25 protein-coding genes and 1 pseudogene (1 of these 26 running past the window's edge) are annotated in these 57671 nt (G+C 34.5%); 11 read left to right on the top strand and 15 right to left on the bottom strand.

The annotated features are described in order from the left end of the window. The 15 genes and pseudogenes from Z054_RS0109645 to Z054_RS32695 form a co-directional block, all read right to left on the bottom strand. On the bottom strand, nt 1-561 hold the 5' portion of the coding sequence (locus tag Z054_RS0109645; protein WP_024769865.1) for a Crp/Fnr family transcriptional regulator. It extends 18 nt beyond the left edge of the window; 561 of the gene's 579 nt are visible here — the first part of the coding sequence; it begins with the start codon at nt 559-561; its stop codon lies off the left edge, out of view. Between the two features lie 136 nt (nt 562-697). Then, nucleotides 698-1090 carry an MATE family efflux transporter gene (locus Z054_RS0109640; RefSeq protein ID WP_024769864.1) on the bottom strand — a complete coding sequence of 131 codons (393 nt, stop codon included), beginning with the start codon at nt 1088-1090 and terminating at the stop codon, nt 698-700. A 136-nt stretch (nt 1091-1226) separates the two neighbouring features. Beyond that, entirely contained in the window at nt 1227-2141 is a 915-nt protein-coding gene (locus Z054_RS0109635; protein ID WP_024769863.1) for an NADP-dependent oxidoreductase, read from the bottom strand. 48 nt (nt 2142-2189) lie between these two features. Beyond that, entirely contained in the window at nt 2190-2936 is a 747-nt protein-coding gene (locus Z054_RS0109630) for a hypothetical protein (protein ID WP_024769862.1), read from the bottom strand. Between the two features lie 68 nt (nt 2937-3004). Then, nucleotides 3005-3667: a hypothetical protein gene (locus Z054_RS0109625; protein ID WP_024769861.1), complete on the bottom strand. Its 663-nt coding sequence runs from the start codon at nt 3665-3667 to the stop codon at nt 3005-3007. 487 nt (nt 3668-4154) lie between these two features. Further along, nucleotides 4155-4559 carry a hypothetical protein gene (locus tag Z054_RS0109615; protein ID WP_024769859.1) on the bottom strand — a complete coding sequence of 135 codons (405 nt, stop codon included), beginning with the start codon at nt 4557-4559 and terminating at the stop codon, nt 4155-4157. 197 nt (nt 4560-4756) lie between these two features. Beyond that, complete coding sequence (locus tag Z054_RS0109610) at nt 4757-5545, bottom strand: PhzF family phenazine biosynthesis protein (protein WP_024769858.1); 789 nt, start codon at nt 5543-5545, stop codon at nt 4757-4759. 24 nt (nt 5546-5569) lie between these two features. Continuing rightward, nucleotides 5570-6448: a hypothetical protein gene (locus tag Z054_RS0109605; RefSeq protein WP_024769857.1), complete on the bottom strand. Its 879-nt coding sequence runs from the start codon at nt 6446-6448 to the stop codon at nt 5570-5572. Between the two features lie 68 nt (nt 6449-6516). Further along, nucleotides 6517-8343: a serine hydrolase domain-containing protein gene (locus tag Z054_RS30075; protein WP_161635272.1), complete on the bottom strand. Its 1827-nt coding sequence runs from the start codon at nt 8341-8343 to the stop codon at nt 6517-6519. 10 nt (nt 8344-8353) lie between these two features. Further along, nucleotides 8354-9181 (bottom strand): alpha/beta fold hydrolase, encoded by an 828-nt coding sequence (locus tag Z054_RS0109595; protein ID WP_024769855.1) that lies wholly within the window; start codon nt 9179-9181, stop codon nt 8354-8356. Nucleotides 9182-9228: 47 nt separating this feature from the next. Continuing rightward, on the bottom strand, nt 9229-9966 hold the full coding sequence (locus Z054_RS0109590; RefSeq protein WP_024769854.1) for a DUF3108 domain-containing protein: 738 nt from the start codon (nt 9964-9966) through the stop codon (nt 9229-9231). A gap of 130 nt (nt 9967-10096) precedes the next feature. Next, nucleotides 10097-10846, bottom strand: coding sequence for a helix-turn-helix domain-containing protein (locus Z054_RS0109580; protein ID WP_024769853.1), 750 nt, complete (start codon nt 10844-10846; stop codon nt 10097-10099). 62 nt (nt 10847-10908) lie between these two features. After that, complete coding sequence (locus Z054_RS0109575) at nt 10909-12141, bottom strand: aminotransferase class V-fold PLP-dependent enzyme (RefSeq protein WP_024769852.1); 1233 nt, start codon at nt 12139-12141, stop codon at nt 10909-10911. Nucleotides 12142-12745: 604 nt separating this feature from the next. Further along, a pseudogene (locus Z054_RS0109570) lies at nt 12746-13006 on the bottom strand (SDR family oxidoreductase); the annotation flags it as partial. Between the two features lie 147 nt (nt 13007-13153). Further along, entirely contained in the window at nt 13154-13351 is a 198-nt protein-coding gene (locus Z054_RS32695; RefSeq protein ID WP_024769850.1) for a DUF6196 family protein, read from the bottom strand. A gap of 1369 nt (nt 13352-14720) precedes the next feature. On the opposite strand from Z054_RS32695, the gene Z054_RS0109550 reads away from it, so the two are divergent. The 11 genes from Z054_RS0109550 to Z054_RS28180 all read left to right on the top strand — a co-directional run. Next, on the top strand, nt 14721-15308 hold the full coding sequence (locus tag Z054_RS0109550) for a UpxY family transcription antiterminator (RefSeq protein WP_024769849.1): 588 nt from the start codon (nt 14721-14723) through the stop codon (nt 15306-15308). A gap of 257 nt (nt 15309-15565) precedes the next feature. Continuing rightward, nucleotides 15566-26107: an SDR family NAD(P)-dependent oxidoreductase gene (locus tag Z054_RS0109545; protein ID WP_024769848.1), complete on the top strand. Its 10542-nt coding sequence runs from the start codon at nt 15566-15568 to the stop codon at nt 26105-26107. Nucleotides 26108-26122: 15 nt separating this feature from the next. Then, a complete protein-coding gene (locus tag Z054_RS28185; RefSeq protein ID WP_024769847.1) occupies nt 26123-27892 on the top strand; it encodes an aminotransferase class III-fold pyridoxal phosphate-dependent enzyme in 1770 nt (589 codons plus the stop codon). Next, entirely contained in the window at nt 27889-31686 is a 3798-nt protein-coding gene (locus tag Z054_RS0109535; RefSeq protein ID WP_024769846.1) for a beta-ketoacyl synthase N-terminal-like domain-containing protein, read from the top strand. Before Z054_RS28185 ends, Z054_RS0109535 begins: the two co-directional genes overlap by 4 nt. A 90-nt stretch (nt 31687-31776) precedes the next feature. Continuing rightward, a complete protein-coding gene (locus Z054_RS0109530; protein WP_024769845.1) occupies nt 31777-34356 on the top strand; it encodes an efflux RND transporter permease subunit in 2580 nt (859 codons plus the stop codon). Between the two features lie 76 nt (nt 34357-34432). Next, nucleotides 34433-34564 carry a hypothetical protein gene (locus Z054_RS32580; protein WP_262482427.1) on the top strand — a complete coding sequence of 44 codons (132 nt, stop codon included), beginning with the start codon at nt 34433-34435 and terminating at the stop codon, nt 34562-34564. 61 nt (nt 34565-34625) lie between these two features. Then, nucleotides 34626-35513: an outer membrane lipoprotein-sorting protein gene (locus tag Z054_RS0109525; protein WP_024769844.1), complete on the top strand. Its 888-nt coding sequence runs from the start codon at nt 34626-34628 to the stop codon at nt 35511-35513. 216 nt (nt 35514-35729) lie between these two features. Next, on the top strand, nt 35730-36998 hold the full coding sequence (locus tag Z054_RS0109520; protein WP_024769843.1) for a GMC family oxidoreductase N-terminal domain-containing protein: 1269 nt from the start codon (nt 35730-35732) through the stop codon (nt 36996-36998). Between the two features lie 86 nt (nt 36999-37084). Further along, complete coding sequence (locus Z054_RS0109515; protein WP_024769842.1) at nt 37085-37915, top strand: SRPBCC family protein; 831 nt, start codon at nt 37085-37087, stop codon at nt 37913-37915. Between the two features lie 232 nt (nt 37916-38147). After that, nucleotides 38148-57437 carry an SDR family NAD(P)-dependent oxidoreductase gene (locus Z054_RS31330; RefSeq protein ID WP_024769841.1) on the top strand — a complete coding sequence of 6430 codons (19290 nt, stop codon included), beginning with the start codon at nt 38148-38150 and terminating at the stop codon, nt 57435-57437. Between the two features lie 10 nt (nt 57438-57447). Next, a partial coding sequence (locus Z054_RS28180) for a hypothetical protein (protein WP_035091314.1) occupies nt 57448-57671 on the top strand: 224 nt, incomplete at its 3' end.

Raw genomic sequence — 57671 nt, 5'->3', positions numbered from 1 at the left:
TGCTCGTAATTTACTCAACGTAGAATTAGTCATGCCTAAATAAGATGCAACTGCTTTACTCGAAATACGGGACAGTAATTTCGGTTCGTGCTCCATAACCCATTTAAGTTTGTCAATTCCTTCCATCCCTAAAAAACTATAAATTCGCATTTGTGAATGAATAAATGCAAATTCTATAAATTGATGATATATTGTTGCAAATTGTGGAACAGTATCTACTAACTTAAAAAAATCCTCTCTACCTATCACTAATAGTTCTGAAGCTTCGTGTGATACTAAAAAATCTCTTGAAGGTTTTTGTAAAACAAAACTTGTTATGGCAGACATTATACTGTCTTCTAATGCAAAATAGCCTGTAACTTTATTTCCTTTGGTATCAATCTCGTACATTCGTAGGCAGCCTTTACGTATAAAATAAAAATATTTACATGTTTGGCCAATATTACACAGCATTTCATTTCTATCTGTTTTCAAAGGTTTAAAACAGGCAGTTATTTGCTGTAATTCTTTTTGTCCTATTTTTCCGTGACTTTTTATGTGTTTTTCTAGTTCTTGATACACTTTTAATTTTTAGAGTTAATTAATCTACGATGTGAAAGTAAGAAGTATCATTTGTACAATTATTGTTCTATGACCACCTTTTTTAATTTCTAATTATTCTTGTTCATTAAATTCTATTGGCAATAGTTTCTTATTTTCACTTTTCCGTTTTAGTCGGATTCTTTCTGAAGATATAGAAAAAAAGAATTGCGAAAATTATGTACACTATAGCGAGTGAAATAACAATTACTGAATGCGTTTGGATGTTTAAACCAACTTTAACCAAAGCAATTGCACCAACTCCAAAATGCATTAGATTTCCAATCACAATTGGTCTATTGTAAATCCCACCTATTAGCGTTCCTTTTGCCATCCAATTTAATAGTCCAAAACCGAAGTATAAGGCACTCAGTATTTTCAAAAATAGTATGGTAATATTATTGGGTTCAATATTAAGAAAGTTGGATATTTCATTTGGTAAAAATGAAAGCAGGGCTCCAATAACTGCCATAAACAAGGCACTTATAGTCATTACTACTTTTGTATTCATAATTATCTTTTTTAATCTGTTAGTTGTTCTTTTAAGCCTTTTAGTTGAGCTATCAATTTATTCAGTTGAACCTGTTTCCTTTTTATGGTTTTTGGTCTAAAATAAAACGCATTTAAAGCAATCCCACCAAAGTAGTTTAATCAGGCACAATTATGTTTTTACCTCTTGAATGTCCATTTTTTTGATATTTGAGAGCTTTTTTTACTTCTGAAAACGAAAAAACCTTGTCAATAAATATTTTTATATCGCTATTTTCAATTAACATTACAATTTCTTTTAGTTGCTTATTATTTGATTTAAATAAATATTTTGTCGCGGTCACGTCATATTGAGCAATAAGCTTTTTTGAAATTGGAGTAGATAATGAGGATATTCCTACATATTTTCCATCTTTTTTCAAGATCTTGAATGATTCCTCTGCGGTTTCAACACTGTCAAAAACAGCATCAATATTTTCCAAGGTTTCAGAAAAGTCAATTTTATTATAATCTAAAACCATATCAGCACCTAGTGATTTTAAAAAGGCAGTATTTTTTTCTGATGCTATTGCGATTACAAATGCTCCAGCCCATTTTGCAAATTGCAAGGCAAAAAGACCAACACCACCAGCAGTTGCTTGAATTACTATTTTCTCATTTTTAGAAAGCCCTAATTTATCAAAAATTCCTTGCCAAGCGGTTAGACTAGCCATAGGAATTGCAGCTGCCTCTATAAATGTCAAATTTTTAGGCTTGGTTGTTAGGAACCTTTCTTCACTAGCAACAAATTCAGCATATGCACCTTGTTTATTCCAATCTAATGATCCTATTACTTCATCCCCTTTTTTGAATTTAGTAACCTTATTTCCAATTCCTTCTACAATACCAGAGATATCAGATCCTAAAATATAAGAACTTCCAAATTCACCACTTTCAACACCTTTCCAATCTACCGGGTTAACACCTATAGCCTTTATTTTTATAAGTACCTCGTTTTGTCGAATTTTTGGGATGTCTATTTCTCTTATTTCTATGTTTTCGATCCCCTTTTTATTTGCGATTATTGCTTTCATAATTACTATTTTTTTTAGTTGTGCAACAGTCAGCGTTGTTAGCAAAAGTTATTTCCACGGGTTAGTGGTGGAATTTTCTAAAGCTAATTTAATTTCGCCATTATCATAGAACTGATAGGTGATTCTTGTTGTATAATAACTACCTGCTGCAGTTCTATTTCTTTTTCTGAATTTTTTTATTTCTTTTGAGTTTTTATAGGGTCTTAAATCTACGGTTTTAGTGAACTTTAATGCATCAATGAGTATTTGTGTTTTACATTTATATTTTTGATAATAAACTTTGGCAACTTTAAGTTCTTTCTCATATTGTTTTAAAATATTTTCTTCATTATATTTTTTATTTGACAGTGAAGCTAAAGTGAAGCCTGATTTACCTCTTTTTAAATAGAAATCTGCCGTTTCTTGACTTACTTCTTCAATATCTCCCTTCTCTCTTGAAAAACTATCTCCGATGTAAATTAAATTTACTGTTTTACTTTTACTAACTCCGGCACAATCACACATTTGAATATATTGATATTCAAATGTTAAGTAATTAGGAAGTTTTGATTTTGGGATTTGTTTAGAATTTCGCAATGAAGTAGTATTATCATATGATCCAGGTATTGAAGGATACATACGAATAGTATCTGTAACTGCATTAACAGGTACCTGAAGTTTATCATGTTGAGTTATTTTAGTAACTATAACCCCATATCCTTTTTCGGAAACACTCCTCATGTGAGAATCATATTCGCTAGGTATAGAGCAGTTTGTGAATAATATTATAATTATGAATAGGGGTGCTTTTTTCATTATTTTTAATTCTTAGGCTAAAACAAAATTGATAATAGTGTAATTCCTATATGTAATATTTTTGTAAATCATATTCTTATTCTAATATCATTGATCATGCTAAAATCTAATTTTATAGAGAAAACTTCATTAGAGTTTATTTCCATTAAATGGATTAAAGCATATCCTTCTAATAGTTGAGAACCCATTTTTACATTACCAGGAACATTCTTTATTTTTTTTATGTCTTTTACCTTTTCAATAATCAACTTATTATTCGAATTCTCATAAAAAACAAATTTATCTTTGAGTTGATTCAAGTTGCCTAAAGATTTTTGTATATCATACTCTTTTATACTGATGGCATTAACAACTGCAAATGTTTTGTTTTTCGGAGAGATAAGAGCTTCTATTATGATTTCGGGTCCTGCTAAATTAAAAGAACCTGCTTCAAAGAGAGGGTTCTCTGTTTGCCTTGTGATTTGCAAGTTCAAATCAAAATTTTTGGCATCTTGAAATTTACCAAGATTGGAAGTGAATTTAGATGTTATAAAACCTTTTTTAGTACTGATAGTATTAAAACTGGATTTCTCGACTTGTTCAGGTACGTTACTAAAAACAGTTGGATTTGATATTTGGTAAGTTATTGAGTTCTGACTTACACCATCATCTATAGTAGTTTTAGGATTGTTTTGGTTTGAACATGAAATTGTTCCCAAAATAATTAATAATAATACATTAAAGTTTGTCATTTTCTATTAGGTGTTAAGGTACTTTTTAAGTCTATCGCATTTGTTTTCACATAGAATTATCCAAATTAGAATTACAGAAGTTAGTGTCCACAGAGTGAAAAACTTCTCGAAATTAGTTTTAGCCAATATGTTTCCAATAGTATTCAATACAAATAATACTAAGAAGATCCATAACGTAATATTGATAATTTTCATTGATATAAACTCTCTTATATATTCCCCTTTAATAAGAAGGGTGGCACATAAAAAAAGATTTATTAGTATCGAAATAGTTTCAAAAATATATATCTCAGCGTCAGTTTTAAGCCTCCCGCCCCAAGTTATTTCATATGGAACTATTTTTAGAATAATACTTAAATGAAAAAGTATTATTACTATAAGCATCCATAACATTATTTTAATAGCAGTTTTCGGACTCATTATTTCCCTTTTTTTTATATTGACATACAAATAACCTCTTGTATAAAGCGCCTGGTGTGTTTTTTGCTTATGGTTGCTTTTTCTTTCCCATTTTAGTCGGATTCTTTCTAAATATATAGAAAAAAAGAACCGCAAAAATCAAGTATACCACAGTAAGTGAAATAACAATTACTGAATGCGTTTGGATGTTTAAACCAACTTTAACCAAAGCAATTGCGCCGACTCCAAAATGCATTAGATTTCCAATTGCAATTGGTTTGTTATAGATTCCACCTATTAGCGTTCCTTTTGCCATCCAATTTAATAGTCCAAAACCCAAGTATAATGCGCTCAATAAATTCAAAAAGAGTATTGTAATAATATTTGATTCTATATTTAAATATTCTATTACTTCATTTGGTAAAAATGAAAGCAGGATTCCAATACCCGCCAAGAGTATGGCACTTGAGGTCATTACTATTTTTGTGTTCATATTTATATTTTTAATCTGTTAATTGTTCTTTCAAATCTTTTATTCTTTGTATACTTTTAATCATAATGAATCTTATCGCGAATTTTATCATCACATTTTTTATAAATGGACATCATGATTTTGACACCCATTTATAACATCTCTTGTATGATGCGTTTGCACTCCGAAAGGTGCATATGCAAATTGTTGTAGTCAGTTTATTCTATTCTTATTATCCCATCAGAATACGTTTTAGCTTTTCCAGCTATTAAGACTCTGTCTTCTTTACTGGTACAAAACAACTTTCCTTTTCGAGTCGATAACTGAATTGCTGACATTTCTTTTTTATTTAATACATTTCTCCAATAGGGAGTTAATGAAGCATGAGCAGAACCTGTAACTGGGTCTTCAAATATTGTTGCTTGAGGAATGAAGAATCTTGATACAAAATCGGAATGATTCCCTTTAGCTGTAATTGCAACGCCTCCTGGGTCAATATTTCCCTTGTCAAACGTGTTTTTATCTATTCTAATATTTCTTACATCTTCTTCGTTTTCATACACTAAAATATAATCTCTTGATTTTAAAACTTCTGTAGGTTGTTTGTTAAGAGATTCTTTTATGAAATTTGGCAATTCAGCTTCAATAGGATTCCTTTCAGGTAAATTCATTTCGTATAAGTTATTTTTGACATAAACAAACAATTGTCCACTTTTGGTATTGAAAGTTATTCTGTCTTTGGCATAACCTAAAATTGTTGTTAGTGCATGAGCCGTTGCAAGGGTGGCATGTCCACATAAATCAAGTTCTAAGTCAGGCGTAAACCATCTTAATTCAATATTGTCTCCTTTATCAATAAAAAAAGCAGTTGCATCAACTGAATTTTCTCGTGCAATATTCTGAAGTAATCCATCTTCTAACCATTCATTTAGTTGTACGACTTTTGCTGGATTTCCACTGAATATTTTATCAGTAAAAGCATCTATCTGATAATATTTTAATTTCATAGGTTGATTTTTTTAAATGAGTAGTTAATGGGATCTGAGTGCTTCAATAAACCGAGCATCTACCCACATTGTATTTTTCTTGCCATTACTAAGAAACCGTGTAAAGAAAAAGTATTTCCCATCTGATGTCACACTGCCAGATCCTTCTGAGAGTTCTGTATTTATTTGAGCTCCTAAATTAATTGCAGCGCCCCATGAGCCATCTTTCTTACGAAAACTAATATACATATCAAGTTTACCGAATCCGCCCTCTCTTTCTTGAACATCCCAGATCAAATAGGATTCATCTGGAGCTATGAATGGGTGGAATTTCCTTGTTTCCATATCAATATCCAATGTTATCGGTTTTTCATGTATGCCGTCTATTAGTCGTGAATAACGAATACTTCCTACTGCAGCTGACTTATCGTAAAAGGGTGACGTATCAAAATAGTAAGTTCCATTAGATGAAGCCGTAAGGCGCATAATGGGAATAGAATCAAACGGTGCGCCAAGACTTTTCACCTCTGACCAGCCAGAAGGGGTTCGCTCTCTATATTCGTTTCCTATATGCATAATCTTACTGTTAGGAGAAATCTCGCCCCCATTGGGTACCGCAAAAGACTCGGTCCATAGATTATCTTTGTATTGAATGGCAACCAACGCATGCTTTTCTAATTCTTCATCAGTTCTACGGAAATAAATCTCTTTTAAATCGGGTGAAAAGGCAGTTGCTTGATCGCTGTGCTTTATAGAAACAATACCAGGAGCAAAAGCTTCAGGAATTAAACCTGGTGGTTTTTGTGCAAAAAAGGGATTCTCTAAGAGTGGAAAATCAGAATCGTTTACTTTCTGTTTTTTAGTATTGCACGCATTTAATAATAGTACAAATACAAGTGTCAAAATAAAATGTAGTTTTTTCATTGTTTAAATTTTTATTTTTATAAATGTTTAGTGACAATTTGTTAATTGCTATTTTCTAAAAGTTCGTTTCATTCGCTTTTTTGTAATTCCTTAAGCATATCCTTGGCATTTTTATTTTGAGGATTTAATTCAAGTGATTTTGAGTAGTTTAAAATGGCCAAATTAGTTTCTCCTGCTTTCATACAGGCTTCTGCATAACTATCGTATACTTTGTAACTATCTGGATGGAGCATCATGTTCACTTTAAAAATGTCTTGTGATAATTCTATTCTACCCTCATTAAAAAAACTATGCCCTAGATTATTTAAATAGTCTTCAGTAGCTGTAGGATAAGCAGGTTCCTTTTCAATTAAGGTTCTATATGCTTTAAGTGCTTTTTCAAAATCACCTTCAAGAAGAAATTCCACGGGTTCTTTTTTATCAGTATCCATCTTGACAAAAGTTGAAGCTATTGTTCCATTGTTTGCATTTATGTAAAGCAAATTGAGTTTTTCATTCTCAGAGTTTGGATTGAATTGGATAAGTCGGCTGGAATTTCTTCTCACAAAATTACTATCCGATACTTTGACTAATTCTTCTGCTTCTACGTCAAGTATATTTTTAGTGAATAGAAGATTGTCCTTTTGAAAAACTTCTACAACCCTACCATTTTCCATGTATCTTCCCGTAATTTTATTGACTAAAGACTGTTTAATTTCCATCTTTTGATGTACCGGAACATAATTATCCCACTCATAAGCCATGGCAACAGAGCGAATCACTTCATGATTGAAAGCTGGAATAGTGGAATTGGTTAACACAACCACACCATAGCCTTTGTCTCTATGAGCTGTCATTAAATTAAAAAATCCTCTATTCCATCCGTGATGGCCAAAGTAGATGTCTTTTTTCTTATTCTCAATACTAAGCCCTAGTCCATATTTAAAATTTGGCCAATATTTACTCTTATATCCAGATGTTGTAAACATCTGTGCCGTCATGTCTTTTGATAAGCTTTTATTACTATTATCTTTTAGGGTTTGCTGTATGTTAATAATAAATTTTGCAATATCCTCTGCAGTTGTCCATAATCCGTTTGCAGCCATTGTTGGATGGGTATGCCATTTGCCTTTTACCATAGAACCATCTGTTAAATAACCCGTTGCTGCCATCGTTAATTGTTCCGAAGAAAGCGTTTGGTTAAACGTACTATTGCTCATTTCTAAAGGTTGTAAAACCAACTCATCCATAAGCTCTGGGAATTTTTCAGCTTCAATATCTATCATCATTTGTTGAATGATCGTATAAGCTCCAGCCAAAATATCAAGTTCAGGCTCCTTATTTACGGTAACTGGCTCATTTTTTGCCGGAGAAATTCCGTTTAAGACCTCTACAAGTGTTGGTACAGATTCATCTGTACTATATCCTGGAATGGCGTGAAGGTTTATTCCAGAAGTACCGTTCAAAAGATTTTTTATGGTGGCTTTCCTTTCTTTAGTAAATTCATTGTCTGGTAATTGCCAGGATTTTAAATAGCTGTTAATGTTTTCATCTAATGTGACTTTATCTTGTTCTACAAGACGTAATGCACCATATGCAGTTACAGGCATGCTAAGTAATGATGCTTGGAAAAGTGTTTGCTCGGTCACTGGAGAATCATCTTCTTTATTCATGACACCGTAACCCTTAGTCCACGCAATTTTGCCATTATGTATTACAGCAATACTAACACCTGGAACCCCATAGTGTTCCATACGTTCTTCTATAGTCCATGTTGAATCGCCTGCTATGTATGATCGATTTGGGATACCAGCTTCCACCTTTTTAATTAAATTACTGGTCGTATCAATCTTTGATTTTTTGGCACATGACTGAAAAAGAAATATGATGAAAAGGATTGAGATACTGTTTTTCATAATTTTATTTTTATACATTTTTGGCAGTAGTATTCTTATCTATAATTTCTTTTAGTTCTTTTGACCATAAAATAGCATAATGGCCTAAATTATTTAATTCAATCATACTGCAATTATTAAATGATTTTGAAACATTTCTTGCTCCTTCAATTGGTAAAACTTTATCCTCTTTTGAGTGAACAATTACTGCTTTTTTTAAATTTATTAATTCACTGCAATAGATTGCCATATCAAGTTGATTTATGTTTTCTTGAGTATCATTTTGAATTCGTTTGATTAATTCATTTTTAGTTTTGGAATTTAATCCAAAATGATTGGACATTTCATTGACTCTCATAATGAACCTGTGCGGTGTAGTTACCAAAATCCATAAAGGGATTTTTAAGCTAGGATTTTTCCTTAATAGAGTTGCTGTATTAACGCTTCCAAAAGAATGACTAATGATTAAATGAGGCTCAAAATTTAGAACTTCAGTTTCTAGGAAATCTGAAAATTGAAACATATTCGTGCTACCTTTTGAACTTCTGCCATGAGAAGGTGCGTCATATGCAATAACTTTATAGTTGTTTTTTGTAAGCACATTTATTACCGATGCGAAATTGCCTGCTTGACCTTCCCAACCGTGAACAAGTAGGGCTATTTTAGTATTTTCAATACCCCATTCATATTTGGTGATTTCAAAGTTTAAATATTTTATATTATTTATTGATGATTCATTTAAAACTTTCTCTTCTGATTTCCTTAATTTTCTAGTTCTTGGGTTACTCATAAACTTATAAGCAATTTTTGAAACTAGTTTACTTGAGAAAATTTGGATAATTTTTATTATTAATTTCATTCATTTTATCTTACTGCCAACTCGTTTTTATTGATGCAAAATTTCCGCTATTCTATTAATTCCATCAACATCTTTCTGCCATCAAAATCAATTTCCTGTTTGAATATTTTTCTAGTTGACGTGTCAATGTAATAGGTAATTATGGCAGTGTTGTTTGAAATATCATCGGTAGTTTCAACTTTCCAAACTTGTCTCTCTTTCCCATTAAAACTAAAAGTCGTTTCTTCTGTATTTTTAATTGTTGCAGTAATCACGCCTATTCCGGCTGTGGGATTATAGTTAAAAATTGAAATAGTGTTTGAGTATGAATCTTTTAAGGGAAGAAATCTTATTAATTGAGGATAGAAATTGCTATCAAAAAAAGAGGTTTTAGGCTCTTCAGCAATTTCTGTTTTGGTATCTGTTTTTTTATCTAAATAATAACCAGTAATTTTTTTACCGAATTTTAATACCATATCTCTTTGTTGATTGTATGACGAATGATATTTAGGCTCAAAATTCTGTATTCCAACAACGGTACTGTCAATCCATTTTGTAGTTGACTGTGTCATGTTTACCATTGTTATAATGCATACATTATCTTTTTTTTTCTGAATTTCTGTTTGTACTTTTCCTATTTGCATCTTATCAGAGCCGTTAATCATAAACCAATTCATCTCCGATGTTTCGGACTTCATAAGTTTTTTGATAGCTGAATTATTTATTGGACTTAATAATGTTTCTTGACTAAATACCTGAATATAAGTTCCAATCGTAAATAGTAAAATGTAAAGTGCGTTTTTCATTTGCTTAAATATTCTTTGTTGTTATGTAAAATATTTGATGACCATTTATATCTACTCTTTGGCCTTTGTTCTTCCAAGCAAGTACTTCTTTATCCATTCCCAGTTTATTATGTTTCGTAACACCACAAAGTTACTTGTTGGGTATGATAGAAATTTGTAAAAATCGGTCGTTTTCGTTGCTAGATAGGTTTTTCGGAGTGTGATTGGTATACTTTTTTATTTCTTTATTAAAATGGGATCTGTCGTAATAGTTTTGGTTTGATAATAAATCTCCTTCTTTGATGTCTTTGAATGATGCAGAACATCGTAATATATTACAATAGCTTTTTAGTGAAAGCCCGAACATTTTATTAAAATATCTGTTGATTTGCCTACTAGACCAAAACACTTTATCAGCAAAATAACTCACGCTATGATTGCCTTTAGTTTGGCTTAATAACCTAAAAAGATGAAGTTTTCGGTTGTCTAGATTATTTTGCTTATCAATTTCATGACTTATTATTGAACTTAACTTATCAATAGTTTCTAAGTTTTCGGAAAAATCTAACATATTTAGATCCCAAAAATTATTGGGTAACTTTTTTTCGGAGTTTAATAATGGAGCAATACTTTCACCGAATATATATTCCGCAGCTAGTAATTTGAATTGTATTCCGAAAAGTTGATGATTTGGTGGGATTGCCACTTCAATCTCTTTTGTATATGTTCCGGTTAGCACTGTACTATCGTATTCGTAATTATCAAAGCGAACGATAATATCAAAAAAACCGTCAGGCAAAATTGTGTAATCTATATTTTTTGATGAATCGTTATCTAACCACCAAAAACATCTGATATAGGGTTTCAAAATGGCATTCGCTTTTTGTTGGTGGTAGATCATATTCAATACTTTAAGTTTGTTACTCACGTTTATTTATATTCGTGTACGACAGCATATTAAAATTAGTCCTCAAGCACGACTTTTAATCCATTTAACAACTGATTAATTTCCTCCATACTGTTGTAATGTAAAAAAGAAATTCTTAAAACTCCAGGTTGCCTTGGAATATCTAAATCTATAAGAGGTCGAACCGCATTAAAATTGCCTATACCTAGCATTAATTTGTGCCCTGTTAAGGATTCATAAACATTTTTAAGTTTTTTTTGTTTAGGGATAATAGAAACTATTGGCGCCCTTAATTCTGTATTATCAGGACCTATTATTTGAACATTATCACAAGATCTTAAAAAATCAAGTAAGGGCTCCAAAAGGGCTCTTTCATGTTCGTGAAATAATCTATTCAATGCTTTGTTTCTCTGAGCAGGTTCTGCTTCCTCATCAAAATGATGTTTATAAACCGCATCAAAATAATCTAATATTCCGTTAGCAGCTGCAATTTGCGCATGATCAGGTCCTGCTGGTGTTAACATACTCTTTGTTATCCCATCCTTGAAAAAATGAGATTGATTTTCCATTTGTCTTATCAACTCATTATTTATGTACATCAACCCTAGATGAGGTCCAAAGGTTTTGTACAATGAAAAAAGATAAATATCCATTCCCAGATCTTTTACATCCGGAAAACCGTGTGGAGCTAAACCAACTCCATCAACCACTGATAGTGCCCCATGCTTATGAGCTATTTGGCTAATTTCTTTAACAGGGTTAATATGACCTATTACATTCGAACAATGTGGATAAGCAACCATTTTTGTGCGGTCAGAAAATAAACTTTCTAATTCATCTAAATTTAACAATCCTGTTACCGAATGTACGTGCCACTCTACAATTTTTATTCCTTGGTCTGCTAATTTTCTCCATGCACCTGCATTGGCTTCATGATCTTGACAAGAAACAATGATTTCGTCACCATCCTTCCACATTGGACGCATAGCATTTGCCAAAACATAAACATTTTGAGTTGTGGATGGGCCGAAATGAATTTCTGAATCTTGAACATTCAAGTAATCAGCCATTCTTTTATAAGAAGTCTCCATCAATTCTCCCGCCAACATAGAAGCTGGATAGGGATAATTAGGCTGCACCTTGTTTTTCATGTAAAAGTCGGTCAATCTATTAATTACTTGCATACAAGGATAGGATCCTCCGGCACTTTCAAAAAATGCCCACCCTTTTAGAGTAGGTTCTGAAAAAGCGGGAAATTGTGAGCGTACAAATTCTAAATCAAGTTTCATTATTAAATAGTAGTTTTAAGTAATGGTCTACATTACAAAATTGAGGAATTTGAGTTCAGTTTAATAGGGTGTAAATCACGAATTTTATGTGATGTACATCACATAAAAAGTTAAATATGAATAATAAATACTCACTGAAGTATTCTATCAAAAATCGAGTCATATCTAAGTATAAAAAACTCGTTTAGGCATTTTTTACTTGTATACTATTTCCTTACAGGCTCCTACATCTGGTGCCCTTCTATCTAAAACAAACAATTAAATATCACAATCTAATACTTGTTTAACATCTAAGTTGAAAATAGCCTTCTTTCTTTTTAATTGCATTATTCCTTGAGAAGGTGGCTTGTTTAATTCATCTTCATCTCTTTAGTGTGTAAAAGCCTTAAAAGCAATATTTTAAATTTGTAATCAAAGTTTTTGATTTAAGAGTTTTCAGCTCTGCTAGAAAGAGGTTCAGCAAAATATATCTTATTTTTTGTCATATTTTACATTAGGTCAGTTTTTTAAATTTGCCAAGTGTTTGGGTATGAGTAGTTACGGAAAAGGACGTGCGCCAGTTTCCAATTAGTAATTAATTATACTCGTTGTTGGCAACTGGCTTTTATACTAAGCTATATGCTTTTTCTGAGAGTAGAAATAAAATACTATTCGAAACATCGGAAGGATTACCATTTCTACCAATTGGATGAAATCCATTAAAGCCTTCCAATGCTTTTTCAGCTTCTTCTTTCCCTCCAAAAACTCCGTGATAAACGGGTGTGTTTACTACTGCTGGAGAAACTACATTAACTCTGATATTATCATCTGCTAATTCCATAGCTAAATGTTGAGTTAAAGAATGTAAACCTGCCTTTTGCATATTTCACCTTCTTTAAGTAAATAATCTTTTTTTTCGAAAGTCTTTTGAGTAGATTTCGTCTATTTCCACTTCACTAAACTCAACATATCTACTAAAATGTTTTTTGATTTGCTCTTTCATTTCGGGTGAGTTTATATTGTTGTGTACAGTTTATGTTCTTAATTCGTGAATGTAACTGATTATCTCATCATCTCTAACAATAGCTAATGCATTAGGGTCCATTACAAAGTTATTTAAAGGTAACTCTCTGAAATAATATGGTTCTTGATAAACCTTAAAGTTTGCTGATTTTAATACTCTGATTAATCTTATTTCAGTTTCCTCTTTACTTTCTTTACTAATATACATTGATTATAATTCTTTAAATATGTTTACTCCAAGCTCTTTTTTCCACTTTCAGTGGACATTTCAAATTCCTCCTTTAGAATGAGTTTGTCATCTTCATAAGAAATTTCGCAAACGGAAGTTCCATGACCCATTATTCCAAAATTTCTCCCATATTATTTCTATGTCTTTGGCAGATTACCATTTTCATAGGTTGTTTTTATAGAAATTCCAATAATTTTAAATTCTTTAATGACTTGATCGCTTCTTGTTTTTTCTTCTTTTAGATTTAAAATAGGTGGGGCCAACTTCATAGGAATATACAAACAGTAATATGTCTAATCAAAATGCACTTGGACAGACGAATACCTTAAGTGAATTGGAAATAAACATCATTATTCAATTCAATTTATTATTTTCGACTATACCTAAAAATCCCTCAACGATACTAATAAACTAAAAATATAAGTTTCAAAGAATTTGAAGACTGTTTCACTATGGATAGAATGCCTTCAGAAGTCTGTAAATTGTTATTTAATAAACAACTTTGTATTTGCAAAGAACATCATTAATGGTTATCCTGATAAAGGATATTATGCTTCTCAACAAAATATTATTAGGAATATAAACGCTTACTAAATAGGCTTTTTTCTGTTTTTTGGAGCGCTGATTGAGAATTTTAAAATTGTAATCAATTGATTCATAATGCTTTGTGGTTGTTTGAATCTACTCGAAAAATGCAGTGTGTTCAAATTGTTATTTATACTAGTACGCATTATAAAATTAACATAAAATTAAGAAGATATGTGAGAAAGTCATTATAATTTTACTGGTGAAATAATCTTTGTAAAAAAACGAAGTGAAGTTTCATTATCGTTTCTTATTTTTTATTAGAGATAAGAAATGTTTAAAAAGTGAACACAGGTCAAAAGCAAATTTTGCTAACTGACCAACCCCCGGTGTGATATTCGAACTTTTTCGAATCTTAATATTACCAATACCCCATTAATTACTTTTTTTTAAATTGATAAGAATCAGTTGATTGGAAAATACTAATTGACCAACCAGAAGTATGTCCAATCTTAAAAATGCATATCTACAATCGTCTATTGATGCTCATAACTTCTTTAATTGAACTTAGAAGATTAAAGATTTTTATCAACTTTTAATAAACCGACTTAAATAATGGCTACACCTAAACCTAACCAGATTTTTTAAAACCAAATAAGAATCAGTTGATTGGAAATGCTAATTGACCAACCATAAGTATGTCCAATTGTTAAATATATTTATCCACAACCACGTATCTAAGATCTATTGATATTCCAACTTTATTAATTGATCCTAGAAGATTAAAGATATTTTATCAACTCTTAATAAACCGACTTAAATAATGAATACACCTAAACCTAATCAGACCATATATCCGAGAACGGTACTGGAGAGAAGAAGAAAAAGAAATGAAAAAAACTGGTATGTTTTTTATACTTCACCACGTGCCGAGAAAATAGTATACAACGATCTTTTAGCAAGAGAATATGATGCGTTTCTTCCATTGACTAAAACATTAAAAGTTTGGAAAAATAGACAGAAAAAACTCATAGAATCTCCACTTTTTCCAAGCTATATTTTCGTAAATACTAAAATGAGCGAGATATATGATATCTCCAGAATTCCCAAAATAGCTACATATATTAAATGTGGACAAAATCCTTCCGTCATTCCACCAAATGATATAAATACTATTAAAAAAATGCTATTACTTGAACAAGATGTTTCTGTCGAAACTATTTTTTGCGAAGGAGAGCAAGTAAAAATTGTTCACGGGCCTTTAACCGGGCACGAAGGCATTTTGGTACAGGAAAAAGGTAAAACAAGATTTGGGATTCGTCTCAAAGAAATAAACCATACAGTGTTTATTAATGTTTGTACCAATATTTTACAAAAAGTAAATAGTCCCTGTACAGTTAAAGAAAAGTAGCCACCCACTCCCTGTATTTTCAAAATATCCCTTCGGTGTTAATCTAGATGTTTAACACTATTCACCTTATGTCTTAAAGTTAAATCTGCTTAAAACGAAAAAAGCACTTTTATACTCGAGGAAGGGAACGAATAGATATTAATAAATTTTTATAAAAAGTATCAGAGGTATTTGTTGAGTTTTTGCAGTATAACACCTACAAAAACTCAGCAAAATATTAACTATTCAGGTACTTTTTCATAGTTATTACAAAGAAAATGATAGATAAAGAAATACTATTAGAATCAACAGAGAGTTATCTTACATCTCTTATATCCGAAATTGCTGAAATATCAATAGGAGATAATTGTATTTCTACTCCATTTCAGGAATTAGGGATTGATTCATTTCGTATTCTGCAGATTATTAAGAAATTAGAAGAGGAATTTGGAACTTTACCAAAAACTTTACTTTTCGAAAATTTCAATATTGGTGATTTAAGTAATTATTTCGTTGATAAATATGAGGAGGTACTTCAGGAAAAATTTAAGAAAGAAGGAGATGATAGTTATGTAACCGAGCATTCTGATGAGGAAACATTAAATTCTACCGAAGAAATTTCGGAAGTAGTTAACAATCAATTAAAAAATACTTCGCAAAAAACGGCCATTCTTATACTAGAAAAAGAAGCTATTAAACATCCTGAGTTACAGGAATTAGTAAAAAAGCTTTTTAATCAACATAAGAATGAAGGTTCTGCATCAAGAGGTACAAGGAATATAGCTCCTAATCTTTTTATTGGCGCCGATAAAAAGGGATACTTTAACTATAGCCGTTATAAGGATATCATATTAGTATATAGCTATACAGGAGCCAAAGATTATCTACCCATTATTACAGAAGAAATATATCAATACTGTACCAAAAATGATTTTGAACTCAACCTTTTCACAGTCGAACAAATAGATTCGATTGGAGGAGTTTTATTTACTGCTACTCCCTTTGGCGTTTTGTCAAGGGTAAATATAAAAAACTTCACGCTTCAAGGAAGCAAGATGCGTCGTTTACGCTATCAGGTATCAAAGTTTGAAAGGACAGGAAAATGCAGAACCGAAGAATACCAGAATGGTTCTAATAAAAAGATAGATAAAAATATTGCCAGAATTATAGATGAATGGTGCGCCCCCAGGACAATGGTTAACCCACTCATCTATATGGTTAAAGAAGAAATTCTATCTGGTAATTTAAGTGTAGAACACAGGCTTTTTCTAACATATCTTGACGATGTCCTACAGAACGTAATCCTTATTTCAAGATTGTCATCAGAAGAAAATGGGTATTTAATGGATTTAGAATTCTACCCAAAGGATATGCCCTTAGGAGGATTAGAATTTGCAATCGTGAATATTATCAAAATTTTAGAAGACGAAGAGTATACCACTTTAAGTTTAGGAGGTACGTATGGTTGTAAACTAGACTCTTCATCAAATGCAGATTCTGAACTGGACAAAACACTGGATTATCTGCGTGGGCAAAATATTTTTAATGATGAAGGAAATTTACAGTTCAAAAATAAATTTAGACCAGAGCATAATACTGTATTTCTTTCTAGGCCTGTAGGAAGCAACCCTGATAATGTAACCGACATTATTATGATGATTGCAGATCCAATGAAAATGCAAACTTCAGATGAAGAAAATCACACCTTCTCCAAATTAAATAAGCAAGCTGCTGCATCAGAACTAAAAACAAGGAAACAGGATACATCAAATACAATTGGAAAATTTAATCAGGTTAAAGGAAATGAACAGGAAGAGAAACACAGATTGGTGATTGAAGGAGAAGAGCGATCTGTTATGTTATCAGAGTATGGTTATAACCCATTGAATATTCCAGATGATCAGGTTACGTTTGATCTGAAAACCGACTCGTGGGCTCAATTGGAGTTACCCGCTATTCAAAACCAGTTAGGCTTTTTGTATACGCAGCTTCAACAACCGGTAGATTTGGTCGAGAGCTTAAAAAGTATTTTCCCATTTTCTTATTTTACGTTAACTACTGCTGGTCGCACTGCAGAACGCGCTTTTTGTAAATCTTGGCCTAAAAAAGGGAAAGTACTTCAGAATTTGCTTTTTCCTACCACGATTTTCCATCAGATTGAAAATGGATTTACACCAATAGAGCTACCACATCCCGAGGTGTACAGACTAGATTCTGAAGAACAATATAAAGGAAACCTAAATTGGGAGACTCTTAAAAAGCAAGTAGAAGAAGATCCTAAGTCTGTGGCTTTTGTTTTTATCGAGATGAATGATAATGCAGCCGGCGGAGCGCCAGTATCCTTACAGCATCTCAAACAAGTTAAAAATTTCCTTTCAGAATATGCAATTCCTCTTGTTTTTGATACTACAAGAATTGTAGAAAATGCTTTATTTATCTTGGAACATGAAAACGAATTTATCGGTAAAAATGTTTGGGATGTAGTAAAGGAAATGACCTCTTATGCAGATGCTATAATTACAAGTCTGGCTAAGAATTTTTGTGTAGACAAAGGAGGATTGATCGGTACAAATGATGTTGAACTCTACAATAAAATTCAAAATTTTGTTCAGGAAGAAAGCATTGGGCTTGATGTAATCGATAAAAAAGTCATTGCGTTATCCTTTCATAACAAGAATAAAATTGAGACTCGAGTTCGTAATAGACTACAATCTGTACGGACAATCTGGAGAGTTTTAAAACAACAAGGAATTCCTGTCGTACAACCAGCATTAGGACACTGTATATTGATTGATGTTAAACAGGTTCCCGAATTTAAATCATTTAAGTACCCTGTAGCGTCATTTGTATCCTGGTTATATCTAAATACTGGGATTCGTGCAGGGGCTCATAATGTAGGAATGCAAAAAGACACAGAAATTAATAATCTGGTGCGCTTGGCCATTCCGGTGGGTTTAAAACATGAAAAAATAGAGGAAATCACCAATAGGTTGATTAAAGCCTTTAAGAAAAAAAATAATATCTCTGAGATCTTACCAGAGGAAAATCAATCAGAAACATTTGGGAATATCTATACCAATTTTAAACTCAAAAAATATCATAACCCTTCTGGAGAAGTAGTTTCAAAAACACTTAATTCTGGAGCCTCTTCAATAGATTCGGCAACCAAAGAAAAATCTACACAAACTGATCTAGATATTGAGGTAAAGGAAACTGAGGCAAATGAGGGTATACAAAGTAATAAACCTTACCAAACAGGAGATATTGCTATTGTTGGGATAGCCGGCCGTTACCCTAAGGCCAAAAACATGAATGAATTCTGGAACAACCTGGTTCAAGGAAGAGATTGTGTTGAAGATATCCCCGATACCCGTTTTGAGCAACGCCTTCATAATAAATTTTCAGAGAAATACCGCGGAGGATTCATCGATGATGTAGACAAATTTGATTCGCTGTTTTTTAATATCTCTCCTAGAGAAGCAGAATATCTGGATCCTCAGGAAAGGCTTTTTCTTGAAGTGGCCTGGGAAACACTCGAAGATGCTGGTTATTACCCAGAAACATTAATAGACGACAATGCTCCCCGAAATATAGGAGTTTATGTAGGAGCAGTATGGACACTTTATCAGGTGGTCGGTACAGAAGAAAAACTAAAAGGGAATTTTGTTAGTCCCAGTTCACATTTATGGGGCATTGCCAATCGCGTGTCGTATGCTTTTAACCTTTCTGGCCCGAGTTTACCTATAGATACAGCTTGCTCCTCGAGTCTAAGTGCATTATATCTGGCCTGTGAAGCAATCTATAAAGGAGAATGCTCTGGCGCCATTGTAGGAGGAGTTAATCTTGATGTACATCAAAGTAAAATAGATATTAATAAAAGTGGAGGAGCACTTTCAGCAGATGGCGTATGCCGTACCTTCGGTAAAGGTGCTAACGGCTATGTAGCTGGTGAAGGCGTTGGTGCCGTTTATATTAAACCTCTTGATAAAGCAGTAAAGGACGGAGATCATGTTTACGGAGTGATCAAAGGTATCGCCGTCAATCATGGTGGAAAAACCAGTGGATTTATGGTGCCCAGTCCTAAATCACAAGCACAGGTAGTTACTGCAGCATTAGAGAATGCAAAAATTGACGCCCGAAGCATTGGTTATGTAGAAGCGCACGGAACAGGGACAGAACTAGGTGACCCTATCGAAATTTCGGGTTTAAATACTGCCTTTCAGGAATATAATGTAGATAAACAAGAATGCTCTATAGGTTCAGTAAAAACCAATATTGGGCACCTTGAAGCCGCAGCGGGTATCGTAGGATTGCACAAGGTACTTTTGCAAATGAAACATAGAAAACTTGTTCCTTCCCTGCATTCTTCTGAGTTAAATCCTTTCATCGATTTTAAAAATTCACCTTTCTATGTAGAGCAAACGGTTAAAGAATGGAAACCTAAGGAAATTGATGGTGTTCAATACCCTCTTCGAGCAGGAATTAGTTCTTTTGGAGCAGGAGGAGCCAATGCACATATTATCATTGAAGAATACGTAACTCCAGTTGAGCAACAAAAAGAATTACCTTCAAAATTTAAAGAGTATATCTTTCCGCTTTCGGCCAGAAATGAAAATCAACTTCGGGAAACAGCAGTTCGCTTGCGCACATTCCTTCAGAAAGATTTATCAGAAGAAGAACTACTTAACAGTAAAGATATAGCTCATACTTTACAAATAGGAAGAAAATCTTTTGATCATCGCCTGGTTATTATTGCAAAAACAAAAAAAGAACTGGTTCAAAAACTTACTTCATTTATTGACGGCAAGCAAGACAATACGATGCATGTTGGAGAAGTAAAAAACAGTCAAAATATTACACGTTTATTAAATCGTAAGGAGAAAGAAGAGTTTATTAAATTCTTATCTCAGAGTGGAGATTTAAGTAAACTAGCCCAACTCTGGAGTGTTGGATTTCTTGCAGATTGGCAAGGAATACAAGCTCTGGAAAAAGGAGTAAAGATTTCTTTGCCAACTTACCCTTTTGCAGATAAGCGACACTGGATTTCTGATGATACTTCAGAATCATCTAACCTTACCTTACATTCAACCACAGCCCTTCATCCGTTAATCGATTCTAATGAATCGACATTCGAAAGACAGGTTTTCAAGAAAACTTTTCATGACAGGGATTTCTTTATATATGATCATCTGGTATCGGAGATCCCAACTTTACCAGGTGTTGCTTATCTGGATTTTGCAAGAAAAGCCGGAGAACTTGCGACGGGAAGAAAAGTTCAAATGATTAAAAATATCCTCTGGTTAAGTCCACTCACGGTAGTTGATTCGGCTCCCAGAGAAGTATTTATTGAACTGAAACCTAATGGAGAATCTGTACATTTTGAAGTATTTAGTGAAGAAGAAAATAATGCAAAGCAGATATATTCGCAAGGGAAACTTCTATACGCAACCCATCAGGAGTTGACTGCAGTACCCGAATATATAGATTTAGAAGAAATTCGTACGAGATGTTCAAAAGTTACCAATGGAAAGGAAGCATATCCACTTTTTAAATCACTGGGACTGGATTTGGGGCCAAGTTTTCAGGTGCTTCAGGATATTTTCAAAAATGACGATGAAATATTAGGAGAACTTCTTATTCCAGAAATCAGAAACAACGATTTTAATGATTATCTGCTTCACCCTTCCCTTGTGGATGGTTCTTTCCAAGCAGGTATGGCAGCACAATTAGGAGCACAAACCGGAGAAATGTTTGTACCGTACTCAATTGGCGAAGTCGAAATTATGCAACCACTAAAATCAAAATGTTTTAGTTATGTCAAAAAGGTAAATAACCCTGGTTCTAAAGTATCTAAGGTGAATGTTTTTATTGTGGATGAAAACGGAATGATCCTAGTAAAAATTAGGGAGTCTATAGGAGTTCCACTTGTTAGTGTTCACGAAAAGCCGGATCAGACCAAAGAAGAAGAATATTCAAAACTGTATTATTCTCACGAATGGCACGAATCTTCATTAGAACAAGAAAAAGTAACACTTGATGAATCAGGGCCTGTTTTACTTTTTAGTCCAGATGAAAAACTCCGAAAAGTTTATAAAAATCGATTTAAGAAGGATGACGATATTATACTGGTCGAACCTGGAGATTCTTATGAGAAATTAAGTGATCAGAGGTACAAGATTAATCCACAAAATGATAAGGATTTTAAGAATCTTTTTGAAGCTTTGAATAAGGATATTATCAAGAAAATATGTTTTGCGTGGCCAATAGATATAGCATTAAAAGAAGAAGGCGAGTATAACGAAGGGTTTTTAGGTAGATCGTTTAATAAAGGCATTTACTCCTTCCTTATCCTATGCCAATCGCTGATCGAACAAAAGCTCGATAATGTTCAATTATTATATCTGTATTTAGGGCAAAATGATAGTATCCAACCGCATCATGAAGCAATGAATGGATTTGCTAAAACCCTTCAGATGGAACATCCAAAACTGTATTGCAAGATCTTGGAAATCCAACAGTCAAAGAGTTCTTATGATAAAATCCTGGATATAGTTTTGACAGAGTTGCATCCTGATACTTTTAGTGCGATGACTATTCGTTACCAGGAAGAAGAACGTTATATCAGAAAAGTAAAAGAATTTTCTCTACTCCAAGCTAAAGGTTCTGGCCCTACCGATGGTTTGGGATTGAAAGAAAAAGGCGTATATATTATTACCGGAGGAGCAGGAGGATTGGGGCTCATTTTTGCTGAATATTTAGCCACTCAATGTAAAGCGCGATTGGTGCTTACTGGTAGATCTAAACTCTCGAGTGAACGTAAAGCCAAGTTAGATGAATTAAATGAAACCGGTGCCGAGGTAATGTATATGTCAGCAGATGTTTCTACCCATAAAGATGTTGAGAACCTTATTAAAAAGACGAAATCAAAATTTGGAGAAATCAACGGAATCATTCACAGTGCAGGTGTTTTAAGAGATTCATACATAAGAAATAAAACACGTGAAGAAATGGAAGCGGTTTTTGCTCCTAAGGTATATGGAACTCTCCATTTGGATGAAGTAACCAAAGATGAAAACCTGGACTTTTTTGTGACGTTTTCATCCCTTGCAGCAGTTGGAGGAAATGCAGGCCAGTGTGATTATTCATTTGCCAATCACTTTATGGATTCCTTTGCCGGTAAACGAAAATCGTTACAGGAAAAGGGAGAACGATCAGGAGTAACACTAAGCCTTAATTGGTCTTTGTGGGCAGATGGAGGAATGAAATTGGATGAACAAACTGAACTCTTCTTCAAAAAGAATCTGGGAATAAAACCTTTAAGTATTGAAACTGGCCTGGAAGCATTTGAGAAAGGTCTTCATGCCAAAAAAACTCAATTCATAGTATTAGAAGGAATACAAGAAAAAATAGAAAGAGCCTGGGGCATTAATGAGAAGAAAATTTCTGAACCTGTATCATCAAGCGATGTAACCTCACTTGATTCTGAAGTACAGGTGGTGGATCAAAAGGCAGATAAAGAATTGTTCACGATAGTTCGGGGTACACTATCTGAAATCGTTATGGAATTATTGAAACTGGATCCAGAAGATATTTCGTACGACAAAATATTATTAGATCTGGGGTTTGATTCCATAGGTCTAACAACTTATGCAAACCGAATCAATGAATTTTATAAACTGGATGTAACTCCAGTACTCTTTTTTGAATATCCTTCGATTAAGGAAATCGCAACATTTCTCTCGAGAGAACATAAAAATGAAGTACTGGGTGTTCATAAAATTTCAGGTGCTTCTACTTCATCAGACACCAAGAAAGAAGCAACTCAATCTTCAACGGAAAAAGAAAAATATGTTGATGGGGAGAGAGTTGTATTTAACATTGATAAAGGATGGAATGGCAATGCATCGGATCAACAATCACATACTCAAACTTCGGGAATTGGATTATCCACAGAAAGCCGTTTTATTGATCAGCCGATCGCTATAGTTGGAATGAGCGGGGTTATGCCAGGATCAAAAGATTTAGAGGAATTTTGGGAAAACCTGGAAAACGAAAAGAATTTAGTCTCTGTAATTCCTGAAGACCGTTGGAATTGGGAAGATTACGACGGAGATCCTTTTAAGGAGAAAAATAAGACCAACTCTAAATGGGGAGGTTTTATGAATGACGTAGATAAGTTTGATCCATCATTCTTTGGAATTTCTCCTAGAGAAGCAGAAATGATGGATCCACAGCAACGAATATTTTTAGAAACCGTCTGGAAAGCTATTGAGGATTCGGGGCATAAAGTTTCTGACCTGTCAGGTACCAAAACAGGGCTATTTGTTGGCGTAGCGACTAGAGATTATGCAGATTCATTAGTAGATAATCAAATTCCGCTTGATGGATATACCGCTTCAGGAAACTCCCATTCTGTATTGGTTAACCGGGTTTCTTTCCTATTAAACCTTCGTGGGCCTAGTGCTCCACTTGATACAGCATGTTCCAGTTCTTTGATTGCAATCCATAGGGCAATAGAATCGATACATACAGGAAGTTGTAATATGGCAATAGTCGGAGGAGTACAGTTAATGCTTACCCCAGCAGCTTATATTTCATTTGGGATGGCAGGTATGCTAAGCGGTGATGGGAAATGCAAAACCTTTGATAAGAGTGCAAATGGATATGTGCGAGGGGAGGGATCAGGAGCTATATTCCTTAAACCTCTGGATAAAGCAGAAGCTGATAGAGATCATATTTATGCAGTTATAAAAGCAACTACCGAAAACCATGGAGGAAAAGTTACCATGCTTACGGCTCCTAATCCTGTAGCCCAAACTGATTTGCTGGTTGAAGCCTATGAAAAGGCTCATATTGACCCCTCAACAATTGGGTATATCGAATGCCATGGTACCGGTACCAGTTTAGGCGATCCTATTGAAATTCAGGCTCTGAATAAAACATTTTCAGAATTATATAAAAAGCATAATAAAGCTTCAGCAGAAACTCCTCATTGTGGTTTATCCTCTGTAAAAACTAATATTGGTCATCTAGAGACTGCTGCTGGAATAGCTGGTGTTCTGAAAGTATTGTTATCTCTAAAGCATAAAAAAATACCAGGAACACTCCACTTTGAAGAACTTAATCCATACATCAACCTTAAAGGAAGTCCGCTGTACATCGTGGATAAAACACAGAACTGGGAAACTATAAAAGATGATCAAGATAATACCTTACCCAGAAGAGCGGGAGTAAGCTCTTTTGGTTTTGGCGGAGCAAATTCTCACATCGTTTTAGAAGAATATATTCCGAAAGAAGATCATTCACCAGTTGAATCAAAGGAACCACATATCATTGTGCTTTCTGCAAAAACCGAAGATCGACTTAAAGTATATGCTCAATTGTTATACGACCACGTAGAAAAACATAATGATAATCTTTCGGATCTTGCTTTTACACTACAAATCGGTAGGGATGAGATGGCTGAACGTTTGGGACTAGTTGTAAGTTCAACCGAACAATTGAAAGAAAAACTTTCCGTTTATCTAAGTCAAAAAGAAAATATAGAAGATGTTTTCTACGGAAGGGTTAAACAAAATAACAGTTCAGATTTTATAGATTCAGAAGGAAATAATGACTCTTCAGAAACACTAATAGACAAGTACTTTAGGGATAAGAGTTATTCTAACTTAACTGAAGCTTGGGTAAAAGGCATTAATATTGATTGGATGCAACTTTATAAAGAGGCAATCCCCAGACGCATTAGTTTGCCAACATATCCTTTTGCACGTGAGAGATACTGGTTTAATCTGGCTGATAGTGAAAAGTCAAAATCTAATGGAGAATTTGAAAAACTTCATCCGTTGTTACATTATAATTCTTCGACACTAAGTCAGCAATGCTATACTTCAATCTTCAGTGGCAAAGAATTTTTTGTAAAAGATTATAAGATACAAGAGCAAAATGTGATGCCTCTTACTACCTATTTGGAAATGGCCTATGTAGCAGTAGAAAAAGCGATGCCAGATTTTAATGAATCGATAATTCTGGAGTTACAAAATACTTCATGGGAACACCTGCTTACTTTTAAAGAAAAAAGGGAAGTCAACATATCCCTTTTTGAAAATGATTACAAAGGAGTTGACTATGAAATTTATAGTACTGAAGGAGAAAAAGAAATAATTCATTGTCAAGGACAAGTTGCACCAGGAAGAGATCAGGCTTCAACAAAACTTGATATAATGCAACTCAAAACTCACTTCGCAGCAGAACCACTGGATCCTGAAAAACTGTATGACATTTTAGAGCAGATGGATATGAGTTATGGTCCTTCTCTTAAAGGAATAAAAGCCTTTTATAAGGGAGAAGATCAAATACTTGCTCGGTTAAGTTTACCAAAAACTGTAGAAGATAATTATGAAAGTTATACTCTTCATCCAAGTATTCTGGAAAGCTCATTTCAATTAGCAATTGGCTTATTGACCGATCTGGATCCGCAATTAAACCAACCCTTATTACCATTCGGAATAAGATCTATGACATTATTTTCTCCCTGCGATAGAGAATTGTACGCCTGGGTTCGTTATTCAAAAGGAAGCAAACCAGAGGATAATACGGTTAAAGTGGATATTGATCTTACTGATGAATCGGGTAAGGTATGTATTAAGATGAAGTCTCTGGCATTTGACAACACCTTACATAAACGATCGATTAAAGGTTCATATAAGAATTTTGAAATGTTAGTAAATGCCGTGCAAAATTATGATTCAAACCAGACAGAATACGCTGAGATAGTGGATTCTGATGCTAGTTTTGATAAATTATTAAAAGATGTATACTAAAGGAAAAGTAAAGTCATGACAGTAATCGACGATATATTGGAAAAGATTGTTTCAAAGAAAATAGAGAAGAAAGAAGCTTTAAAATTCTTTGAAGAATTACCTGAAAATGAGAAAAATTATATGGTTTCTAAACTAAAAACACATTTATCAAATAGTGTGAATATGGTGGAGAATAATTTTTCTGATAAAAAAGATAATACACTTAAAGCAGTGACCGAGCTTCAATTAAATGAAGAACATAAGGGATTCATTGATCAAATGGCTCAGAAACTAGAAAGAACTGCACCTAAATCCAAAGAGAACGCATCTAAGTGCCAGGAGTATTTTGTAGATCAAAGAAGAACTGGAGGATTGAAAAAAGCCTTAAAGCGTTTACAATTTCATCTAACTTATAGTAAGGGTGATGGAGCATATCTTTATGATATTGACGATAATAAATATATTGATATAGCCAGTGATAATGGGGTTAACTTATTTGGTCATCAACCAGCCTTTATAAAAGAGGCTATCTCAAAACGGTTGGATAAAGGGTATCCTTTGGTAGGGTATACAGAAGAGCTTTCTCAGGCAACCAAACTTTTTAGTGAACTTACAGGCCATGAAAGGGTTCTTTTTACACAATCCGGAACAGAGGCAGTTATGTGGGCAATAAGGATAGCTCGAGCAGCTACTCAAAAGAAAAAAATAGTAATTTTTGAAGGAGCGTATCATGGATTATCTGATACAGTACTTGCAGCCAAAGATCAGTTTGGCAATAGCATAGCAATGGGACTGGGAATGATCCAGGAATTTGCCGATGAGCTTATTGTCTTGGATTACGGAAACATGGACGACCTTAATATTATAGAAGATAGAGCAGATGAAATTGCGGGTGTTTTGGTAGAACCAGTACAATCTAGAAACCCGGCTAACCAGCCTATTGACTTCCTGAAAGAAGTACGTAAGCTGACCCTTGAAAAAAACATCTTGTTGGTTATGGATGAAATGATCACTGGATTTAGGGTTTGTTGTAACGGAGTGCAAGGTCTTTGGAAGATTAAAGGAGATCTTGCTACTTATGGAAAAATCCCTGCTGGTGGTATGCCTTCAGGAATGATCGCCGGACTTACTAAATACATGAATTATGTAGACGGTGGAGTGTTTGATTATGATGATAACTCTATGCCGAGTGTTAAAAAAGCACTTATGGCCGGGACGCATACAAGAAATCCTATTAAGCTAGCTTCTACACTTTCGATACTCACTGAAATTAAAAAAAGGTGTTCAACCTCAGAAAATGAAACTTGTGATTCTAACTCATGCTTTCTACAAGAATTAAATGAAAAAACTAGACTCATGTGTGAAGAGTTGAATTCTTTTTTTAAAGTAAAAAAGGTACCATTGATAATTGAATATTTCAGCTCATTATTTAGGTTTAAATTTCTAGATGACCCCAATGGAGTGGTGAAGGAGTTCGTTTTCGTATTGATGAGAATGAATGGTGTCGAAACCAGCCCTTCGGGCAATTGTTTTCTTACTGTAGCTCACTCCGATAAAGATATAAAATCCATTATAAGAATTGTAAAGAAAAGCATTGATACACTGTTGAAGGAAAATTTCTTTTATGTGTCTGATAGTATTGAAGAAGATGAAATTGAAGAAAATATCCAGTCGGCAATACCGGACATTCCCGATATGAGAAACGATCCGGAGCAAGAATCTATAAAAAATGATCAAATGGAAAAACTAAGGAAATTAATTATTTCTGATTTGAACAATTTCCAGGAAAAAGAAGTAACGATATGACGGTAGCAACAACTCAGAATATTTTACAAGAGATTACAAAGATTTTTGAAGCAACATTGCGGCTTCCTGCAGGGAAACTAGATGTTAATGCCAAGTTCGAAGATTTTGGTATTGATTCTATTATTTCTATGGAATTGATCAATAAAATATCCCATAACTTCGGTATTACACTATCTCCTTCAAAATTTGTAAATGTAAATACTACTAAAGAACTGGCTGATTTACTGGAAGAAGAAATAATTCCTGTGAATAATGATAATATCGGCAACATATCCGATACAAATAACCCATCAGAAACACAAAAAGAATTAGGAACCAAAAGTACTTCGGTTAAAAAAGGTATTAATTCTGTCTCGGCAAGAAGTCGCAAATTTAGGGATAGAAGATCGGTCAAGGAATCCTATCATGAGTTATTACATTTTATAAATCAAAGGTATAATATAGATCTATCATACCGTTCATTTAGGTCGGTTGATGAAATTGTTGACGTTTTATTGACTCATCATATTGATGATATGATGGATTATTACAACAATCTTCATCAAAGTAATGAGAACGACTTCAATGGAATAGAAAAACAGATGCCTGTTGCAAAAGTAACAACTAAACCATCATCCCAAACCTGCGATATAGCCATTGTAGGTCTTAGCTGTAATTTTCCGGATGCCCCTAATATTCAGACATTTTGGGAAAACCTAATGAATAACAAAAATAGCATTCAGGAAATTTCAAAGTCAAGATGGAATTGGGAAGATTACTATCAAGAATTAACATCTCCAGGTAAGACTGTTTCTAAATGGGGAGCATTGATCAATAATGTAGATTGTTTCGATCCGAAATTTTTTAACCTTGACCCAGAAGAAGCGATATTAATAGACCCTCAGGAGAGGTTGCTGATGCAAGAAGTCTATAAAGCATTTCAGGATGCCGGGATAGCGCCTAAAAAATTAGCCGGATCTGATACGGCTATATATGTTGCATATGAATACTCAGAATATGAAAATTATCTAAGAAAGAACATAAATAAAATACAGGTAGGCAAATATGGACCTGTTTTCACGTCTTCAAGCCCTACATATTACCTGGCAAACAGGCTTTCATTTTTATTTGATTTTTGTGGTCCCAGTGAGTCAATAAATGTTAATTGTGCCAGTTCTGCAGTAGCGATTAATCGAGCATATTACTCATTGCTCAATAATGAAAGTAGTACAGCGGTCGTAGGAGGTGTGTCTTTAAATTTATTTGCAGATGACTACATCTCATTATCACAATATGGTATGTTATCACCGACCGGAACGTGTGGAGTTTTTGATGATGATGCTAATGGTTTTACCCGAGGAGAAGGGGTGGCGGCAGTTGTTTTAAAAAGATTGGATGATGCCAAAAGAGATAATAATAGAATTTATGGTGTTATCAAAGGCAGTCATCAGAACAATAGAGGTAATGCCAGATTTTTGTCAGAAGTTAAACATGAGGCGATTACTAATGTCATAACCAACTGCTATAAAAAAACCGCAATAACCCCTGAGTCAATAAACTACATCGAAGTTGATGGATATGCCACAAAATGGGGAGATTCCTTTGAATACGAGGGGATTAAAAATGCATTTATAGGAGATAAATCAAAAGAAAAAAAATGCGCTTTAGGTAGTGTAAAAGGAAATATAGGAAATCTGGAAGCCGTTAGTGGATTGGCTAGCTTTATTAAACTGTCACTTTCACTGTATCATAAAAAGTTTCCAATGACCATATCTGGGAAAAAGATAAACACCTTTCTAGATATTGATAACCCGTCTCATCCTTTATACATAGCTAATAAGGAGTTGCCTTTTGATATGTTACGCAAACATAATGATACTCCAATTAGAGCAGGACTTAATTCCTTTGCAGATAGCGGAGTTAATTTGCATATCGTTTTGGAAGAATACCCTACTAAAGAGCCTGTATCCAAAATAGAAACTACCACATCATCTCAGTTATTTATTCTTTCTGCGAAAGATGATGAACGTTTGAATGAATACATTGATAGCTACATTGATTATTTATCTAATACTAAAGCTGATTTATCTTTTGAGGATTTGATCTATACTTTGCAGGTAGGTCGTGATGCCATGGATGAAAGGTTATCCATAGTAGCTTCCTCGCATGCAGATTTGCTTGAAAAGTTGATCATGGTCAAAAATTCAGATAAGGAAATATCGCTGGAAAAGGAAGGAATCTTTTATGGAAATATCAATCTCAATAAAGAAAATGGAATAATCAAAATCTTAACAAAAGATATGATAAGTACCATGATTGAACAAAGTTTAAAGGCTTCGCAGTGGGAGCAACTTGCACAACTTTGGACTAGTGGTCTTCTTATAGATTGGACAAAAGTTTGGAAAGACAAAAATACGCGCTTAGTATCCTTACCAGATTATCCTTTTGCTAAAGAGAAATATTGGATCGATATAGGTACTATAGAAAAATCAGAGGCTAAGGAAAAACAATCAGTACCAAAAAGTATAAAAGATAACGAGATTGAAGTAATTAACGAAAATCCCATACAGGCTGAGTGGTTCTTTTTCAGGTCTGATAACGGTGTGGAAAATAATCTCATGAAACCCGCCGAAAAAATAGAGCTTTTTCTGAAACATGAGATATCACTTCAAATAAACAAACCAATTGAAAAAATTCCTGATGATAGCAGTTTTTTAGACCTGGGGATGAATTCTATTGGTCTGATAACCATGATCGCTCAAGTCAATGATTTATTGGAAATTAATATATCACCAGCTATTTTATTCAATAATTCAGAAATTAAAACCCTTACCCAATATTTAGTGGAGAACTATTTGGAAAAAGCTCAAAAAATACAAGTTACTAATGATAAGGAGTATGAGAGCAAAAGTATAGGAAAAACAGAATCAAAACCTAACGAGGTAGTATCTAAATTGATGCGCAAAACATTGGTGCCCATGCAAGTAAAAGGTAAGAAACGACCTGTTTTTGCAGTTCCTGGTGCAGATGGGAACGTAATAACCCTGCAACATCTTATTTCAGCATTGGGGATAAAACAACCATTCTATGGTTTAGAACCGGTAGGGATTATAAAAGAAAATACTACACTTGATAGTGTAGAGGCTATAGCTAAAGCCAATATAGAAGCGATTAAAGAAGTACAGGCAACTGGTCCGTATCGTTTATTAGGATTTTCTAATGGTGGTACAATTGCCTATGAAATGACTAGGATTTTATTAGATCAAAAAGAAACCGTAGAAGCTTTAATACTTGTAGACTGTATGTCTCCTACAAAGGAAAGTGGTCATATGATTGATGATTTAGTAGAGGGGATTAAATCTATCTTCATTAACGCATCTGGCCAGAATGTGATCTTGGATGCAGAGCAACTTAAGCAGGTTTCTGAAAATGAAATTGTTGATTATATATATGATAACGTCAAGGATCTGGGGTTTAATTTTCCGAAAGAACAATTGGCTACAAGTATCTATACCACGATCGCCAATGATAAATATTGCCGTGCTTATGAACCTTCAAAATTACCAGAAGAAGTAGAAATATTACTCTTTAAAGCCACAGAGGGTTATACAGATGTATATAAAAATGCTCCTGAAGATTATGGTTGGAATGAATTACTGCATAAGCCTGTCCTTATCAACCCTATTGACGCTAACCATTTTTCAATTATTGATAAGGATAATAGCAAAAAAATTGCTAGAAAAATAAATGCTTTTTTCAATAAGACTACATCAAAGAAACCTACCATAAAGCAAAAAGTACTTCAAAAGCATTAGTAGACTAAAAATAGATAGCATACAATCAACCGATACCAGTAGAAATTAAGATCTATTGGATTACTGTTTAAACATGTAATACACCTAGTTATGAGCAAGAACTTAACATCCAAAACAAATTTTTTCGAAAATGTTACACAAATGGTTCGGAAAAGAAGATTGATTATTTGGTTAGCTTTTGTGGCTATTACAATATTTACATTTTTGGGGGTGCCAAAGACCAAATTTGATATGACTATTGAAGGATGGTTTCCGGAAAATGATGAGGTTTTGGTAGCGATGGATGAGTTTAAGGCAGAATTTGGAAGTAATGAAGGAGTTTACATAGCCTATAAACCTTTAGATGGGGATGTGTTTTCTACTAAATCTTTGGAGGTGATAAAGAAAATCCGCGAGGATATTCTCAAAACAAAGCATAATGATGATTCAACAGCGCTAAAACATATTGTTAAAGTCAACACTCTTGTTAACGCTTCTGTTTTAACAGCAGAAGGCGATGTATTGGTTTCCCGAAAACTGGTAGGGGATAATGTCCCAACTAGACAAGAGGATATAGAAGAGATTCGTAAACTTGCGCAATCTCAGAAGTCTTTTCCATTACTGTTCTTTTCAAAGGATATGAAGTATGGGGGAATGCTTATTGAAACTGACTTTGGGACTGAGCTACTGGAAGAGGAATCATCTATTGTTACAGAAGAAGGACTTGAGGATACTCTGGAAATGGATGAAATGGTTGTTGCCGATATGAATGAAATCAAAAAAAGCGAAGAAAGAGTTCGTTTTAAACGTGCAGACTTAAGTGAATTGGTTCCTTTAATGGAGGAAATCAATACCATCTTGGGAAAACCTGAATATAAAAAGCATTTAGAATACTATGCAGTAGGAAATGCTCCTCTGGCCTACGAACAGCAAGCTATAGCTATTAAAGAAGCAGGCCCGATTTATTTAGGGCTTTTATTGATAATATCTATTCTGTTATGGTTTTTTATCCGCTCATTTAGTGCGGTAGCCTGGTCACTTTTAATAGTTATAATAAGTGCCGTATGGACCGTTGGTTTAGCAGGTTGGTTAGGTGTAGAAGTAACAGTCTTTTTAATGCTAACGATCATGTTGATCCTAACCGTTGGAGTATGTGATGCCGCCCACATATTTTCGGGCTACGTATATTTCCGAAATGAGGGAAATGACAGAAAAACATCAATACAAAAAGTATTTGCATCAACTAATAAAGCAATTGTATTGACTGCGTTTACTAATATAATAGGTATGTTAGCTTGTTTTCTGATTCCAATTCCGCGTATTCAGGTCTTCGGTATTATGTCTGCGGCGGGTGTAGCTTTTGCTTGTATTCTTACCATCTTCTTTTTGCCCTTATTATTGGATGTGTGGGCACCTGGAAGGGAAAATACACAACAAAAAAAGAAATTCAGGTTATCGACAGGAAAGTACCTACCCAATTTTTCCATGTTTTTACAAAAAAGATTGAATAGTGTACCGTCTATAGTGCAAAAGAATCCTATTAGTATTATTTTGTTATTTCTGCTAGTGTTAGGAATAAATATTTATGGCGTAACTGTACTTAAAATAGATACTAACATCGCTAACCAATTTGTCGAAGGTAGTCCTTATAGAGAATCTGCGGAAATTATTGACAAAAAAATGATGGGAAGTCTGAATATGGAAATTTACCTGGACTTATCCAAGACAAACGCATTTGAAAATCCATTTGTACTTAATACAATTGATGAATTACAACGAAAGTTAGAAACTAAATATAGTGATGTAGTTGTTAGAACATCATCTTTGGTAGAAGTTGTAAAAAAGGCCAATAAAACATTGAATGAAGAAAAGGAAGAGATGTATATTATTCCCGACAATCAAAATGCTTTATCCCAAACCCTTTTTCTTTTTAACCTGGCAAACCCAGAAGATCGTAGAAAACAAGTTTCTGACAATTACAGTAAATCTCACATTTCTGTACAATTATATAATGTTGGTTCTCTTAAATATTTAAACATATACGATGGTATGCAAAAGGATATTGATGAAGCAGTAGGAGCACTCAAACAATACTACCCCGACACCAGAGTATCAATAACAGGAGCGCTTCCTATGAATATGAGGTTTGTGCAGGTTATTGTTAGTAATGGATTACAGGACATTATTATGGTACTGATAGCGGTGACCATAGTCTTAATTTTCGTTTTTGGATCTATACAGGGAGGCTTGATAGCGATTATCCCTAACCTTATTCCATCAATGTTAACCTTAGGGTTGTTGGGATTGACTGGGCGATCTGTAGATATAGATATACTGTTGTTACTTCCGGTGGTAGTTGGTATTTCTGTAGACGACACTGTACATTTTATCAGTCATTATCGAGATAAGCTAGTGGCAGATGGAGATATTAAAAAAGCTTTGTATCATACCATAAAAGAAGTTGGTCAGGCAGTTACTTTTACAAGTTTAATTTTAGGATTAGGCTTCGGTATATTATCCTTTTCAGCTATGGAGGGAACAGCAAATGTTGGAAAATTTGGTTCAATTGCGATCTTTTCAGCTTTAATGTGTGATCTTTTCTTATTACCAGCGTTAATTTTGGTCTTCAAGCCAAAATTTCAAAAGAAAGGTAAACCAAAATTTCAAAGAAAAATGGTAGTGCAAAAATGACTCTAAGTAAAGTCATAAAAAGGTAAAATGGAAACCCTCCAGTATTTACATAATTTGACTTAATACAAGGTAATAAATGGAAAACCATTTTGGTCATTTGACCAATAGGAGAACAACCAGAGCAACCGGTGTTTTCTTTTGGCTTTTGTTTAAAGGAGCCAAGACCAACAACGTATTACTCTTGTGGATATGGTTTGATTATCTGTAGCAAAGGTTGTTTAACCTTATAGTTTATTATTAAAATTTTTTTCAACCTAAATAAATAAATAATGAAAAAAAAGCAGATTGTTTTATTGGTTGTTGTGACCGTTTTGATATCGTCGTTTTCAAAAAAGATATTGCCAACCCAGTCGGCAAAAGATATCATGATAAAGGTGCAAAAAGTAGCCAAAGAATCCTTTAACACATCAGTTCAGAGAATAAAATTATCGACCTGTAAATATACTGTATCAAATAAAAGAATTGTATGCACCGAAGAAGCAAGAAAGAAATTGCTGGAGAGTGTTGCTAAAAATTATGGAGAAAACCATCAGGATAGCCGATCGGTCTCCATTATAATTGAACCTAAAAAAGAACAGGGAGTAGGTATGTTGACCTATGAGTATGGTGAGCTTGGCAAGGATAACGATAGTTGGATCTATTTGCCAGAATTGAGTAAAGTTAAGCGCCTGGCATCGAGCAGTGATAGTAATGATAGTAGCGGAAGTTTTTTTGGGTCTGAATTCTCTCTTGAAGATATGGAGGACTTAAAAGTTGATGAATATAATTTCAAGATTTTGAAAGAAGAAAGCTATAAGGGACGTGAGGTCTGGGTTATTGAGTATACGCCTACAGCAGAAAGGGCGAAAAAATCAAAATATAGTAAAACAGTATCATGGATAGATAAAGAAAGATATATCAGTTTAAAGAAGAACTTATATGTTCATGGAGACCATTATAAACAGATGACCATGTCAAAAATTGAAGAAATTGATAACGTTTGGATCGCAAGGCGATTAACTATAAATAACCTTGCCACTCGCACGATAAGTATCATGAATATGATTTCGGTAGCCTTTGATCAAGAAATTTCGGATGATTTTTTAAGTACAAGGACTTTGGAAGATTTTACGTTTAGAGAACGGAATTTAATCAGACTTCGTAATAACTTAAAATAGTAATACAGATATATAAAAAGCTTGACAAAAGGAGCGATAGTAAACTTTAGAATGTATAGTCAGGTTATAAAACCATTTGATGTAATAGGCTGATAGTCAAAAGTAAAATGTATACTGATAACGGGTAGTTATCAGTATACAGAACCATAATTCATTCACATTTTATAGTTGCCAATTCACCACAAACTCATAGAAACTTTATAAGGAATAGTACATATGAAACATTCAAACAATGAGGGGCATTATGATGCTATTGTCGTAGGTTCAGGAACTTGCGGTGCCACAATTGCAAAAGAATTAAGCAGACAAAATAAAAAAGTCTTGATCCTGGAACGAGGAGGAAATGCACCTCTTAAAGAATCCATTATGGGATATGCCAAAATTTCTAACGAAGTACGTGTTGCAGATAAACTGAAAGATTTAAGAGCTTTTACTACCGGAGGTACAACAGCTATGTATCTTGCCGTAGCAGATCTGCCACCTATAGAAACTTTCAAGAATTTAGGAATAGATCTTACCGAAGATCTAGAACAAGCCCGTAAAGAATTACCAGTTGCCGAAATTTCGGATGGATTAATTGGTAGTCAGGCAAAAAGATTAGGTGAAAGTGCCAGACAGTTAGGTTATGACTGGGAAAAGAAGTTGATGTTGGTAGATCAGTCAAAATTCAATCACAAAAATTATTATGAAGTAAAATGGAAAGCTAGAACCTATGTAGAAGATGCTCTTAGAAATGGAGCAATTTTGGTTAATCAAGCTACTGTTTCTAAAGCTATACTTGATAATAAAAAGGCTATTGGTGTTGAATACTATATTGGGAAAAAAAAGAAGGTATTTAAAGCATATGGAGAAAAAATAATTCTTGCAGCTGGTTCTTTGGCCACTCCCATTATTCTTAAAAATAGCGGAGTCAAAAATGTAGTGAATCATGGTTTTTACATTAATCCAAGTATTGGCCTTATAGGAAAAGTCCCAGACCTTTCGTCAGAAGAAAACTTCTGTGGTTGTATGGGGGGAAAGTTGGACGATGATATTGAATTGATGGATGCCAATTTTCATCGCTTTCTATTCAATGTAGGGATGCTCGTCTCGGGTAAGCCTTTACGTATAGCATCATACCCAAAACATATTGGAATCACTGTTAAGATCAAAGAACCAGTTGGAGGTGAACTCACTGAAAATGGAAAATATCATAAAGAGTTGACGGATAATGATCACCGGCGATTAGAGAAAGGAATGGAAGCGGCTAATGAAATATTAAAAAATGCTGGAGCTAGAAAAATTTTTAAAACCGATCTTATATCCGGGGGGGCTCTGGGAACAATCAAAATTAAGGAACATATCGATGAGAAGCTTCAGACTGAGTATAGCAATTTGTACGTTTGCGATGGTTCCATATTACCCGAAAACGAAAGAATAACACCAACTCTTACACTTGTTTGCCTGGCCAAATATTTGGCCAGAAATTTGGCAACTTCTCTTTAAAAAAATAAATATTTAACCATCTGAATAAGTTCAAAACTATTTGAAACATACAGTTTTGATTTATTACACTAAAAATTATAAATGACATGAAAAATTCAGAAAAAAATAAAACCAATGGTTTTTTACTAGGGCTAACACTATTAAGCATTGCTGTTGCAATTACGGCACCTTTTGTATGGGATCAATTTTTAGAAGGACAATTAGGAATAATTGTATTAGTTTTTGTTGAAATATTACTACTTACTTTTATTATAAGTTCAATTCATTCCCTTTGGAAAAATTCAGGTTCTGGCGAATGGAAAATGAAATCAGATAAGAAAGGAATGGTGGTGTATACTTTAAAAGTCCCCGGAGAAACTTGGTTGAAAATTAAAATAGTGGGAAGACTTAAAGCCAAATTAGCAAGTATTTTAACGCTTATGCGAAATCCTGATGCAGCAAAAGATGTGGGTATGTTTGATTCATACTATATAAATGGATCAGACCCAAAGCTGGATGGAGCAGATCCAAAACAGGTGTATTATACTTTTAAACAAAAACTTTTTCCTCCTTTCAAGCATAGAGAATTTGTAGTTAAATCCGAATTTTCACAAGACCCTGTTAGTAAAGAAATGAAATTCAATTTTGTAGCTGCACCAGATAAACTACCCGTTAATAAACGTTGTCATCGGGTGACAAAAATGCATAATAGATGGCGATACACTCCTTTAAAGAATGGTGAAGTAGAATATGAATTTGTATACGATGCAGTTGATCCAGGAGGTTACTTTCCATACGCATTAGCTAATTGGTTAATCCCTAGTATGCTACCCTATGCGTTTGCAAAAATGCCCAAGATATTAGATAAAGAAAAATATCGTAATGCTAAGGTTGATTATGTTCAGGAAGTTAATCAGCCTGAAGAGATGATGATATAAAGAACCTGATATAAAACCCCCAGTTTGACTTCTGAATTTGTAGATCATAGGCAATACTGGCTTATGAGGAAGCTCTCTATCTTAATAGAAAACCTGATGTTGTTAGTAATATAACACAGGATAGTTATCTACACTCTCCCCCAATTGATATTGCAAATTTTATTCAATTCGCTAAGGTCATAAAAGACCTGGCGTAGGTGCTTATTTTCCAATTCTTAATGATTATAATATAATGAATAAAGTGTCCGAAAATCGAACATATAGTCTAAACATACCACAAATGTTATGGGATGGACTGTCCGAAAACTGGTTAATGAAAGAACTAGGTGATATACATTGGAAAATGATATCAGAAGGACTGAAAACAGAGTCTGATAAATTGGTTGACAGTAACGGAAATAGGTTGTATGCTAGCTTTGTTCGAATAAAATGGGAATCTAATAATTGTCTGGGAGAATTCAGTGAAAACGAAAAAATAGAGATTAATAGTTATCTGTCAAAGTATGGTAACAAGATGTTTTTTAGTAATGGTGAGGTGACTGGGCTAAATAAAAAAATAAAGACAGAATTAATGTCCGTTTTTTCTTCTCGAAGTTCAGGAAATAATCAAAAATTAATAAAAGGAACACCTCTAAGCGTAGAACATAAAAATATTTCGGTTCACAATAAACTTCCTAAAGTTGCCAAAGATTTTTTTAAAGTAAAATCTTGTTTTTTTCAACCTGAAAAAGAAGAAGATAACGATACAAAAGAAATCATTCTTAATGATAGCTCATTTGATATCTATACAGATGTAAAACCTTTATTTCAAAGAAAATACCAAATTGATTCTTATGATGATATCAACGGTGTTGGTCTTTTATATTTTGCTTCTTACCCAAAAATAAGTGATAAATGTGAATTGAGTTTTTTTCAGGAAAAATACAATGGAGAAATCGAAAACTATAATTGGGCCAAAGATAGTTCTACTATTGCGAGAGATATACACTACTATGGAAATGCTAATGCAAATGAAGAATTGGCATATAATTTAGAAGACTTTTCTTACCTGGATAACAATACAATTAAACTAAGTTCTTCTTTAGTAAGAGAAAAGGATGGAATGTTAATAGCAAAGATATTTACAATTAAAAAACTATCAGAACCTTTAAAAATCGCAAGTGTCTGGATTAAAGGTGAAAAGGAAGGTGAAACGAAGCCTTTCTTAGAAACAAATACACCAAATATAAATACTACTAAATCTCCGGATGATTCTCCTATACTTAATCAAAATTTCAAAGGTAATAGCGATTTAAGCGAAGAACAACTATGCGAAACTATAATCAACTTTTTTTCTAAAATTTTAGAAAATAACGAGATTACTATTCATACAGATTTAAGGAGGTTTGGAGTTGAATCCATTGTATATACAGAACTTTCAGAACATCTTAACATAGAGTATGGCTTCCAAAGTAATCCAAGCACATTTTATGGACTATTTACAGTGAAAGAAATTGCATCTTTTCTGCTTTCAACATACCATACCACACCTAATCTGAATAAAGATAATGAAGTAGTAATAGATAAGGAAAACCCTGTGGAATCTGATGATATTGCTATCATAGGACTTTCATTAAAAATGCCTGGAGCAAATACTAAAGAAGAATTTTGGGAAAATTTAGTGAATGGAAATTCTTGCATCACAACTACTCCAAAAGATAGATGGGATTGGCCAGAAGATATTGACATACACGGAATTCATAGAGGAATTAATTACGGAGCCTACATAAAAGATATAGACAAATTTGATGCATCCTTTTTTGGGATATCCCCAAGAGAAGTAAAAATGATAGATCCACAGCAAAGAATTCTTCTTGAACTCACATGGGAACTCATAGAAAGTTCTGGATACAAACCTTCGGTATTAAAAAAGAGTAAAACAGGTGTTTTTATTGGAGCCAGCGGGAGCGACTATGAGACTTTACTACATAAAAACCCTAAACTTCAAGAGTTTTCTGCGACAGGAACAGCAATGGCACTTCTCTCAAACCGGATTTCATATTTTTATGATTTTGATGGCCCTAGTTTAACAATAGACACGGCTTGCTCTTCATCGTTGGTTGCCATAAATAATGCGATTACTTCAATCAAACAAAATGAATGTGAACAAGCTATAGTAGGAGGGATACACCTCATGTGCGAACCTACAAAGAGTATTGCTTACAGAGAATCCAATATGTTAAGTATTGATGGTAAGTGCTACACTTTTGATGAAAGAGCCAACGGATATGTAAGAGGAGAAGGAGCCGTGATGTTCCTTTTAAAACCTTTGAAAAAAGCGATTGCCGATAATGATAATGTGTTGGCTTTAATTAAAAGTACAGCCGTAAATCATGGAGGTTATTCTGGTGGGGTAACTGTACCTAACCCAAACAAACAAAAACAACTTATTGAAGAAGCATATACAAAAGCCAATATCAGTATACAGGATGTTTCGTATATAGAAGCACATGGCACAGGTACGAGCTTAGGAGATCCAATAGAAGTATTGGGTTTAACCAAAGCTTTTCAATCATTACAAGGTGAAAAAAATGAAAACCATACTCCCTGGTGCGGGATAGGATCAATAAAAACAAATATTGGTCATTTAGAAGCAGCATCCGGAATTGCCGGACTACTAAAGGTAACTATGGCAATGAAACATAATTATCTGCCTGCTAGTCAAAACTTCAAAAACATAAACAGTAAAATTGAAATTGAAAATAAACCTTTTCGTATTCTGGAAAAAGGAACCGAATGGCTACCAAATAACGATAAAAACTCTCTTATAGCTGGAGTAAGTAGTTTTGGAATAGGAGGCGCTAATGCTCATATAGTTTTAGAATCTTATAAGGAAGATGAGGTAGAGAACACTTCAAGAATCGAAGGGCCATACTTATTTATATTATCTGCAAGACGTGAAGAAATACTGAAAGATTATGTAAAAAAAATACTGAGTTATATAAATCAAAATTCTTCGGTAACTCCTTATCAATTATCATATACCCTACAAGCTACCAAAGAGGAGATGGAGCATAGGTTAGCTTTTGTATATAATACTATCGAAGATCTCAAAGCATATTTGGTAAATTTTATAGAAGGATCTTCCCTACAAAACATCTATGTAGGTAGAATAAAAAAATCAAAACTAGACCAACTAGATCATAATAAAATCATTGTCGATAGTCTTAATTTGGGGAATGTAGCAGAACAATGGTGTCAAGGTAATACCATAAAATGGGAAGAGTTGTATCCAATCAACTCTAAAACCCTAGAAATTTCAACATATCCTTTTGACCATAAAAAGGGATATTGGGTTTCTTATAAAAAACAGCAAGACCTTGATGAAAAATATCCTCAAATAACCACACAAAAAGTACAAGAAAAAGTAAAAATCAAAACTTCCAACATTTCGGAAGAACTCTCTATTCCTTCACAGATTTTAAAGAAGACAGAGAAAGAGGTTCCAATGGTTCAAGATTTTGATAAGGAGACCCTGTCAAAACCTATTAATATTCCATTAATGCCCCCGGGGCAAATAAAAATGGAAGAAATAGAACAGGTGGTGGACCAAAAAATACAGTTTACTCTTTCGGATACATTAGAGGAGACTCTGAAGGGAAACCATACTATAAATACCCCTTCTTATATAAAGCTGTTTGATCAAGGTAATGGTACTTATTCCCTGGAGGTGAATGCAGACGGGAATAACACTCTTTCTCGTGAATTAGTGGTAGAGCTAATACATAGTCTGGAGTATGTACAACAACTACCAGAGCTAAAAGTATTGTTGCTTCGAGGTAATGGAAATACCTTTCTTCAAGGAGGGCGCGAATCATATAACGAATCGGTAGAGCAGGGACTTTATCGTTCCATAGCTTATTTCCCCTATCCAATAATAGCAGAGGTGCAAGGGGATGCTACAGGTAGTGGTTTCCTGTTGGGCGCACTGTGTGATTTTATGGTATGCAGCCAGGAAGCCCAATATTCCTATACAGATTATGACAAAGGATCGTTACCTACATTAGAAGAAGAATTGCTTTTCAGAGAACGTTTTGGAGAAGTTTTCGCAAGGGATTTCCTATATCAATCAGGGGTATCAAGAGGATATAAGTTAAAGAAAAGAGGCTGGAGCATTCCAATTGTTCCTTCCGAAGAGGTAAGAGTTCGTACAGAAAAACTGGCTCAGTCCCTATGTGGCAAACCACAGGTTTCCCTTCATCTTCTGAAGCAACACTTAGGGCGAAATATTTTAAGGCTAACAGATGGGTTAAGTGTAGTTGAATCATTGAAGATAAAAGATACTACAATTTCAACCCCATCCAAGGTTTTTTCCCGTTCGAAGTATATAACAGTTGGAACAGATAAGGATCAGATACTGGTAATGAGGATACATACGGGAGAGAAAAAATACCGGTTAAAAACCCTTGTATCAGGTCTTGGTGATATCCTTAGTCAGGTTAGGAAGGAAAGGTACCATAAAGCGATCGTACTTACCAGTGATGATGAAGGTTTCCTTAGAGTATCTGATGTATCTGGATCGGTAAGAGAAATTCTAGAGTTCCAACGGTTGCTCATAGAATCACCAATCCCCGTGATATCGGCAATAAGGAAAAATGCGAAAGATATTGGTTGGCTGATTGCTCAATCTTGTGATGTATGTATTTATCAAACAGAGGGAGGCTATTCAGCTACTGGCCTTTTAGCGATACCAGAATTATCAAGACAGGCAGGATATATATTCAAAGATCGATTGGGATCTTATGTATGCCAGGAAGTATTGTTGTCAAACAAGATATATAGAGGTGTTGAGCTGCAGCAGCAAGTGAGAGGGACATTAGTATCCAAGGATCCCTTTTCATCAGCTATGGAATTAGCGGCTCTATGGAGTTCTCTTTCAATAGAAGCTATAAGACAATGGAAGAAGGATCGAGTAGCAGCAACTCTTGAAGAGATAGATCAATTACCGTTGTGGCGAGAAGCTGAAGAAAAAGTCAAGACTTCTTTACCACAGGAACCTACAGAGATTCAACTAAAGTCAGAAGTTATACGGGCCACGGTATACAAGGAAGGGATAGTAGAGGTAAGGATGGAGGATAGAGAGGCGAAGAATATGTTTTCTGACGCCTTCATAGATGGTATCACAGAGATATTCGAGCATATAGCGGGATCCTCGGCCTATAAAGTAGTGATATTGACAGGATATGATAATTATTTCATTTCAGGAGGAACTAAAGAAATGTTACTGGATATCCAAGAGGGTAAAATTAAATTTACTGATGCTAAAATATACCACTTGGCACTTAAATGTAAGATCCCCGTGATAGGTGCTATGCAGGGTCATGGGATCGGTGCGGGCTGGTCGATGGGAATGTTTTGTGATTTTCCGTTGTTCAGTGAAGGAGGGCATTATGTGAGTCCTTATATGAGCTATGGGTTTACTCCCGGGGCGGGATCGACTCTGATCTTTCCTGAGAGAATAGGATATGACTTGGCAAGAGATACTTTGTTGACAGGAGTGGAATACTCTGGTCAGGAGTTAAAGGAAAAAGGACTGCCTCTGCCGGTTTTACCCCGTAAAGAGGTTTTTTCTGCTGCGCTTACTCTTGCCAAACAGCTGGCAGGTAATTCTCGGGATAGTTTAATAGCTCTTAAGGATCAGTTGACCGATAAGTTAAGAATCCGTTTGGAAGAAACATACAGTCTGGAATTGGCCATGCACGAAAAAACATTTGTTGGCCGTTCTGAGACTCTGGAACGTATTGAAAACAATTTCAATACTACCACAGAAGATACAATGGATCAGGCAATCCAAGCAGAAGGATCGATTTCTTCCGGATTCGATAACATATCTCAGGGTACGGATGTGTTGTCTATGATCTTGGCAAGTCTCAAAGAACTATTGGCCCAAGAATTACATATGCAAGATGAAGAGATCGATGAGGAAAGCCAGTTTGTGGATCTTGGTTTGGATTCAATTATTGGAGTGACCTGGATAAGAAAGATCAATGAAAAATATAAGATTTCTATTAATGCAACTAAAATTTATAGTTATCCAAATCTGAAGCAATTCAGTAATTATGTAAAAACAGAAGCAGAAAAAGAAGGAATATTACCTGTTCAGGAAGTTCTGGAAAAACAAACTGATCATGCCAATAATCCTATAGAATTACAAAGTATTAACGCTTCATCATCAACATTAGAAAACCCTGTTTCTGAGTACAATTTATCGGCACAGAAACCAACTGTACCTTTAGAACATCAATCAAAATCCATAGCCGTAATTGGTATGGCAGGTCAGTTTCCTAAAGCCAAAGATGTAGAAGCATTTTGGCAAAATATAGCTCAGGGCGAAAATTGTATTAGTGAAATACCCAAAGAACGCTGGGATATTGATAAGTACTATCAGGAAGGGGAGGCAATCTCAGAAAAAACCTATAGCAAATGGATGGGGGCATTAGAAGAACATGATCTTTTTGATCCCTTATTTTTTAATATATCACCCTCAGAAGCAGAGCATATGGATCCGCAACAGAGACTGTTTTTGCAGACCTGTTGGCATGCCATAGAATATGCAGGTTACAATGCCGAATCATTGGCTAATAGCAAATGCGGTGTATTTGTAGGCTGTGGTCAGGGAGATTATCATCTGTTATCAAAGAATCTAAGAACAAGTGCTTATGGTTTTACAGGTGGAGATAATTCTATATTGGCTGCACGTATATCTTATTTCCTAAACTTACAGGGACCTTGTTTAACCATTGATACAGCTTGTTCATCCTCATTGGTGGCCATTGCCAACGCCTGTGATTCCTTAATTCTTGGTCAAAGTGATCTTATGCTGGCAGGAGGAGTTTATGTTGGTGTTGGTTCTGATATGCATGTTAAGACTTCGCAAATGGGGATGTTATCACCAGAGGGAACATGCTATACTTTTGATCAACGAGCCAATGGATTTGTACCTGGCGAGGGGGTTGGAGTAGTTATGCTAAAAAGACTGGAGGATGCAGAAAGAGATAAAGACAATATTCTAGGAGTTATCCAAGGCTGGGGTACTAACCAAGATGGTAAGACTAATGGAATCACAGCTCCAAATACAGAAGCTCAATCTAAGTTGCAACAAGAAGTTTATGATAAATATAATATTGATCCATCTTCCATTCAGTTAGTTGAAGCCCACGGAACAGGAACAAAATTAGGAGATCCGATTGAGGTAGAAGCCTTGGTAGAATCTTTTAAAAAATACACTCCAGAAAAGGAGTACTGTGCTCTGGGGTCAGTAAAAAGTAATATAGGTCATTGCTTAATGGCTGCTGGAGTTGCTGGTATGATCAAGCTTCTGATGTCACTAAAATATAAGAAACTACCTCCAACTATTAATTTTGAAAAATTGAACGAACATATCGGTTTGAAAGACAGCCCGTTCTATGTTAATACAAAATTAAAAGATTGGAACATTGAAGAAACGCAAAGACGTCAGGCAGCTATCAGCTCCTTTGGTTTTAGTGGGACCAATGCCCATATGGTTATAGCAGAGTACCCGTCATCGTTAGATAGAAATATCAAGAATTCAGATAGCGTTTCAAATAATGATTGTGTTTTCCTTTTATCTGCCAAAACCGAGGAACAATTGAAGCAAAAGGCGATTGATCTGTTGACATATATTGATAAAGAGAGACAATCCTTTGATATGGTTCAAGTGTCATATACGTTACAGATAGGAAGAATGGAGATGGAGCAACGTCTGGGATTTGTGGCTAATACCGCAGATCAATTAATAAAAAAATTAAAAACATATATAGAAGGCAAAAAAAATGTTCAGGATATATTCCTGGGAGAAGCAAAACGTAATAAAACCACTATTTCCTTATTTTCTAATGATACCGATTTACAAGAAACCGTTGATAAATGGATTCAGCAGAAAAAACTTTCTAATCTTATCAGTTTATGGGTTCAAGGGCATGATCTGGATTGGAATAAATTGTACGGAGAGAACAAACCTCAGCGAGTAAATTTGCCAGTTTATCCATTCGCTAAAGAACGATATTGGTTTAATGAAGAGGTTAGTGATTTCTCATCGCCAAAAACTTCGGGAACTATAGTACATCCTTTGCTGCACCAGAATACATCTATGATTCATCAGCAACGTTATAGCTCAATATTTAATGGCAAAGAATCATTTTTAAATTATGATCAACAGACTGGGGTAAAATTCATAGCAGAATTAGCTAGTTTAGAAATGGCTCGTGCGGCTATTGGACACTCATTACCATTACAATCAGAATCCGGTATAGAGTTAAATAATATAGTATGGTCGGATCCTATGATAGCTGTTCCCGATACAGAATTTACAATTTCTTTATATGAAAAGGATAACGTTCATATTGATTATGAAATATGTAGTAATACAGGAAACGAAGAAATAATCCATTGCCAGGGAGTTGCACGTATTAGTAATTCATTAGTATCAAATCAAAAGGACATAGAGTGGCTTAAAGGACAGATGACGCAAGATGAAATGGGTATAGCTCATTCAGAAATTGTAGATATACATCAGAAAGAGTATCAATTATTAGTTCAATTAAATTTATCAGATCATACTCTGGGTAACCAAAAAGGTTTTGTGTTATATCCTGCAATCATGGAACATATATTAAGGGTTGTTGATTTTTTTGAAAATAAGCATGAGAGATTAATTCCTCTGAATTTAGGGTCGATACGAGTAGTATCACCTTGTACACAAAACATGCATATATGGATTCGTTTTTCAAAAAACCATCAATCAGGAGATGAAAATTTCAGTTTGGATATAGATCTGTATGACGACCAAGGCAGTGTTTGTATACAAATTAGAGAGTTATCACTTGGTAGTGATAATCAAACAAGAATAGAAGCATTTACTAACATTAATGAAAATGTAACCAACAAAGAACTGTTTCAAACACAAGAAACAACACAAACATTATTTTTTAGAGAATATTGGCAAGATCAATCAGGTATCAATACAGAGGCAGGATTGGATGATCAACAGACCATTATTTTTACGGATAAGGATTTTCGTGAAAAATTGGTAATTGAAACAGAGAATCTGTTGTCCAAAGCCATTATGGTCGAGGAGGCTGATAGTTTTCGGCAAGTGACACCGAAGTTATACCATTGTCATCCAACTAACCAAAACGATATTGGTAAAATACTTAATCGAGTTACTGATGAAGAGAGTAAACCTGTTCGCATCATATATACTTGGGGGAAAGGTCAGGGTGAAACAGGTGTTCACATGTTATTTGATTTGTTTAAAACTATTAAATCATCTATATCTTCAGTAACTCACGTGACACTTGTCGGATATTATAATCCTTCAGAAGTTAATACTTGTTGGGATTACTCTTGGATTGGTTTTGAACGATCATTAAAATTACTTCTACCAAATATTCAAGTATCATTACTTTATACAGATATACCTTCCTGTACATCTAAACAGTTGTTAGATGCATCACAACGGAACGGAGTATTATGGTATAAGGATAAGAAGAGATATATACTATCAATACAATCATGTAAAACCGATAAAACAGACAAAGAATCTGTACTGAAACAAAATGGAAGTTATTTAATTACAGGTGGTTGTGGTAATTTAGGTTTACAGTTTGCTCATTATCTGGCGAAAAATTATAATGCCAATCTTCTATTGGTAGGTAGGCGTCGGATAACCTCTGATATTGAAGAGCAAATTAAGAGTTTAAAAGAAACGGGTACGGGAGAAGTATACTATACATCTGTTGATGTTAGTGACAGAAAGGGAATATTAGCTTTGAAATCTGATCTGCCTTTTAACCTTTCTGGTATTATTCATGCAGCAGGAGTAGAATCCTCAGAACCTTTTTACAATAGATCAGCAGAAGATATCAATACAGTACTTCATCCTAAAACCATTGGTTCCATACTATTAGATGAGATATTTGATGAACCTTCATTAGATTTCATTTGCTACTTTTCATCAGTATCGGCTTTACTTGGTGATTTTGGTTCTTGTGATTATGCAGTAGCTAGTCGTTTCCAAATGGCCTATAGTCAATATCGTGAACAAAAAGAGCAACGTAATGGAAAAACAGTTGTCATTAACTGGCCACTATGGCAAGAAGGCAATATGGGAACAAGTGATAAGGAACAAACTTCCTTTTATTTGAAAAGCAGTGGTCAGGAACCATTACAAACATCGCAAGGTATAGACCTTTGGCATGACCTTTTAAAGTCAGATATGACACAAACACTTGTGATGCTGGGAAAACCATCCCGTCTTGAGCAGACATTGAATCGATTATATCAGGTTAGGCAACCAATTATTGTAGAAAGCGTTCATGGACAAACAAAACACACCGAGGATAAAGTACGGAAATTTCAGTACCAGGGACTTTCAATGAAGGAATGTATCATTTCCGACTTAAAGCAACAGATTTCTGGATTGACTAAAATCAAAAAAACAGAACTAAGTACTACTAAGAATTTAACAGAATATGGTTTTGACTCTATTAGCCTGAGTAAATTTGCTAAAAGACTGACAGCTTATTTTGGATTAGAAATAACACCAGCAATATTTTTTAGTGCTACTACTATTAGTAAGTTGGGAGAGTATTTTCTGCAGGAGCATGCTATACACATAGAAAGTTTTTACAACCAGACTAAAGCTGTTAATGAAACTGATAAAGGAAAAATTTCTACAACTAAATTAGAAAGTGTTAAGCCAGATCTTAATCATCGTTTTAGACCTCGATTTAATTCTGCGCTGCCTGCTACAATGAATCAGGAACCTATTGCAATTGTGGGTATGTCTGGGCGTTTTCCACAGGCTCAAACAGTAGATCAATTTTGGGCATTGCTTGCAGAAGGTAAAGATGTAATTACTGAAATACCTTCTAACAGATGGAACTGGCATGATTATTTTACCGCTCCAGGTGATACCAACAATAAAATGGTTACCAATAAAGGAGGCTTTATTCATGGTGTGGATGAGTTTGATCCATTGTTTTTTGAAATCTCCCCTCGTGAGGCTGAGCAAATGGATCCTGCTGAACGTCTACTCTTAATGGAAACTTACAAAGCGATAGAAGATGCAAGAATATCTCCAAATGATATTAGAGGTAAAAAAGTAGGTGTTTTTGTAGGAATGGAAGAAAGCCAATACGACCAAATCACAGGACGGCAAGGTATTACTACCAGTGGTAATGCCATGATGAGTTCTAGACTCTCTTACTTCCTCGATTTACATGGGCCGACTATTGCTACAAATACAGCGTGTTCATCAGGATTGGTAGCCCTACATCAGGCTGTATCAAGTCTGCGTCAAGGAGAATGTAAATCGGCAATAGTAGCGGGTATTTCACTGCTCCTTTCACCAGAAAATTACATGATGATGAGTGAGGCAGGCATGCTATCAGAAGACGGTCATTGTTACTCTTTCTCAAAAAATGCAAATGGTATTGGAGTGGGAGAATCTGTTGTAGTACTAATGCTGAAACCATTATCAGCAGCCATTGAAGAAGGTGATTCAATATATGGCACAATCAAAGCTAGTGGCATTAATTTCGATGGTAAAACAAATGGAGTTACTGCACCTAATGGAGACAGACAATCCGAGTTAATAGAAAAGGTTTACAAAGATTACCAAATTGAGACCAATGATCTATCATATATCGTCACTCATGGTACAGGTACCAAACTGGGTGATCCTGTTGAGATAAATGCTTTGGTTAAAGCTTTTAAAAGGCTAAATAGTGACAAACAATCCCAGGTAAAGCGAGAGCATTGTGCTTTGACGAGTTGTAAGAGTAATGTGGGACATACATTGGCAGCCTCTGGGTTAGTTAGTGTGGTTAATTTACTAAAAGCCATGCAATACTGTCAAATTCCGGGAAGTTTAAACTGCCAAGAGGAAAATGATTATATCACCAGAAATGATAGTCCGTTTTTTATAAATAAAGAAACCTGTGAGTGGAATAAGGAGGAAGGCAAACCATACCTGGGAGCCGTAAGTTCCTTTGGACGAAGTGGAACCAATGCTCATGTGGTTATCGAAGAATATCAGGAATCTATTGAAAATACACATCCGATTCCTCGAACGACTCAAAATGAGAAAGTAATGATTCTTCTTTCGGCAAGAACCGAAGAGCAGTTACAACAAAGAACTCATGATTTGCTAGATTTTATTGTATCACCACCTCAGAAGACTATTGATTTACAAGAGTTAGGATATAGTCTTCAGGTATGTAGAGAAGAGTTTGAAGAACGCCTCGGATTTATAGTAGGATCAGTCACCCAATTGACCGAAAAACTTCAAGATTATCTTGATGATGTTGAAGACATTGAAGACACTTATAGAGGTAAAGCAAAGCGCAATCAGGAAGATATTAGGATTATCAATGATGATGATGACATGAAAGAGGCAATTGATAAATGGATTATCCGTAAGAAACTTCCCAAATTACTTGAGTTATGGGTCAAAGGCTTGACTATAGACTGGAAAAAATTCTATGGAGATAATAAACCCAAACGTATTGCTTTACCTACTTATCCATTTGCTCAAGAACGTTATTGGATAAATACAATACCGAAAGATCAATCAGGAAGTAGCTTACATAAACTACACCCATTAGTACATCAAAATACTTCCAATCTTATTCAACAAAGCTATAGTTCAACTTTTAGAGGAAACGAATTCTTTTTAAAAGATTATCAATATCAAGGACATAAAGTATTACCAACTAGTATTTATTTAGAAATGGCAAGAGCTGCTGTTAAAATGGCTTTACCTATAGCAGAAGAATCACTAATTATTGAAATGCACCATTTAGAATGGGTGGAACCATGTATTGTTAATAAGGATAAAAATATTAAGATCGTTTTATCTCCACTGAATGAAAATCAAATCAGTTACGAAATTTTTAGCCAAGAGGTTGGTGCAGAAATATGTCATTTTAAAGGCAATGCAATTTTTAGTATAGCATCTAATACTTCAAAATTAGACGTGCAAGGTTTGATGAGACAAATGGGAGAAGATTCTGTAGAAATATCTGATCTCTATACTACTCTAAACAATATTGGTATAAGTTATGGGCAATCTTTTCAGGCACTAAAAGCTATATATCAAGGAAATAACCAATTGTTGGTAAAGTGTAAAATACCATCTACAAGTCAAGGCAATTATGTGCTACATCCCAGTATCATAGATAGTATATTACAGGCAAGTGTAGTGTTAATTGGAAGTGCAGAACCATTGATCCCTGTAGCCTTGGATTCATTAACTGTTGTGTCTGCTTGTGTCGAAGAAATGTTTGCTTGGGTACGATTATCACAAGAAACTCAACCTGATGACAAGCAAATTAAACTGGACATTGACCTGTGCGATCAACAGGGGAATGTAGCTATAACTATGAGAGGTTTGGAACTAGTCGTTTCTTCACAAATAAAACCAAAAGGAACCACTATAGAAACAGCTCAATTATGGGATGGAGTAAGTTATCAGACCAAATGGGAAGTACAACCTGTATTGTCACAAAACACTACTGTAACTCATAAAACAGTATTAATTGTTTGTAGTGGATCCACCTTAGGGTTTGAAAAGGAAATTCTACAATATTATGATCAGAATAATATAAAGCCCCTTCTGGTTAGAGTGGCAAATAAAACAGAGCAGGTATCCGACAAGGAGTGGCTATGTGGTACAGACGACCCTGAAGGATTTCAAAGTTGTTTGAAGAATATCGATGAAATAGATGCATTGTATTTTCTTTCTATGCAAGATGAATTCTCTAATTCGTTAAGTTTAAATAAATTGGAGTATAGTCATAAAAGCAATGAAATTCAATTTTCACGTCTTGTTAAAGTTCTTAAGCAAAACAATAAGATAAAAGAGAAGATCGAATCTTATGTGTTAACACTGGATACTCACTCTATTCATGAAGAACCAAATCAATATGGGGGAGCAGGTATTACAGGTTTGGCGTATTCACTTGCTCAAGGGAGTTATCAATTTCGGGTTAGAAACCTTGATTTGTCCTCAGAAGATCTAAAAACGGCAGACAGTCGTAAGAAAGTATTAGAGACTATACTTCAAGAACCTTCTACAGATAGAGGTGAAGTGTTTAAAATTCGATCAGGAAAGAGGTATCGTCAAACATTATATAAATTAGACTGGAACACTCCGGTTAATTCTGCTATTCGTCAGAATGGTGTCTATCTTATCGTAGGCGGAAGCGGTACTGTTGGTAAAGTCATTACACGTAAACTAATCAAAAAGTATGAAGCCACAGTTGTATGGATAGGAAGAAGTGAAGTAACCTCAAAGAAGGTTCAGGTGGCGATGGAATTATGTAAAGAATCCAGAGGGAATTTGAAGTATATCCAAGCTGATGTTACTAATCAGAATGATTTTGAACAAGCAGTAGCATCCATTACACAGGAATATCATAGTATAAATGGAGCCATTTTTGCCGGAATGGTCTTTGATTTTGAAAATTCATTAGATCAAACTACAGAAAAGGAATTCAGATCGATTTTTGATCTGAAAGCTCGAGGAAGCAGGGTATTCTATACTGCTCTGAAAAAGGAACCTCTCGATTTTATGTGTTATTTCTCCTCGGGACAGGCCTATTCTTTTTCTGGAGCAGCTAAACTTTCTGCATATGCGAGCGGAATTACGTATGCTGATAGCTTTGTTCACTCAATTCGAAAGCAATCAGATTTTCCTGTTGGAATTATAAATTGGGGATTCTGGAAATCTTCAATTGAAACTATTGCAGAACGTAATGAAGATATTTCTACTGGGAATTTCGAAGCTCTGGAGGACAATGAAGGATTTAAATGCTTTGAACAATTCGTTAGTGAACTTATGCAAGGAAGGATTCATCAGGTTTTATGTATGAAAACATCACAGCATATTGAGACATTGATGAATTACAATAAAGAAGAATTAATATCCTTAACAAGAATACCAGATTCATCTTCAATAATAGTATCAGAATCTACAATCGAGATTCCGCAGGAAAAAGTCAGAGAACTGAAGCACATTGAAGAGAATAGTAAGTTAGAAGATTGGCTTTATCAATTATTGTTTTGTCAAATAGATCAGTTGATAAAATCCAATAGTAACGAGAAGACATTAGAAATATCCACCTTATATAAACAATGTGGGATTTTAGATAAATATATCCCTTGGTGGAATACTTGTCTACAAAGGTTGAAACAAAACGGATATATTCAATATGAAGACAATGTCATTACTGAATGGAAAAAAGCAAATACTAAAGAGATTTGGAGTAAATGGAATATAGAAAAAGAGAAATATTTACAAAACCAAGATCGTAAAGCGTGGGTTACACTTGTACATGATTGTTTAGAAAAACTGCCAGAAGTTTTACAAGGCAAGGTTTTGGCTACAGACATCATATTTCCCAATTCTTCTATGGAAAAAGTGGAAGGAGTATATAAAAACAACCTACAGTCTGATACCTTTAATGAAATTATAGCCAATGCGGTAGTAGCATATGTACATCAAAGATTACAATTAGAGCCTAATGCTAAATTAAGAATACTTGAAATTGGAGCAGGTACAGGAGGAACTTCAGCTATTGTTTTTTCAAAACTGCAGCCTTTTAAGAAATCGATAGAGAAATATTGCTATACAGACCTTTCAAAAGCATTCTTTTTCCATGCAGAAAAAAATTATGTACCAGAAAACCCTTACATACACTGTGAGAGGCTTGATATAGAACAACCTATAGAGGATCAGGATATTGAAATTGGTACTTATGACCTGGTGATTGCTGCTAATGTGTTACATGCTACCAAAGATATACGACGTACTATACAGAATGCAAAGACCATTCTACATCAAAACGGATATTTGTTGATCAATGAATTAAGTACTCCAGCACTCTTTAATCATTTGACATTTGGGTTATTAGACGGATGGTGGCTTTTCAAGGATGCTGATCTTCGTATGCCAGGTAGCCCAGGGGTATTTCCTGCTACTTGGAAACAAGTTCTAAAAGAAGAAGGTTTTCCTTTAGTATTGTTTCCGGCAGAAGAAACACATTTTGTCGGCCAACAGATAATTATGGCTCAGAGTAATGGGGTAATTAGGCAAAAAATATCAGTAAAACCGAAAGAGATAATTGCCAAAACTATTCCAGCTGTGACCAAAAGTAAGCCTGCCCAGATTCAGAAACAAACAACTGTTTCAATACGAGAGCAAAGCTTAGTTTCGAAACCTTCACAAAATATACGGGAACATATTCGTACTAAAATCCTGAGTAGTTTATCCGAGACTTTAAAAATTTCCTCAGAAAATATCGATTCAGATATTGCCTTTTCAGATTATGGAATTGATTCAATTCTAGGAGTAAGTTTTATAAATCGAGTAAATGAATTACTTTCTATTTCATTAAATACTGCTATCATTTTTGAACACTCATCGGTAAATCGTTTGAGTAAACATATAAATAACTCTTATCAGGCACAGATAGAATCCAACCTGGAAATACAACATGATATTTCGGTAACAACAGAGGAGGATCCAGGACAACCGATATATAAAGAAGAGGCAGCTAGTATAGAGAGTATTTTACCTCAAAACAGATTTGCTTTTAGAACAGATTTGTTTGGAAAACATGCTTCCGAAAAAATTGAAGGCAACAGTTCAGAAATTGCTGTGGTTGGAATATCAGGGATGTTCCCAAAAGCAGATAATATTAGTCAATTCTGGCAAAATCTGATACAGGGAGTTGATGGAGTTGATGAACTTCCTAATCGTTACTTAGATCAAAGAAAATACTTCAGTACCGAAAAACAACCAGATAAAACACGATGTAAATGGGGTGGAATAGTTGAAGACAGAGATTGTTTTGACCCTCTGTTCTTTAATATTTCTCCTAAGGAAGCAGAGTCGATGAATCCACATCAACGATTGGTTTTACAAGAAAGTTGGAATGCTATCGAAAATTCGGGATACAATCCAAAAGATCTTTCGGGCTCTCAAACAGGTATCTATATAGGAGCAGAACCTACAGGATACACAGGAGAAACTTTTACAGGCTATTCCGATGCTATTATAGCTTCTCGTTTGTCCTATACTTTAAACCTTAATGGTCCATCCTTTGTTGTTAATACAGGTTGCTCTTCTTCGGCAGTAGCGTTGCATTTGGCATGCGAAAGCTTAAGAAATAAGGAAACAGATTTGGCATTGGCAGGAGGCGTCAATGCATGTTTAGATGAGAACGTACTCATTCGTTTAGATAAGATAGAAATGCTTTCTCCTAATGGTCGTTGTTTCACTTTTGATAAAGAAGCAAACGGAACTATTATCTCTGAAGGTATAGGTATTGTAGTATTGAAACGCTTGGAAGATGCTATTGAATCAGGAGATAAGATTTATGGATTGATCTCCGGATCAGGGATTAATCAGGATGGAGCAAGTAATGGAATCACGGCACCTAATGGAGAGGCCCAGGAAAAACTTATTGTAGATGTTTATAAAAAATTCAAAATTGATCCAAAAGAAATCAATTATGTTGAAGCACACGGAACAGGAACAAAATTAGGAGACCCAGTAGAAACAAATGCTTTAGTAAGAGCTTTCCAGAATTTTACAGACAATAAAGGGTTTTGTGCTATTGGTAGTGCTAAATCATATATTGGTCATACAGCGGCGGCGGCTGGAGTTATTGGATTGATCAAAGTACTATTGTCTATGCAACACAATAAAATACCAAAGTTGTTAAACTTCAAAACTATCAACCCTTTAATCGAATTTAAAGAATCTCCTTTCTATATAAATACCGAAGTAGAAGACTGGAAACCGTCTAATAGAGCTAGAATGGCAGCGATTAACTCTTTTGGACATAGTGGTACTAATGCTCATCTGGTCATTAAAGAATATATCGAACCAAGAAGTAATCCTATTTCCAAAACAAAAAACCTTGTAATAATACCACTTTCGGCCAAAACACATGAGCAGTTGCTGCAAAAGGCCAAGGATCTCTTTGAGTTTATTCAAATAGAAGAAGAAGGATTGCAATCAACTAGAAATCTTGATTTGGCAGATATGGCTTATACCTTACAGGTGGGTAGGGAAGCTATGGAAGAACGCTTGAGCTTTATTGTTAATTCGGTAGAAGAACTGGCTCAAAAACTTCAAGCTTATATTGATGGAGAACGTGCAATTGAAAATACCTGGATAGGGAAAGCTAATCGAAATAAGGATATTCGCACTCTGTTTAGTAGAGATATTGACCTGCAGGAAATTATTAATAAATGGATAACCAAAAATAAACTATCCAACCTTGCTGATCTATGGATAAAGGGTCTGGAATTAGATTGGAATAAGTTATATACAGAAGTTAAGCCCAGTCGTATTCATTTACCATCATATCCATTTGCAAAAGAACGTTACTGGTGTAACATCTCCAAAAACAACGAGCTAATTAGGGTACCAGAAAGCAATACTACAACAATTCATCCGCTGCTCCATCAAAATACTTCTGATTTAAGTCAGCAAAGCTATACAACCATTTTTAATGGTGAAGAATTCTTTTTAAAGGATCATCAGGTGGATGGAAACAAGGTATTACCAGCGGTCGCCTATTTAGAAATGGCTCAGGTTGCCATAAATCATGCGTCACCTGTTCATGGAGAACAATTCATTTTGGAACTGCAAAATACAGTATGGTTAAAGCCTGTAGTTGTTGAAAAATATAAAGCGGTATCAATAGCCCTATTTGAAAATGAAGAAAAAGGCGATGCTGTAGAAAAAATAGAATTTGAGATATATAGTCTGAATGATGAAACAGAGGAGCAGAAAGAGACTATACATTGCCAAGGAGAAGCTATATTCAGAAGAAGGGAAATACCTTCCAAACTGAATACTGATCAACTTAGGAAACAGATGAAGCAAACAACAATTGAATCTTCTACTGTTTATAGTTCTTTTAAACAGTTTGGGCTTGATTATGGCCCGGCACATCAGGGAGTAACTGCAATTTATATGGGAGAGCATCAACTCCTCGCACATCTTAGTATGCCAATAGAGAATAAAACCAACCAGAAAGGTTTCACTTTACATCCAGGTTTAATGGACAGTGCACTTCAGGCATGTATTGGGTTAATGGTTGATTTAAATGATTTACCATCCCATCCATTACTCCCTTTCTCGTTAGAAACTATACGAATAATCTCTGCTTGCGTCCCAGAAATGTTTGTCTGGGCACGCTATGCAAAAGACAGTAAACCTGGAGATAAACTCATTAAAATTGATCTTGATCTATGCGATCACGAAGGAAATATTTGTGTACAGATGCATGGGTTTTCATCACGAACTCTGAATAGAGAAACAGGCTTTACTTCTCAAAAAATATCAATTGATGGAACCTATGATGATGATTTTTATAAAAACATAATTGAAAAAGTTCTTAATAATGAAATCTCAATAGAAGAAGCAGCTGAGTTAAATTGATTTTATACACATGAAACAAGAATTAATAAAAATATATAGAGATATCTCCAGAGGAAAGCTTACCAAGAAAGAAGCACTGGATAAGATCAAAACTATTAAGCTACAAAAACAAGATAAAGCTAAGGTTACAGGTGTTTTGTTGGCAAATTCGGTATGGGAACCTATTTCATTAGATATAATTTCTGAAGATCAGATAGAATATACCCAGCAGCATATCATTTTGTGTGAAATGTC

Source organism: Aquimarina macrocephali JAMB N27, from assembly GCF_000520995.1.
GTDB lineage: Bacteria > Bacteroidota > Bacteroidia > Flavobacteriales > Flavobacteriaceae > Aquimarina > Aquimarina macrocephali.
This window is presented reverse-complemented; position numbering and strand designations above follow the sequence as displayed.

Coding starts and splice junctions, on each gene's coding strand:
- Z054_RS0109640 (WP_024769864.1), bottom strand. CDS start 1,090: ATGAATACAAAAGTAGTAATGACTATAAGTGCCTTGTTTATGGCAGTT.
- Z054_RS0109635 (WP_024769863.1), bottom strand. CDS start 2,141: ATGAAAGCAATAATCGCAAATAAAAAGGGGATCGAAAACATAGAAATA.
- Z054_RS0109630 (WP_024769862.1), bottom strand. CDS start 2,936: ATGAAAAAAGCACCCCTATTCATAATTATAATATTATTCACAAACTGC.
- Z054_RS0109625 (WP_024769861.1), bottom strand. CDS start 3,667: ATGACAAACTTTAATGTATTATTATTAATTATTTTGGGAACAATTTCA.
- Z054_RS0109615 (WP_024769859.1), bottom strand. CDS start 4,559: ATGAACACAAAAATAGTAATGACCTCAAGTGCCATACTCTTGGCGGGT.
- Z054_RS0109610 (WP_024769858.1), bottom strand. CDS start 5,545: ATGAAATTAAAATATTATCAGATAGATGCTTTTACTGATAAAATATTC.
- Z054_RS0109605 (WP_024769857.1), bottom strand. CDS start 6,448: ATGAAAAAACTACATTTTATTTTGACACTTGTATTTGTACTATTATTA.
- Z054_RS30075 (WP_161635272.1), bottom strand. CDS start 8,343: ATGAAAAACAGTATCTCAATCCTTTTCATCATATTTCTTTTTCAGTCA.
- Z054_RS0109595 (WP_024769855.1), bottom strand. CDS start 9,181: ATGAAATTAATAATAAAAATTATCCAAATTTTCTCAAGTAAACTAGTT.
- Z054_RS0109590 (WP_024769854.1), bottom strand. CDS start 9,966: ATGAAAAACGCACTTTACATTTTACTATTTACGATTGGAACTTATATT.
- Z054_RS0109580 (WP_024769853.1), bottom strand. CDS start 10,846: ATGATCTACCACCAACAAAAAGCGAATGCCATTTTGAAACCCTATATC.
- Z054_RS0109575 (WP_024769852.1), bottom strand. CDS start 12,141: ATGAAACTTGATTTAGAATTTGTACGCTCACAATTTCCCGCTTTTTCA.
- Z054_RS32695 (WP_024769850.1), bottom strand. CDS start 13,351: ATGTATATTAGTAAAGAAAGTAAAGAGGAAACTGAAATAAGATTAATC.
- Z054_RS0109550 (WP_024769849.1), top strand. CDS start 14,721: ATGAATACACCTAAACCTAATCAGACCATATATCCGAGAACGGTACTG.
- Z054_RS0109545 (WP_024769848.1), top strand. CDS start 15,566: ATGATAGATAAAGAAATACTATTAGAATCAACAGAGAGTTATCTTACA.
- Z054_RS28185 (WP_024769847.1), top strand. CDS start 26,123: ATGACAGTAATCGACGATATATTGGAAAAGATTGTTTCAAAGAAAATA.
- Z054_RS0109535 (WP_024769846.1), top strand. CDS start 27,889: ATGACGGTAGCAACAACTCAGAATATTTTACAAGAGATTACAAAGATT.
- Z054_RS0109530 (WP_024769845.1), top strand. CDS start 31,777: ATGAGCAAGAACTTAACATCCAAAACAAATTTTTTCGAAAATGTTACA.
- Z054_RS32580 (WP_262482427.1), top strand. CDS start 34,433: ATGGAAAACCATTTTGGTCATTTGACCAATAGGAGAACAACCAGAGCA.
- Z054_RS0109525 (WP_024769844.1), top strand. CDS start 34,626: ATGAAAAAAAAGCAGATTGTTTTATTGGTTGTTGTGACCGTTTTGATA.
- Z054_RS0109520 (WP_024769843.1), top strand. CDS start 35,730: ATGAAACATTCAAACAATGAGGGGCATTATGATGCTATTGTCGTAGGT.
- Z054_RS0109515 (WP_024769842.1), top strand. CDS start 37,085: ATGAAAAATTCAGAAAAAAATAAAACCAATGGTTTTTTACTAGGGCTA.
- Z054_RS31330 (WP_024769841.1), top strand. CDS start 38,148: ATGAATAAAGTGTCCGAAAATCGAACATATAGTCTAAACATACCACAA.